Raw genomic sequence first — 53,344 nt, 5'->3', positions numbered from 1 at the left:
TGCGTGGCTTCAAAAGTCGATTAGAACAACTTTTATTCGTAGATACCTGGCAGCTAATTAACTAGCACAACGGGTATACGACTAGTTTTTGATAGTGTTTGCCCTGCCAGTATAGGTTGGCCACAAAGTTGGTCTTCGCTGTGACGTAGGTCCCATCAGCTAGCTGGTAGCGGGTGCGTCCCTGCGCTGACTTGGTCGTTCCCACGACCTTGAACGTCTTAGCCTGGATTCGTGGCAGGCCCTTGACGTGAGCGACGCGTTGACTGGCTTTAAACGTTGGTTTTGTGTAACGATAGAGTCCCTGCTTGGCGTAAATCATGAATGGTTGGAAAGCAGCTGCGTTCTTGGTGTAAACATAAGTCACCGTTTGCGCAGAGGTTGTGAACTTGCCAGCAGGCGTGCCAATGGTCTTGACCAAGGTATACCCCTTGATGGCCCTTTGCTTGGCCTGATAAGGTGCATTAACTGTGCCATTAATGACGGTATCTTTGGCTAATTTCGTGCCACTGGCCGTTTGATAGTGCACCGTGACTGGCGCCGCTTTTGCTTCAGCGGTGTTCGTGTTAGTAGTGGTGGCCGTTGGCTTACCATAAACGTAAGTGAAAGTTTGCGGCGTATCCTGGTAAATACCCGTGGGCGTGCCACCTTTGATGGACTTTAACGTCAGGCCCTTGAAAGCAGCGTCGGTTGTTTTGTCCGGCAAGGTGTACTTGTCGCCCGGCTTACCTGAGCTGATCTCATCGTCTGCCAGCTGATTACCACTGGCATCTTGAAATTTAAAGGTCACAGTTGGATTGTAAGTGTAGGTGACTTCATTTGTTCCTGCAGGTGCGACCGTATCTAGTTTGTAACCCGTAATGTCAGCCGCGGGCTTGGCCGTTGTTAACTCGGTCATCAGGGCCGCCGCTTGTTGGGTGCCAACCGTAAACGTTAACTTCTGTAAGGAAGTGTTCGCTGGGTTAACGCAATTGATGGTCAATGTCGTGGTGGTCGTGTCACCGGACGGATCGGTGTAGTCTACGTCAGCTGCATCAAGGTATTCCGTCTTATTGATTTGATAATAGCTTTTACCGGTATCTAAGTTAAGTAAAATTTGGTCTGTGACACTCTCGAAGCCCCTAGCAACTCGTCGGACCGATTCGACTTTGCCAGTATTATAAAATAGTGGAACGGAATCAGTGAAGTTAATGAGTGATCCTGTCGGTGCTGTTCCATGAACTTTTAATAGTGCGTGGTTAGGTGCCAACTCAATCGAAGTCCACACGGTGTGGCCGCTGGCACCAGAGTCAGCATTGGCACTGGTCAAGCCCCCGATGAGTCCGATACCAATCAGTAAACTTCCTAATCCTAGTAACCATTTCAATCGTCTTCGTAACCCCATAAAACCGCCTCCGATAGTTTCTCATACATTATCGCTTGTATTAGGTCAATCATAACACTATTTGTGAAATCGATTGCATGACATTAGATTTTTAGTGATTGTCTAAAGGTTGAAAGCATTGAAACACCCACTATGCATGATGCAACAAGGATTGGGTATTAGGGTTTAGTCAAACATAATAGGGAATTGCCGCCTTACCGTTCGCCAAATTTGGACTGGAACGCGGCGGGAAGGACGGGACAAGCCAAAGGGCGGTCTTGCCCCTCGCTTGAAGCCGAAAAGCACGTCTTCAAGTCGCCATTTTCAAGAAAGACACTTGAAAATCCCACGGCTGAGTCCAAATTTGACTCACTCTCGGCTACTCAGTGGAGTACCAATAATATTGCGTAAGTGCTATCACTCAGTCACTTAAACTAGCTTAGTTTTCAAGAACCCGTTTAACCGGAGGAGGTCAGAGGTGGAGCCAGCTGTGTCGACGGTGTTAGCCGATTTTCGGCTTACAGCGTGGGACGTGTTTGGAGACTGGTGATTTTTCCAGGCTTCAAACCGAGCTGAAGGACCGCTTTTCAGGCCGTAGGCGTTCCCCACAGCAGGCGGAATCTCTGACCGCCGCAGGTGGCTGGGTGAGACTAATTTCAAGCCGATAACGCCTGATTATTCTTGGCTTGACAACGGTTTTTACACTTTCAACCTTTAGTAATTGCAAATAACCAGCAAGCACAATTGTGTTTACTGGTTATTTGCTGTTTCGTGTTAAGTTATCAAACAATTGAAGCAACTTGTGAATCAAGATTCGGGTTAGGCAATAGTTGGCCGACGAACGCCTTAGTCGACCGATTGCAGGGCATCGAGCATGTTGATGTGCTTCAATTTCAAGTGCATGATCCCCATCACTAACAGGCTAAATGCTAACGTCAATAGCGCCGCGTAAACGTAACTAACCGGGTGAATTCCGGGCGAAAACATCAGGGTATTGGTCTCAGCTGTGGTGAGAATGTAACGATGCAGCCAATTTCCCAGGAAGCACCCGAAGAAGATACCGAGGAGTGTCAGAATCAAGTTTTCACGGAAGATGTACATGGTGACCTCACCATCGTAGAAGCCCAAGACCTTAATGGTGGAAAGCTCCCGGATTCGTTCCGCCACGTTGATGTTCGTCAGATTGTACAGGACGACCAAGGCCAACGCGCCGGCAGCGACGACGAAAATCAAGACGACCAGATTCATGCTATCTAGCATCTGAAAGTTCGTCTTCTTTTCCGTGCTTAGGAGGGTGACGTTTAAGATGCCCTTGTGTTTTAGCAGGTTGTTCGCAAAGGTATTTTCGGCCCGTTGTCCGTGTTTGGTGAATTGCACTAGGTTGCCATTGTACGTTGGCCGGTGGTTAAAGACTTGCCGATAGTAAGCGGGCGCTAGGTAGACAAAGTGACCGACGTAGTTTTCCGAAATAGCCGCTACTTTGACGTTTACAGCAGTCTGATTACCCAGCTTAACGGGCAGGGGCAGGGTGTCGCCCACCTTGACGTCGGCTAACTTGGCGAGTTTCTCGTCAATGATGGCGCCGTTAGTGGTCAGGTGTTGGGCGCGTTGGGTTTGCCGGTCACGGAGCACGACGAATTTAGTTAACTGCTGAGGATGCTGGGGGACACCCAACGTGGCGGTTTGATTGGCCATGCCCGCCTTTTGCACGGTGACCTGAGATTGCTTGAGCACGAGGTCCTGTCGATACAGAGAATTGTGGTGCAGGGCGTGTCGCTGGGCCGTGGTCTGTGAACCGTTGCGTACGACAATGGCGTCGTAGTGCCAAAGCTGATTGAACTGTTTCGTACTGATGTCGCCGATGGAATCCTTGAGGCCAAAGCCAGTGATCATCATGGCCATGCACCCAGCGATACCGAGAACGGTCATCAACAGGCGTTGCTTATAGCGAAAGAGGTTGCGCAGGGTGACTTTATGGGTAAAATTCAGTCGCTTCCAAAGACCATGCCACCGTTCCAACAACAAGGTCTGACCGGCTTTGGGCGCCTTGGGCAACATCAATGTTGCAGGCAGACTGTGTAGGTCGACCCGCAACACGACGAATGCGCTGCCCATGGTGCAGATCAGGGCGATCACGAGGGCAATTAGGATGTCAGCCCAGAGGTACTGGACGTTGATGGCTGGCAAATTATACATGCTGCCATAAGCCTGAGCAATAAAACGGGGAAAGAAGTTAACGCCAAAGCCGACGCCAAGTAAGGTCCCCAGCAGGCTAGCTAGTCCACCGTACCACATGAATTCACTGCCAATAGCCGTGTTGGTATAGCCAAGGGCCTTGAGGGTCCCCATTTGAATCCGGAGTTCGGTGACCATCCGGGTCATGGTCGTCAAACAGATCAGTGCCGCGATGGCAATGAAGAAGAGGGGGAAGACCGTCGAAAGAGCCACGACCCGTTGCGTATTTTCATGGTATTCACTGTACCCGGGGTTGGCGGCCCGTCCGGTATACAGGTAGGTCGGCCGGGGGATGGCAGTGATTTGGGCCTGGGCGTGGGCAATTTGTTGTCGGGCAGTCTTGACCGGCGCGGCGCCAGCTGGAAATTGTTGGCTGAGCTGGTTCACCTGGGCGATGCGTGGTGCCAATTTAGCTCGAGCTTGACGTTGGAGCTGTGCCTGACGTTTGGCTGCTTGAGGGGTGAACCAGGTCTTTAACCGCGTCGTGTTTTCTTGATTGAGCCGACGATATTTGGCGGTGTACGGGGTAACGCCGCTCAAGTTTTTAAAACCAACGTCAATGCGACTGGCCACGGTTTGTTTTAGTGTGCCAGGCTTAACTAGGGCAAAGTAATCCAGTGTGCCCTTACCAACGGTGGTCACGCCCCGGTCCGTCGTTTCGATGTAGCGGGGGGAATTCACGAACCCGACAATTTTAAAGGTCCGTCGGTGAAATTGTTGGTTTAGCTTGGTGGTCGTGGCGATACGGTAGGTGTCACCCAGTTTTAATTTAGGTTGTAGGGTGCGGGCCTGCTGGTCGAGGACGATTTCATTCGCCTGATGAGGCAAGTGACCACTAACCACGGTCAGGCGGTTGAGACGCTGGGTCGCGGGAATCTCGGCGACCCGAACGACGCGATTATTATTCAATTGGTTAATATCGATGGATTTTACAGCTTGGTAGGTAACTTGTTGTCGGTGTTGGTGAAGAATCGCTAAATCCTGTTTGGTAAGACCAGCCGTAGATTGCACGCTATTCGTGGCCAGTCTTTGGTGGGCGTAGTAATCGGTTGCTGCTTGGAGCATGTCGGGTCCCGTGGCCCGAATACCGGTGTAGAAGGCAACGCCAAGAAAGATGATCAACATGATCGACAGGAATCGTGCCTTGGAGTGACCGATTTCTCGGAGAATTAGTTTAAAATAACTGGTTGTCATGGTCAGCACCTACCATTCAATGTCAGCGATGGGCGTGGGCTGAGGATTTGGTTTGATCGACTGAACCTGGGCATCGTTGATGTGAATAATGAGATCGCCCATCTCAGCAATCGCACTGTTGTGGGTGACGATGATGACGATCATATTGGTCTGACGAGCACCATCCTGAATGACTTGGAGCACTTGCTTACCCGTTTGGTAATCCAGGGCGCCAGTAGGTTCGTCACACAGTAACAGCTTAGGATTCTTGGCAACAGCCCGTGCAATGGCAACCCGTTGTTGCTCGCCCCCGGAGAGTTGGGCGGGAAAGTTGTTTGCCCGCTGCGTCAGACCGACCAGTGCCAGGGTCTCATCAACGTCGCGAGCATCGCTGGTGATTTGTGACGCCAGTTCCACGTTTTCCTTGGCAGTGAGGTTGGGGACTAGGTTATAGAATTGAAAAACAAACCCCACGTCTTGGCGGCGGTAGGTGGTGAGTTGTTTGGCATTGAGCTGGGCAATGTCTTTGCCGTCGATGAGAATCTGACCGCTAGTGGGACTATCCATGCCGCCGAGCACGTTAAGTAGCGTCGACTTGCCAGCACCACTGGGGCCTAAAATGGTGACGACTTGGCCACGTTCTACGGCGAATGAAATATCGTGGTTGGCAATTGTTTCCTGGTCACCTTGTTTGAATTTGCGAGTTTCCTGCTTAACTTCTATGTAGGCCATCTTCAGGTCTCCTGTTCTTTTGAGTTTACTTTATTGGTTCAGGCGTTATAGGCGCACCCAGCCACCTGCGGCGGTCAGAGGTTCCGGTTAAACGGGTTCTTGGAAACTAAGCCAGGTTAAGTGCCTGACCAAGCCCTAATACCCAATCTTTGGTGTATCAGGCATAGCGGGTATTTTAGTGTTTTTAGCCTTTAGGTGTCAAATTAATTGTAGGCGGAATGCAGGGGTAACACAACGGTAAACGGTTACAAACTAGATACAAAAAACTAGCAAATTTAGAATGAAATTTGCTAGTTCGTGGGAAAATATTCTTTGTTTAAGGGGCATCGTTCAAAAGAGTGTTGATTAGAATTGACCGACAATGTTAGTTGAAGCTGGTCAAGGACGGGACCCTGTGTAAGTAGTATCAGACTAGGGCTCCTAGTCTGATACTACAGGTCAGTTTAGAGACTTGCGTGTTTTGCAAGGCTCTAAGCTGAGGTTGAAGACCGCTTCTCAGGCTTCGACCGTCCCCTCATAGGGTGAAGTCCTTGACCAGCGAAACGGATGTATTTGACCAGCGTCAATGTCATCTAACGAGGCATGACGTGCAGCGTAGCGGCAGTTGGGTTTTCTGAAATCATTTTTGGTAAAGAACGTTGGCCATCGTACTTGGCTTTGTAAGCAGCCGTAATTTTGGCATCCAAGTCGGCCGATTGTTCGGCTGGTTCGAAACGGGCCGCAAAGTTGTGGTCACCGACGCTGATTTCGCCAGCATTTTGGGCAACAGCGGTCATGTACCAGTTGGTCTGTTGGCCGTTCCAGCCGCGCGAGTAGACGTTGCCATCGACAACGACTTCCCAGACGGGAGATTCCTCTTCAAAGGTGGTCATGTCAGGGTTATAAGGTTTCATCGTTAAAGTGTGGTCATTTAAAAATAAGTTTAATTGTTCAGTGGTCCATTGGGTAGTTGTTGTATCCATCGGTAAACTCCTCCATTTTCAATTCAAGTCAACGGTAGTCATCCGCGCCTGCGAGAACGCGAGAATTTGTAAATGATGCTTACAATTCGTAAGCATATATCTATTGAGAATAAAATCAAATATCCAAAATGATTAAATTGAAAGATACTATTGGAATTTGGTGCTCTTGCTCATTAAATTAAGGCCCCTAAATGGCTGTCAACTCAGTAAGATAGCGAATTGAACACATGATTAGTGAGCAACCCCCAAAACTTTTTCAAAGAATTAACTGATTGCTTGATAAATTAGTAGTTTTTTTGAATTTTCAGTAATTTGGCGTTGCCTTCGAGTGGCCCTAAGGGTCTATACTCAGACCTATCAGCAATCAAGGAGGAATTTAAATGCCAACAATTACGGATACATTTGACTTAAATAACGGTCTGAAGATGCCTAAGGTCGGTTTTGGAACCTGGCAAACGCGACCTGGTAAGGAAACTTACGATGCCGTTAGCAATGCTTTAAAGGCCGGTTACCGGTTCATTGATACTGCCAAGGCCTATCAAAACGAACAAAGCGTCGGTGAAGCCATTGCTGCCAGCGACGTTGCTCGTGCCGATATCTTCGTCCAAACGAAGTTACCAGCTGAATCGAAGACGTATGACGAAGCCATGGCTGACTTTGACAGTAGTTTGGCCGCTTTAAACCTCGATTATGTCGATTCTTACATCATTCATGCACCATGGCCATGGGCCCAAATGGGGTCAAACCATGATGCTGAGAACCGCGAAGTTTGGCGAGCGATGCAAGATATTTATAACAGCGGTCGGGCCAAGGCGATTGGGGTATCAAACTTCAACTCCCACGACTTGGAAAACCTGTTAACTTGGGATGGCTTAACGGTCAAACCAGCCGTTGACCAAATTCAATACTACGTGGGTCACACGCAAGTAACTATCGTGAAGACGGCCGAAGCTAACCAAATTGTGGTTCAGGCGTACTCACCACTGGCCACTGGTGGTCTGGTAGACAGTCCAGAGCTGGAACGCGTTGCCGGTAACTATGGCGTCTCAATTCCCCAATTGGCACTACGCTTCGTCATCCAAAACGGCGTTGCACCATTGCCAAAGGCTAGAGCGATGGCTCACGTTGAAGCCAATGCCCAACTCGACTTTGACATCAACGAAAAGGACATGGCCTTCTTGAACCGGTTAAGTGACGCCAATGGCTGGCATCCGGTTGGGGATTAAAGAGTGTGGAACGAGCCGGTTAGACTCTGAGCATTAACGTCGTAAAGGGGATAACCCTGGTCTTGGGTTATTTTCTTTACGGGGTTAAGCGCAGGGGTCTGGCTCGTGGAGCACGTTTCGGAAGCTGCCAGTTTCAAGTATCTAAAGGCAACGACTGCTATAGTTTCTCTAACAGATTTAAATACCACAACTATCAAAAAATTCATCAAATATCCACAACGACAAGAAAAAACAAACAACCTAAAAAGCAGAGTCGTCACTCCCCCGTGGCGGTTCTGCTTTTGCGTTTACAGCCATGCCTAAATGCTATGGCTTCTAATTTGAGATAAGTATTGGATATACGCCTGCGTCGTCTCTATACTAACGGCTAGAGAACAAAGAAGGAGTCGTGAATTTTAATGACAGAACCAGCAATTTTTCAACGCGCGTTGGCCGGAGAACCCTTAGACTTCACCGGTGAGGATTTTCAACTCATCAACCAAACGGTCCAACGTACGCAGGAACTCTTAAAGAAGTTCAACCATATTGATCAAACCAACGAACAGCGACGGGCGACTCTGAGTCAAGTCGTTGGCTACAGTGTCCCGGAATCTGCTGAAATCAACGCACCGGTCCATAGCGACTTTGGCCCGCATCTCTTTATCGGCGACAACGTTTACGTGAATCAGGGCGTGATGTTTGTCGACTTAGGCGGGATTTATTTGGGTGACGGGGCGTTGATTGGACCTGGTGCCATGTTGTTGACGGTCAATCACGTTGAGGACCCGGCCCACCGGCGGGACGTCCAAGCCAGTGCTGTTCACGTTGAAAAGAATGCCTGGGTCGGTGCTGGCGCTATGATCTTACCCGGCGTGACAGTGGGTGAAAATGCCATTGTTGGGGCCGGGTCAGTGGTGACCAAGGATGTTCCGGCCAACATGGTCGTGGTCGGGACGCCAGCCAAAGTTTTACGGCGAGTCAAAGGGAGTACGGAGGCGTAATTTGGTAGATTTATCGGCTATCTGTGAGTCTGAGTAGGGGCTAATATCGCTTGAATTTCAGCTAATAGGGCTTGCGCGGCTGTAGAAAGGTGTTGGCCCTTTAACCAGACTAGGCTGGCTCCCGACGAGATGCGGGGCTTTAGGGGAATGAAGGTCAGGTCAGTCTGGTTGGTGTTGATGATGCCATCCAATCCTAAGGCGTTACCGACGCCAGCAGTCACTAGCAGCGAGGCGTTATACAGTAAGTTATAGGTGGCAGCGACGTCCAAATCAGCCTGGGTAAAGCCGAATAGGTCGTGGATGCGTTGGCTACCGCCCTGTTGTGGGAGAATCAATTTCGTGTGGGCCACATCGTCCAAACTAACCGTGGCTTGTTGGGCCAGTGCTGACCGACTTTGAACCAGTAAGCCCCAGCGACTTTCGCCTGGTAACCGCAGAAAGTCATAGTCGGTCTTGTCGACGGGCTCCATGACCACGCCAAAGTCGAAGACCCCGGAACTTAACTGTTGGTGAATTTCGGCGGCATCGGTGCTGACCAGGTTGACCTGAACGCGGGGATGCTGGTGATTTAAATGGCCGATGGCTTGGGCCACCGTCAACATACTTCGGGCCTCAGCGCTGCCCACGAAGACGGAGCCAATGTCTTGGTCCTGGTGAATGTTCGTTAACGTTTTATCTGCCAGCGATAAAATCTGTTTGGCCTGATTGGCGAAGTATTCGCCATCTGCCGTCAAGCGAATGGTGCGATTGCCCCGGTCAAGTAGGGTGGTCCCCAGCTCTGCCTCTAAATCTTTAAGCTGGCGGGACACGGTTGGTTGCGACACATGTAGGCGGTCGGCCGCCTTGCTAATGTTCTTCTCCTGAACGATCATCATGAAGTAACGGAGAACACGTAATTCCATGGATAAAGCCCTCTTTTCTGGATGATTTTAGCGGTTTTTGATTTCTAGTCGGTTCATAAAAATCGTCGTTACCCATTTAGGGGGTCGCGACGATTTTTTTGCTAAAAGGGTGACAAAATCTTCGTGAATTTCGTTAGTAAGGGTAGGGACTAGTTTTCCAGAACCCAAGTCCAGCAACCGATTGTGAGGAGCATGATGTCGATAACTAGGAGTCCCAGAAAGACTGGCGCGGCCATCAGGACCAACATGACGATAATGGTCCCCGTGAGCCATTTGATTTTGAGCGATGGTAATGGCTGGTCATTGTATAGCTTCGGGGTGGTGAGTGCGAGCAGGGCAACCAGGACGAGCGCGGTCACGATGACTAGGCCGCGGTAGTCAATGACCTTGCCGGATTCAATCGTTTGGGCAATGAAGAAGGATTGGAGGGTCAGACAGGCAATTAGGAAGCGGTGAATGCCCCGGAACAGGGAAATGGGCCAGTAGCGGTGGGCGGTGATCGTCCGTTCATCCATCAGGGTGTAGTAGATCATCCAAGTCCCGGTGATACAGGCCATGGCGATGATAAAGTGGGTGTAGTCCGTCAGGTGCGTATGTTCCGCTGCCATGTGTTCGATAATGCCGGCTAACGATTCACCGAGGACAATCATGGTGAAGAGTCCGTAGCGTTCGAGAATGGCGGAGTTGAGTTCAAAGGGAATCTTCCGCAGACGGAATTCGCGGTCAAAATTCCCATTCTCGGCCATGACGGCGCTAAGGAAGATAATCAGGCTCACGACGATCAGTCCCTGTTGGACGGCGAGGTTGGGCACCCAAATGCTGGCAATAAATAGAGCTTCACCAATCGTGTAGGCAATCAGAAACGGTCGCGTCGTGGTGGCGTGGAGCGGGTCGGCAATCATGGTCCGTAGATAGAGGTACATGTAGATGAGTTGGTTAAACGAGTAGGCCAGAATAAAACCAGTATAGTGGCCGGCGAAGACGTCCGGTGTGAAGGTGGCGGTGACCGCCACGGCCATGATTTGAATGATGGAGAAGAAGACGTTTCGAAGGTTATTTTTCCCATGGAGGTCGAAGTAGAGCACCATGTTGGTCCAGGTATTGAAGAAGAACAGAAAGAGAACCCAGAATGTGACAAATCCGTACAAATTAAAGTGTTCCGAGAGGTTTTCCACGAAACTATGAATGATGACCACGTAGATTAGGTCTGAGAACAGTTCCAGCCAAGAAATTTTACGATTTTCGATGGTGTTGGTGATGGTCCGCGGGGCACCCCACCAGCTTTTAGGTTTGTTAGTCAATTGGATTTCCTCCAGAGAAATTATTATGTAGCGATGATGCGGACAGAATTAGAGCGGTATTGCACGAATCTGAGTGTAAACCTCGCCGAAGGTCGCCAGGGCTGGTGCGAGCTGTGGGGACGCTTCAGCCGAAGAGCGGGCTTCTCGCTCAACTTGAAGCCCCGAAAGCCCCGCGTCTTCAAGCTTGCCCGTGCTGTAAACTGGCGAAAAATCATCGCCAGTTAACACCACTTTCACGGCTAGCACCAGCCCTGGCGACCTTCGGCTACGATTGGTTTGACAGCAGTCATAGCGGATAAACGGTCGGTTAGAAATATAGGCTGAGAAGTTTGAAGTGACTCGCAGCTTGCTGTCTGATGATTTTGGGATGAAACGTTAGTCACTACGGCGTGTAGTGGAAAAAATTAGTATTTAATTCATCCGTAGTTAAGCGGTAAGTCCAATAGTCAGTTTGCCATTCCACAGGATTTCAACGATTGCCCAATATAAGTCGGAGGTGGTCAGGGATGGAACCAGCAGTGAAAATGGCATTGGCGAGCGGTTTTTGCTTGCCTAGGCCATGGGCGCCTTTGAAGACACGGGTTTTTCGTGGCTTCAAAGCGAGCGAGAAGCCCGTCCTTTGGCTGAAGCGACCCCACAGCTGGTTCTATCCCTGACCGCCGGAGCGGCATTATGTGACGTTTTACAAGCATACATAAAATGAATGGTGAAGCATTAAAACTAAGCATTTTACATAATTATTAATCGCCAGTATGATGATGTCAATGAGTTGAACTCGAAGGGAGTGTTTTTACGTGAGTAAGTGGACACAGGAACAATTAGCCGCGTTTTCCACGGCAGATGATATGCGGGTCTCACCGTTCTATGAGGATGGTAAAACCTACGGCACACCGACCTGGATCTGGTCGGTGGTGGTCGGTGACCAACTGTACGTGCGAGCTTGGAACGGCCAGCAGTCACGGTGGTATCAATCGGCGAAGCAACAGGGAGCCGGCCGCATTCATTTGGCTGGGCAGGACTTTGAGGTCGCTTATGTGCCAATCCAGACTGACGACCGATTAACGGCCGCTATCAGTGAAGCGTATGCAACTAAGTACGCGGGGAGTCCCTATTTACCGCCAATGGTTGCGGCGGGTCCCGTTAGCGCAACCGTCCGGATAGAGTTGCTTTAGGCTTAAACTTGTAGCTGGTCAGCGTGCAACGTTCTGTGCAGTTACACAGAATACTGTCACTTAACTTTCTTGATTGCCGGACTAATTAGTGAGTATTAAACGGTTGAAAGGGTTATATTTAAAATGTTGACCTACTAGTTGCCGACTCGCAGATTTTATTCAGCTGGGCGTAACTGGTGGCTAGAAAATATAGACGAAGCTATCCATGATAAAAAATTAGGAGGATTCAAAATGACAAAAGTTATGATTCTCGGTGCCCATGGTGCCATGGCACAATTAGTTGCGGAACGGTTATTGCAGGAGACCGACGATACGTTGATCCTGTTCTTACGGAATGCCTCACGACTGGCCAAGTATGAACAAAACGACCGGGTCACCTTGGTAGACGGGGATGTGCACGACACAGCGGCTGTTGCCACAGCGATGAGCAATGCCGACGTCGTTTACTCCAACTTGGGTGGTACCGATTTGGACGTTCAAACGCAGAGCGTCGTGGATGCCATGAAGCAGACTGGCAAGTCACGGTTGATCTACATCAGCTCACTGGGCGCTCACGATGAAGTACCTGGCAAGTTTGGCGAGTGGAACCACCAGATGATTGGGGCCTACTTACCAGCGTTTGCCCGGACGGCGGAACTGGTGGCCAAGTCTGGATTGGATTACACTGAAGTTCGCCCTGCCTGGTTAACAAATAACACCGAGGTCGATTACGAAGTGACGACGTTAGCTGATGGGTTTAAAGGGACCGAAGTTTCCCGGCAAAGTGTGGCGGACTTCGTGGTCAAGGTCATCAACCAGCCAGCGACCTACGAGAAGGCCAGTGTTGGGCTGGACAAGGCCGGAACTGACGGCGACAAGCCTAGCTGGTACTAAGGGGGCATCACGATGGCAGTGATTGATGTTTTTGCCCACGTTCTACCACCCAAGTTTTTGGCACAAATGAACGCGATTCACCCCAACGTCCTGGCTAATTTCCCCTATATGAAGAACGACCTATTGACGGACGTTGCGCAACACCGATCCTCGTTACCAACGGCTCACCAACAAATTATTTCGGCGGTCAACTTGAATCCGGAAGACTTTGTTGACCCTGACCAGGCCGCCAAATTGTGTCGGTCTGCCAATGCTGAAATTGCCGCCATGGTGCGGGATAATCGCGATATTTTCCCAGCTGGGGTGGCGATGTTACCGATGAATAACGTGCCTGCCGCCCTGCAGATCATCGACGACCAGGTGGCTGGCAGTGATGCGTTGGTCGGCGTCCAGCTCTTCACGCAAGCGTTGGGCCAGCCGGTTACGGCTGAAGCGTATGAACCCGTTTTTGCTAAAATGGCCGCCATCGGTACGCCCATCTGGTTGCATCCGGTCTTTGATATGCAGAAGCCGGCTAACAACTTGACGTTTAGCTGGGAATACGAGCTTACCCAAGCGATGTATGGCATCGTAGCCGCGAAGTATTTTCGGAAGTATCCGGGGCTGAAGGTCATTGTTCATCATGCTGGCGCGATGGTCCCGTACTTTAGTCAACGCATCAAGTACATCCAAACGGCTGAGGACTACGCGGACTTTCAAAAGTTTTACGTGGATACGGCCATTCTGGGTAATCCCAAGGCGTTGGAATTAGCAGTCGATTTCTTCGGCATTGACCACGTTTTATTTGGGACCGATTCACCATTTGGTATCCCACCAGTGGGGCCAACGGCGGTCATCGAACAGGCTGTCAATGACATGGCGATTACAACGGCGCAGAAGCAGGCTATTTTTAGGGATAACTGGCAGGCCTTGACGGCGTAAGTATCAGGTCAGCGATAAAAGGATAATCGGGTGACCTTGAACCAACTGGTTCGGTTGCCCGATTTGCGTTAGGAGAGATTAACGAGATGATGACGGAACACGAAAAATTATTGGCGGTTCAGGATTACGATTACCGTGATCCAGAGTTGCAGGGAATCTTAGCCCGTGGCCGCAAGTTAGTTACAGCCATCAATACGGCGACTGGCACGCAACGGGCCGCTGCTATTCAGGCGTTCTTTGGGCGAACCGGGGTCCGATTGACCATTAATGGGACGTTTAGTGCACTCTACGGGCAACACATGACGGTTGGTGATGATGTCTTCATCAATGGCAATTGCACGTTTCAAGATTCAAACAAAATTACGTTAGGTAACCGCGTCATCATTGCGCCGGATACCAAGTTTTACTGCGGAGCGCACGATCTGGATGCGACACAACGGTTTGGCGTGCGTCCAGACGGTTCCCGTTACTTGGTCACCTACACCAAGCCAATTACCGTTGGCGATGACGTGTGGATTGTCGGCAACGTCACCATTATTGGCGGCGTCCACATTGGCAACAACGTTGTCGTGGGTGCCGGCGCCGTGGTCACCAAAGACGTGCCGGCTAATACGGTCGTCGGTGGCGTACCTGCGCGGGTCATCAAACCATTAGCACCATTGGCGTAAGCAATTAATTAAAGGTTGAAAGTACTGAAACACCCACTGTACCTGATACAACAAGGTGGTGGGTCAGACGTAGTGGGAAGTTGCCGCCTTACCGTTCGCCAAATTTGGACTGGAACGGGGACAAGCCAAAGGGTGGTCTTCCCCCTCGCTTGAAGCCGCAGGGCACGTCTTTAAGTCGCCATTTTCAAGAGAATCGCTTGAAAATCCCACGGCTGAGTCCAAATTTGACGCACTCTCGGCTACCTAGTGGAACGCCAATAATAGTGAGTAAGTACAGTCATCTAAGCTAGCTTAGTTTCCGAGAGCCTGTTTAACCGGAGGTGGTCAGAGGTGGAGGCAGCTGTGTCGACGGTGTTAGCCGATTTTCGGCTTACAGCGTGGGACGTGTTTGGAGACTGGTGGTTTTCCAGGCTTCAAACCGAGCCGGAGGACCGCTTCTCAGGCCGGAGGCGTTCCCCACAGCAGGCGGAATATCTGACCGCCGCAGGTGGCTGATGACACTAATTTCTCGTCTATAATGCCTTATTATTCTTGGTTTTGGAACTTTCAACCTTTTTAGTAACTAATTAAACGAGTGAAGGGCAGCGATTTCGATGGCACAGGAACACCCAGCACCACTATTTCGATTATTTAAATTAAAAATCAAAGCTGACCAACGTGACGCTTTTGTCGCGGCGGGTCAGCACAATCTACAAACTTCAATTGAAAATGAGGCGGGGACCCTCGCCATGTATGCGACCCACGTCGATGCGGCGGGGACGGCTAATCGGGTTGTGGAAATTTATCGCGATCAAACTAGTTATGACACGCACGCAAAGTCACCACAGTTTTCGGCTTTTAAGGACGTCGCTGAACAAGCGGTCACCGACCAGACGGTGATCAATTTGACGCCGGTACTCTTACTGGAACTGAAACAATCGTTGCGGGGGACTCAGGATGACGGGCACTTTATTCAGTTACATGAGTTCACGTTGCAGGCGGGCAAGGAGGAAGCGTACCGGAAGTTGATGCAAACGTCCCTCCGGACCTGGTTGGCAGGTACTCAGGGGATTCTGGCAACGTACATTGGTCGGTCGGTGACGGCGCCACAAAATTGGGTGCGTTTTGATGTTTATACCGATCTATTGGCTTACCAGACTCTCTGTCAGTCAGCGGGTTACCGGCGCTATCAAGCAGCCGGTCAAGACATGGTGCAGGAATCGACAACCACTATCTTGACGCCAGACACGCTGGTCAATCAGGGTGGGTTGGTGTTTGAGGGTTAGCGATCGGTTATGGCGTCATCAGTATGGGACTTGCCTTCGAGTTGGTCGAAGACTCTATACTAAATTTAGTCAGTTGGCTGAATCGGCTGACGTACATAGAAATCATTGCAGAAAAGGATGGTAGACAATGGATTACGTAAAACTAGGACGTACCGGATTAGACGTTTCCCGGTTGTGTTTAGGGACCATGGGATTCGGTAACGCGTCGACGGGGATGTTTCCCTGGGCCATCGCTGAAACGGCTAGCGAACAAGTCATTCGTGAGGCGTTAGACCTGGGTATTAACTTCTTTGATACAGCGAATATTTACTCACACGGCGATAGTGAACGGTTCGTGGGTCACGCACTGAATAAGTTGGCCAATCGTGACGAAGTTGTATTAGCCACGAAGGTGTTCTTCACTCCGAACCAAGCGCCTAACGTGGCGGGATTGTCCCGCAAGGCCATCTTGTCTCAGATCGACCAGAGTCTGGCACGCCTGCAGACGGACTACGTGGATCTGTACATCATTCATCGGTGGGATTACACCACGCCAATTGAAGAAACCATGGAGGCGTTGAACGACGTTGTGAAGTCCGGTAAGGCCCGTTACATCGGAGCCTCGGCCATGTTTGCTTGGCAGTTTGAAAAGGCGCAAGCGGTGGCTGAACAGCACGGTTGGACCAAATTTGTGTCGATGCAGAATCACTTGAATCTTCTTTACAGGGAAGAGGAACGGGAGATGCTGCCGCTGTGTGCGGACCAGGGGATTGCGGTGACACCATACAGCCCACTGGCATCCGGTCGCTTGACCCGCGATTGGGCCGGGGATACGAAGCGGTATGCGACTGATAAAGTGGCCCGTTCCAAGTACGATGATAGTAAGCAGTTGGATATGCCGATCATCCAGCGGGTTGGTGAGATTGCCGACAAGCACGGTGTGGACCGTGTTCAGGTCGCATTGGCCTGGCTGTTACAAAAGCAGACGGTGACTGCCCCCATCATCGGCGCTACGAAGTCGTCGCATTTGCAGGGCGCCGTTAAGGCATTGGACCTCCAACTGACGCCGGCTGATGTGAAATATCTGGAAGAGCCATACGTGCCACACGAATTAGTGGGACCGTTGGCTTCAGACGATACGAACTTTCAACGGTAAAGAGAGTGGGGCAAAGGCGGTTAGTCAATGAGCATTAACGTTGCTAGACGAATAATCCGGTCTTGGATTGTTTGTCTAGCGGGGTTAAGCGGAGTTGACTGCCTTTTGTCGCACGTTTCGACTATATATGTTCGGAGTGCAAAAACAGGTTTGAGACTTTTATCTCAAACCTGTTTTTATATTCTTGGGCTTTAAAAAATCATTTGGTGGATCATCAAAGCATGCGAAGGACAATTTCTTTGAGATACGCTAATTGTTCCTTTGAAACAGATGCGTTAAGTGGTTCTGCATTGCGAGCTAACATATCATAACCTAGAATCTGAGTCAAAATGATACTTGATGGATGTTTGGCAGTAATTGGCAAAAGGTAACGACTCTTAAGCCTCTTAGATGTGATTGGAAAAACAATAGACATTCCTGAATGGTTAAAACGATTATTTGAAACAACGACAACGGGGCGCCGGATATTGTTGCTTAGAGGACTATGGCCCCCCTCTTCGTGGCCAGCATGTGGTTCACAATCAATCCAATAAAGTTGACCTTGTTTAATCGGTGTTTTCTTTACCATAATTTCTCCCATCATCTAATAGGCCTATGTGCTGATTAAAGCTTGCGATATCCTTGGGATCATCTTTCCAAATGTCTGGGAACTCGGGACCTGTTGGTGTGAAAGGTAATTTATTGGTTTTATTTAGTTCGACTAAGAACATGTTGACGGCAGTACTTAAGTCTAAGCCCATGCCAGAGGCAACTTTGGCGGCATGTTCTTTGACATCTTTGTTTAATCGAATGGTCAGGGTTGTGTTTTTTGACAATACGCTCACCTCCAAAGATAGTATATAGCATTGTACTAACAATGTTAATCAATCCGGCTACTTTGACAATCAAATTTAAAAATAAGAGCTTGCCTTTTTAAAACTGAGACAAATGGTCAAGTATTTCAAGAAAGAGGGTGACAAATCTCACCTGAATTTCGTTAGTAAGAGTAGGGCCTATTTAAACGTCTGGTTCGTGTAGGTTTCGACGGTTCCCGTCTTGGCGCTCTGGTTGATTCGGCCGGTCAGTTTGACTCGGTCGCCAGCCTTCATCAAGACGGCCTTCGGGTAATCGGCAGTTCCCACGGTCCAGAGGGTGTCGTTGCCTTTTAAGGCAAACAGTACGTTTTGGGTGTCCCCATTTGGAATGACGACGACCCGTTCCACAGTTCCCTTGGTCTTCGTAACCTTGGAGTTCGTGGTCGAGCTGGCCGTGGAGCCAACGGAGGCGAGTTGCACCCGGTACTGGTCCAGTGCCTGGGTCGCCGTCGTGGCGTAAGCCTTCACGCTTTGGTCGGCGGCCTTGATGTAGGCGTAACTCCGGAAGGCACCGGTGGAGTCTAGCAGGGAAACGACCCAGGTTGGCGTGCCATCGATGTTGTACATGATTGGCATGGTGGCAGTCCATTTCTGGGCCACGTATTCCTTCTCGGCAATCTTCTTGGCACCGTCACTGTCCATGACCCCGATATTTTTACCAGTGTAGTAGGTCAGGGTTCCGGTTCTGGCGTTGATCATGGAGTAACCCATGGTTGAATCTGCGCTGGTCTTAGGTGAGGTGAAGTCGTTAAAGTACGAGATATCACCGTGCTTGTCGACTACGGGTGTGACGCCGTCCTCGGTCCCATTACTGTTGGGTTCCTTAACGCCGGTCTTGTTGAAATGCGCATTGAAGTAGCCGTTGCCGTACCAGCCGAAAATGTCGTTCATTTCGGCAGCGGTGGAGGAGGCAATTGATTCGTTGATAAACTTGGGGGCTTTGGCGGCAGCGTAGAGGCTAGTGGCCCCGGTCTTGGCGTTCAGGACAACGACGTGCAGGCTGTGGTAATTGATACGACTGGAGACGCCGCGCGCTTTATAAACCGTTTGAATGAAGTAGGGTTCGCCGTTGTCTTTGATTTCGAGTTGCGGTTGGCCTTCTTGGACCCAACCTGGAAAACGATTGTAGATGACTCGTTGGGCGTCGTCCATCAGGTAGGCACTCGGCGTGTATTTCATGGACTGTTTGACGAAATGGGGTTCGGCGTTCACGTTGGTGGCGTCGATCATGAAGTAACCCGGCGTCTCGCGGGCGCGTTGCCACCGCCAAAACCCGTCGAATTCAACGGGCGCGATGTAGACGGTTTTGCCTTTCACAACTTGGGTCTGGAGGTCGCCCAACTTGTAGTAGGAGGTGTTGGGAACGGTGCTCATGGCTTTGTTCATCTTGTTGCGGACGGTCTTGGGCGCAATGGCGATGGGGGTGGCATCCTTATCCAAAAGGGGCGCCGTCTTCATGGTCTTGATTTTCAAGGAGTTGTAGACGGGCTTCACGCCGAAACGGGTCTGGGCAGCGCCAAAGAGGCTGGTTAAGAAGAGCAGGCCCAGAATGGCAGCGGCGACGTTGAGTCCGCGGTTGCGACTACGAAAGCGGGGCCGACCACTCTTTTCAGGACCTTCGATCGTCACGTTGGGACTACTGAAAGCCAAAAATGGCAGGTAGGCGATACCGCTGATGACGTTGAGGATGATCAAGCTAAAGAGTGCTTTGCTTGGCAGCATCACGAAGACGGCCAGCAGGGCAATCAAGTAGTAAAAGACGTAGACGCCAATCAACATTTTGGCGTGTTGGGGGCGTTGAACCAGCCCCATAATGCCCATGATAAAGGCGGCTAGTGTGCAGAAAAATGCAACTAATAACATAGTGTATGTAACCCTTTCTAAGTTGGCAGGAAGTTTCTTACTTATGTGGCGTGTTACTAATCATCTCCAGTTTATCGTATTTAGCAGTGATGGTCTAACACCCGTGGAATATTGTTACTTAGAGCTAGTGGCATGAGCTTGAATGGTGCCTAATTTGTCAATTGTACTTCACACGTTGGTGGGGGTGAAGTACTTTAATACAAATCGCACATCAAAAAGTATAAAATGAAAAGCACCCTATATAGGGTGCTTTTCATTATCGTGACTAAAAAATTTGTATTAGAAAAACTTTGCTTGAGCTGCTTTCTTATTAATCAATAAAATTTTAGAGCCCCAGTTATAAAGAGCACTATCTGAATTAGAGTTCTTGCCTAACCAAACTCCATCAAATCCGCTAATCAATCCTTGGTCCATTCCGCTCATATACTTAAACCCTTTATGTGGAGCGGCGGCGGTTCCTTTTAATCCATCACCACTGATATAGTATGCAACCCAATGTCCAGAATTATTAGTGAAGTTTTCGGAGTTACTATGCATCCCAGGCATTACTTCCAAATACTTAGAGGGATGATATGAGTTTCCCATAATACGATGACCATTAGAGAGCGTTCCAATAACTGTTCCACCGCCAATAGAATAAAGCTTGGTTCCCTTAGCAGGCTTCAGGTATCCTTTAGAATCAGTTAATGCACCTGAGCCTTTTTTGCCAGGTTTAATTACCCAGTTATTCAAGACACTAGGTTTATTCGTGTTATTAACAGCATTACTAATACTCTTTAGCTTGCTCTTACTAATCTTATTGCTTGAGCTTACAGATGAGCTTGACTTCGACTTAGCACTCGTGGCTACAGCTTTGCTTGTCTTAGCTTTTGGAGCCTTGCCATTCTTCACATAACCGTGCCAAATCCAGCCCTTAGTCTTACCATTGCTTGATTTGATGTAGTTATAAACAGCAGTCTTCTTGTTAGCCTTAACCACCTTAGCTTGCTTAGTTCGATAGAAGGTCGTGTGCCTGTAGTTCTTAGCCTTGTGAGAAATCTTGCTTAGCTTAGCTGATGAATACAGATTTCCTTTAGAAACGTGAACAGCTTTCTTAGCCAACTTCTTGTAAGACTTAGGCGTTGCGATGTGACGCACGGACTTAGCACTAGCCTGATCGACTCCCAAACCTGCTTGGCTGATTGCAGTACCCGAGCCCATACCAACTGCGGCTAACAGGGTTGCCGTAGCGATGATCATTTTTTTAGTTTTCACGATATTATTACTCCTCAATAACCAGTTTATGTAGTGACAATACGTTTATAAGACCTATTATATGGTCATTGAAGAGATGCTTCAATAGTTAACGTGATTTAATTTTTGAATGCCAAAATAAAAAAGCTACCCCGGATAAAGGATAGCCTTGATACCAAAGCGCGTCAGGCATACTGATTTTGATCGAATAGTTTAGGTGTTATAGTTATGTAGCTGTAGAGCGAAAACTCATCTAGTTACAATACGACGTAAAGAACCAGGCAGACGGCCAAGTTAGCGATGGTTCTTTTCTTTTGCCTTGAATTCAACACTGTACAAAAACACCGTGTCCTGTGCTATAATTAGCGCAGAAACACGGTAGATGTAGAGCGACAGCTCACCCAGTCACATTACAGCGTAAAGAACCGAGTAGACCGCCAAGTTAGCTGCGGTTCTTTTTGTTTGCTTCGATGATTTTGGCATAAGCCGTAATCACCTTGGCAACAGCGTTCAAGATTGCGGCGATGCCCAGGAGGCATGCCGACAGACCGATTACATACAGCGAGCCTTTCAAGTTTGATGTTGTGTTGCATACGCATCACTCCAATCATAGTTGAGGGTTCGCCACCGCTCTAACACTCTACAGGTAGTAGTATAATAGACTGCTCAAAGGAGCTGCACGGTGATTATCGCGTCTGGGACAGAAGAGCTTGAGACTGGCGTCGTGGCGCTGGTTAGAGATACATTGATGGATTGAAAAAAAGCACCCGTTAAGTGGGGTGCTTTTTTTGTGTTGTTTACTTGATACCTTTGTAAGCAAGTTTTAAATTGGCCTTGTCTTTAGCTGATGGCTTAGAAGCATAACCCGATAAGGCACTTGTTTTGTCATCATTTGATTCCAGTCCAAGTGCCATTCCAACAGCCCATAAGGCGTCCTTTTCTTTTCCTAGCTCCGTTTCATTTAAATGCGTCAGAGCTTGACGATTCATGCTAACTTTGATTCGATAAATACTGCCCCGATGTTCAAATCCGTCATAAACAGGATCAAACAGGTAAGTATTATTTTTAAGCCTTTTGACTGTCGTTAATCGGATGTCAGCATTTGATGCCTTTTTCGTAGCACGAAGCTTAACAACATGCAGACTGTTCCATGAATTGATAGCGCCCTTCCAAATATTTTTCCAATGCTTAGATGAAGCTTTTACATGATATGTAAGTTTTCGAGAATAAAGACTCCCGTAATATGGCTTGCTTGACGCGTTGGCAGTGACAGAGCCGACGCCTAACAGGCTAACGCCGATACCTAACATGGTAACGAACTTGATTAAACTTTTACGATTTAACATAAAGAACACTCCTCAGTTTCATAAATTAGTTATTATGTTTAAATTATACGCGAGTGGCATGACACAATTTGTCACTTTGGGTGATTACATAAAGAAAGAAGCCTATCAGCTTTTAGTTGATAGGCTTCTTTTCTAATTAGTCCTCATTCTCCAGATCTGTGAGATGCTGCATGAGCTCCGCAGCCGTGTGGTACTCAGTCACGTTGCCATTCTTAACATCTTCAAGGGCCGCTTCGATACCGCTTTTAAAGTTGGCCTGTTTCTGGTGGTTCAATCTCAGCATATCAATTAATCGTTCCAGCTCGATCTTAACGTAGCCAGCAATCAGGTCTTCAAAGTCGCTCAAATCGCCCGTTTCACACGACTTAGATAAGGCCTGTACGTATCGCGAGCGTCCTGGTCAGGCTTATAAGCCTAGTGAATAACGACTTTGATTTTGGCTGGCACGTGGGTGTAGATCCAGTGGGCGTCGGCAACGCTGAGGCGCACGCAACCGTGGCTGGCGCGCTTGCCCAACTTCTTGGCTTCGCTGACCACGTACTTCCCTTTGGCGTTAGTTGGGACGGTGTGGAACAGGTAAACACCCCAATCCTTGAAGGAGGTCCAGTAACGGGCACCTTCACGGGAACTGGCATTGTAGAAGGACTTACCACGGTTTTGAATGTGGAACGTCCCCTTAGGAGTTGGGGAGGACTTCTTACCGGTCGAGCACTTCATGGTGTACAGAACTTTCTTCTTGCTGGCCATGATGTAGACCCGTTGCTTGGCAATGGAGACCTTGATAAAGGCGTGCTTGTGCTTCTTCAGGTTTGGGTAAGGTTTAGACTCGGAAGACTGTTTCCAGGAAGGGGTCTTCGTCGTCTTAGTTGTTTTAGCTTGCGCAGTGGTGGCGTGGTTACTCAGCCGAACTGTGCCCCCGGTCAATCCTAGGACGGCTAGTAATGTGACAATCAACAGGGTTACTTTTTTCATTATGTAGGGGTTCCTCCTTATAATTTCAACAAGTTCATCTTATGAGTATATTTATAAACTGTCAACGGACAGTACGGCCTGGCTGTGGACCGAAAAAGAGCGAGTTGCTGGGATTCTCAGCAACTCGCTTCAAGGATTGTCCTTCGGTTCATGGTCAAAACTCAAGAGAATGAGAAAAGTGCCGGTACCCACCCCCAGTAACCGCGCCGATTGGCTATCAAAATGCCAGAGAAATCGTTCAGCTAGAATGCAGAGGATGCCCAACCAAAAGGGCAACGTTCGATAGAAATGAGGATTCAACTTCGACCACATGGGGCCACCTTCTCGCTACTAAATTTTCTAACGGGCGGTTTTGCCCGATGAGGTTGCCACAGACTAGCACGATGCGGTGGCAATTGGCAGGTGGAAACGGTGGTTAGGCTGGTCGACCAACAAAGTTAGTTGAATAATCCCAGTCGTGGATTGCTGGTCTATCGCGGTTAAGCGGTGTTAATTGACTTTTGTCGGGGGTTGCGACGACATACGTTCGAAACACAAAAAGGGTCTGAGACTTTTGTCCCAAACCCATTCCAATCATCATCTTTAGCCGCGGAACATGAAGATGCCCCGGACGATTTCCGCCCCGATCAAGATTACCATGAATGACCAAGTGACTAACGTTGCCACGCTCCCCATAATCAAGACCTCCTTGTGATTTTTTTAACTAGTTTCATTGTACGGCGAAAGGCGGGATTAAACAATGGGAAACGCTTACATTCGAGCAAAATAAAATGGCCCTGGTTGGTGAAGCTTAGCCAGAGCCATTAGTTAGCAAATTAATGAGGAATCAACTCCCAGAACCTATCATTGCACCAAACGTGGCCAGCGTTATGCCCGGGGTGACTCGTAAGCGGGCGAGGTTGTAGCGGCCCTGTTTCATGGTAGCGACGCCCTCCTGGGTTGTTAGAGCAATGCTGTAGCCAGCCTGTTTAGCTAGCTTGTGAGTCGTCTTGTTAGCGCGACCAGCGGGGTGAGCATCTTGGTATCCTGTTGGAGGCGTTGGTCCAGCCACGTCTTGGAAGCCGTCAGTTCTTGCTTCTGCTCCGTTGCCGTGAGACTGTCGAGGTTCAGGTGTTGGACCGTGTGGCTAGCAAAATCAATGTGACCGGAGTCTTTTAATTGCTTCATTTCAGCTAGGGTCAAGTGGTTAGACTTGTGCGTAAAGCCGGTAATCACATTGATTGTGGCGTGTTGGTGATATTTTTTCAAAATGGGTAAAATCTTGCGATTGTCCTTGTACGCATCATCTAGCGTGATCCAAACGACTTTTTTCTGGGGCACGGTGTTGGTTGTCAGTGCGCGAATCGCCTGTGTCGTCGTTAGTGTCTGGTAGCCGTGCTGTTTCAGGTAGGCCATCTCGTGCGCGAACTGTTTCTTGGGTACCCGCAGTTGGTTACCGCTGGCGATGCTGTGATACATCAGAATCGGCAACTTTAACGGGTGTTTTAACTTCAACCACGGTTTGGGCGCCTTGACCTGAGTGGCCGAGACGTCGTGACTGGAGATTTCGTTTTCCTGAGCCGGATGAGATTGCACGTTGTGATTGGGCCGCTCTTGGGAACGATTGATTCCCCATACGAGTAGGGCGGCAAGGGCCAGACAGCCACCCAATAACCACCATTTTCTACGCATAATTATTCCCCCAAATAATTAATCTTATATAAGTTATATTATAAGAGGAATTTCATAAAAAGTGAACTCAATCGGCACGTTGGGCCAGTCGGCGGTAGTAGTCGATGGAATCTGGTTCCAAATGGAGGGTCGCAACAACCTCTCTGTCGGTCTTTTGCGGGTGGCGGCGAAGATAGTTAACTAAGTAACCTTGATATAAAACGGTGGGGCTGAGGGCGAAACCAATGATCCTTTCGTCGGGCTTGAGATACTTGTGGAGGCCGGGCAATGTCAGGTGTGGGTCGGCCGCGGCCCGCTGCTTTAAGAACCAATCACCGGTTTGAAAACGGTCCTGTAAGGGCGTCACAAATGCTCGGAATTCTTGCAGAAAGGCCTGGTCGGCAGCGGTCCAGTCAGTGGTGCTTAGTTTAGCCGTGAAGTCCGGTTGCAAAAAGACCTGCACGGGATAGCCGTGGGCGATCAGCAACAGGGTCAGCCGAGTGTAAACGTGGAGCCGCTGGTCGGCTAAGAAGTCGTCTAGGGTGTCGACCCACCGGTAGTTGACCGGTTGGGCGGCCTGTTTAGGCTTACTCTTGAGGTCGAGCGTGGGCAGGTAAGGCGTCCAGCGGTGAGAGAAGAGAAACTTAAAGTAGACGTTTAAGTGGGACAGAATTTTATTATAGGTCTGGTTTTGAATTTGACGGGCGTCCACCAACATGGCCAGGTATTGTTCCACGTCAGGCGTCTGAAGTTGGTTGACCCGGTGGTCGCGTTGATAGGTGGGATTGAAGTTTTCTAAGTAGTGGAAGAAGTCTTTCAACGTTGACGTATATTCGTCATGGGTGGCGGTGGCCATTGACCGGTCGGCTAGCATTCGGTTGAAGGCGTCTTGGTATGGGTATTCTTGCGGCATTCAACCGCCTCACTTTCTAAAAATTACTTTAACTAGTCAAGATACAAAGCGTCCGCCTCCGGTGGCCGGGGATGGGGGTCGCCGTGGGGACCGGAGCAAGCCTGAAGAGCGGTCTTGCTCCTCGACTGGCAGCCCCGCCAAACCCAGCGGGTCTCCCAGCTCGTCCCATGCTGTAACTTGGAAAACCACCAAGTAACACCATCGACACGGCGACCCCATCCCCAGCCACCTGCGGCTACGGTTGTGCACTGAATTGATTAGGTGTCGGATAACTTAAATCAGCTGGTCGAATGTCAGCCATGAAAGTGGCGTCAGCTCAGTTATTTTTCGAGTCTCGATGTGATTTCAAGTCTAGGCGTGAGACCGTCCTATGGCTTGTTCCAAGTCTCGCAGCGGGCGGCACTCCTGCCAACCGTTGACGAGTACTTCAGCTATCTCCAGTCTACCAGATTTAGGCTAATCGGGTGTAAATTAAAACCACCACTGAATTCAGGTCAATAGTGGTGGTTTAAAACAAAGCTTAAGCTGTGACAGCGGCGTGGACCTTATCACGGAGGGCGGCTTTTTCCTCGTCAGAGATAAAGGCGCCGTTAATGGCGTTTAAAGTCAGGCGTTCTAAGTGTTGCCAGCCCAGTCCGTAGTGTGCATGAACGGTCATGAATTCACTGGTCAGGGTGACGTTGGAAACGGTCCGGTCGTCGGTGTTGAGGGTGACGTTCAGGCCGGCACTCAAGAATTCAGAGAGTGGGAAGGTGTCGTAACCAGTGACAGCCTTAGTCTGGACGTTGCTAGTGGGACACATTTCAATGGTTGCGTCGGCGCGCTTGGCTTGCTTGATGGTCGCGGGGAAGCCACTCATGTGGACCCCGTGGCCAATCCGTTCGGCCCCCATGGTGAGGGCAACGGCCACGTTGTCAACGGGGCCAGCTTCACCCGCGTGAAATGAGAATGGCAGGCCAGTTTGCCGGCCAGCTTTCATGGCTTCGGCAAGGTCGATGGCTGGGTGATTGTATTCGTCGCCAGCAAAATCGAGGCCAACGACGCCCTTGCCAATGAATTCACTGGCAACTTCAAAGACGCCAATGCATTCGTCGATGGGGCGATCACGCATGACACAGACGATGGCATTAACTGGAATGCCAAATTCTTCAGTACCAGCGTGGAGACCGTCTAGGGTTGCTTGAATGGCGTCGCGGACGGACAGCCCCTTTTGGGTGAAGATTGCTGGGGCGAAGCGGGTTTCTAAGTAAATGAGGCCATCGGCGGCCGCTGTGCGAACCATATCGAAGCCAGCAATTCGTAGCTGTTCGGCGGTCTGCATCAGGTCGGTTACGACTTGGAAGCGTTGTAAGTAGTCAATAAGACTTTCGGTTTCAAGGGGGGCGGTGACCAGGTGACGTAAGTCTTGGTCGTCGGCGGGCAGCGGGGTCCCCGTCACCGCTGCCATTTCCCGGAGAGCTGGCAGAGAAATTGACCCATCAAGGTGGCAGTGTAATTCAACCTTGGGGTATTGGCGGACGTTATCTTCAGTAAAAGGTTTGACGCGGGACATGGTGAACTCCTCCTTTGATGAATAGCTTCTTTTAAGTATATCATGAAAGCGTTTAACTACCAGAGAAAAATCGACTACTGACATTAGCTAAAGCGAATGACCCGCCTTTTTGCCCTTCTGAATGTTTGCTTAGCGAATTAACTTGCCCCTTGAAGTCGCTTGAAAATCCCGATAATTTCGTTTTTGTTAAATGGGAACGGTTACTTGTTGATGTCAAATTTTACAATTTCAAAAATGTGGGTAAAAACGTTGTTTCTACGGGGTAAACATTATATGATTAGGTCTAGTTAACTACCGAGATTTTGCCGGGTAATTAAGGCCGTTAGAAGGGTCAGTACATATATCTGGTAAATTATCGCGAAAAATATCAACATAACGAATAATAAAATCAACTTAATAACTAGTTTTACAACCATTTGGGGAGTATCACCAGTCTGACAGTTACTGGTTTTTATAAAGAGAAGGAGCAATTATTATGGATCAGACTTACACGCGGCTCACGCGAACGCTTTTGCGTAGTCAGCGCGAAGGAAAGCGACGATACATAACCGGATTCGATGGTATCCGGACGTTAGCCGTTTTGGGGGTTATCATTTATCACTTAGCACCATCCACCTTACAGGGGGGTTACCTAGGGGTGCCCATATTCTTCGTGGTTTCTGGCTATCTGATTACGTATCTGTTGATTCAAGAGTGGGATACGCACAATGAAATTGATGTCTGGGGGTTCTACGGCCGGCGACTAAAACGACTGTATCCGGCGTTGGTCACCATGATTTTAGGGACGACAGCCTACATCACGCTGTTCCAGCGGAGCCTGTTGGCCAATATTCGGGGTACCGTGGTCACCAACTTGATCTATGGCTATAACTGGTTTGAGATTAAACACGGCCAGTCCTACTTTGACCGGTTTAATGGAGAGTCGCCGTTTACGCACTTGTGGTCGTTATCCATTGAAGGGCAATTCTATCTGGTATGGCCGTTCGTGGTGTTGGCCCTGCTACTGTTCTTACGGAAGCGCGCCCGGGCCGTAGCCATTCTCTTTGCGGTGGCGGTCGTGTCAGCGGTCTTAATGGCGTTACTGTACGACCCAGCGAACACGAACCGGGTCTACTACGGAACTGATACTCGGATGTTTGCCATCCTGATTGGAACGGGTATGGCCTTCCTGTGGCCGGCTCACAAACTTAATTCAAATGTCTCACAGGCCCACCGCTGGATTCTAAATGGTGCGGGCCTGGTGTCACTATTAGTTCTAATTTACATGTTCTTTACCATGAATGGGCAAGCAGCCAGCACTTATCGTGGCGGTATGTTCTGGTTCACCGTGTTAGCTGGTGTTCTGGTGGCAACGGTGGCCCATCCGGGGAGTGATATGAATCGCCTGCTCTCGAACCCCGTCTTTAGTTACGTGGGTAAGCGGAGCTATGGGATTTACCTGTATCAGTTTCCCGTCATGATTTTCTATGAAGCTAAGGTGAACATCGGCAATCATCCGTTGTTCAACGCCTTGGTTGAGGTAGCCTTGATCATGTTGGTGACGGAGCTGAGTTACCGGTTTATTGAAAATCCAATGCGGCACTACCATTATGGTCAGTTGACCCATGATGTGAAGAACCTGCTGCAACAACCCGGTGCCCACCGGGTGGCCAGCACGTTTACGGTGATTGCTGCTGTCCTGTTTGGTGTCACCGCCGTCGGGTTCGTTCAACAGCCAGCTGCCGCGAAACCAACGGCCCTCCAGCGGACGATTACGGAGCGGCAAGCTTCGACGAAGAAGCAAAACGCAGCTGCGGCCAAGAAACAAAAGGCGTTAGCAGCGGCTGCCTCTAAGCGTAAACACGAGAAGGCAGTGGCCTTTTCAAAGATGTCCAAGGCGGACCAGAAGACGGCGAAATACTACTTCTTAAACGCTAAGGAACTGACGACTAGCAAGCAAACGCCAATCACGGCAGTGGGGGACTCCGTTCTGCTAGATGACTCCGGTGATCTGCAAGAGGTCTTCCCAGGCGCCGTCGTTGATGGCGCCGTGGGTCGGCAAGCAGATGCTGTACCGGGCGTAATTAGTGGCTTGGCACAACGGGGCCAACTGGCACAGACGGTGCTAGTCAATATTGGGACGAACGGGTACGTGACAGCGGACCAAGCGGACCAAATCGTGCATGCCATTGGGCCTAAGCGCCAGATCTTCTGGGTCAACGCGCACGTCCCAACGCGTGAATGGCAGAATTCCGTGAACAAGATGATCGCTAAGACGGCTGCCAAGTACGACAACGTCCATGAGATCGATTGGTACGGGACGGCTAAGGGCCATGATAAGTGGTTCGTTAGCGATCACGTTCATCCTAACAACTTGGGGAACCGGTACTTCACGTCACTGATTGCTAAGTCGATGGCTAAGACTTCTAAATAACAGTTGGTGTGCTGTTGGCATGACTTGGCCGCCTCCGGCCGCCAGGGCTGGTGCATGCTGTGGGGACCGGCGCGAGCCATAGTGCGGTCTCGCACCTCGACTTGAAACCACGCCTAGGGCGCGTGTTTCCAAGCTCGGTGATTTCCCGTGGTGTAACCTCGGGAAATCACCGAGCTAACGCCACTTTCACAGCTACCACCAGCCCTGGCAACCTGCGGCTACATTGGCTGTGTCAGTAACAAATGTGTTAGCTGTCAGTCTTAATTGACAGTACTAATCAGTGATTGAGAGGCGATTGCCTGGTGAATTGGTCTTTAAATACTGCACTATTTTACTGGTTAGCTTCTAACCGACTATTTAGATAATAATTTTTGAAAATATCAGGTAATCGAAGCCGTGAGGTCACAGCGGATGGGCTCAGGCGCCTCGTTATTCTTAGTACCGGTGGGTTTCCGGTAGTTAGAATAAGACCAAGTTTTAAGACTCCGGGTTTTGAGGCTTAAAATTGTGTCGGCACCGTTCCAGCCCATCCGCTGTGACTGGTAAGGCGGACAAATAACCGCATTACTAATAAGTTGTTATTTATTTTAACCTTTAAGTGGCTTACCAAATCGCAAATCCCGGATTGACAGGGATTTGCGACTTTTTTGTTGGTTCACCAATTTGCCCCCGAGATGTTAGTTCCGTTAATTTACCAGTGGTCGCAATTTCTTGGGGGATTCGGGACCATTTCGAGTAAACAGATGAGAGTCTCAATTACGTTACGTGGTAATATACCAAGTGAATTCAGGGATGGATTCACCACGAAATCTACTGGGGGGTAATTGTTATGATGAAAAAAGTTGCAATGATCGCAGCTGCAGCAGCGATGGTATTGCCATTAGGGTTAGGGGCTATTGCTCCCGCAACTGGTGAAACAACTGCGATGGCGGCCGCTAAAGTGGCCGCCAAAAAAACCACGTATACACTGGTAAGCGTTAAAAACGTTAAAAAAGCCGCTTATCACGTGAAGAGTGGGAAACCAGCACTGTATAGCGCCGCATTTGCTGCCGACAAGGCCAAAGTCACTATGGCTAAGAAAGGGACCCTGGCTGGCGAAAAGACCTACAACGTCACTAAGCAGATTGTGATCAAGACCAAGGCTACCAAGAAGGCTAAGGCCAAGAAGGTAACCTATGCTTACGTGAAGAGTACTAACGGTAAGGTCAAAGGCTGGGCCGTTCTCTCTAAGCTGACAGCGGGTAAGTTTATGGCAGCTGATGGTAAGAAGGCAACTAAGAAGGCCGCTGCCGACAAAATCGCGGGCAAGACCTACACTTTAGTTAGCTCTGCTAAGATCAAGAAAGCCGCTTTTCACTTCAAAGGCGCTACACCAGCTTACTTTAGTGGGAAATTTGCCGCTGACAAGCCTAAGGTTACGTTGACCAAGAAGGGCGTCCTGCCACAAAGCAAGACCTTCTACGCAACTAAGAAGATCACCATCAAACAAAACAAGAAGAACGTTAAGTACCTCTACGTTACCAACAAAGGCTGGGTAAAGGCATCATTGCTGACTGCTGGTAAGTTCATGGCAGCAGATTAACGTGGTTGTTTCAACTAGAAGCACGCTTGATGGCGTGCTTCTTTTTTTTGGTTAGTTGTAGATTGCCGCCGCTGGTAGCTAGACGCTCCGCTGTGGGGACCGACTAAAGCCAAAGAGCGGTCTTTAGTCTCGACTTGGAAGCTCGGAAAATCACCGAGTTTCCAAGCTCGTCCCGTGGCCTAAGCTCGGAAAAACCCACCGAGCTAACGCCACTTTCACAGACTCCGCGTCTAGCTACCAGCGGCTTCTGTGTATGGAAAATTCAGTGTAGTATGCACTGGCTATGCGGTTGAAGTTGTTGGCCAGCCACAACAGCCTACAACTTCAACTAGGTTATGGGTTTAACCGCTGCTGCTATGTAATTGTTAATTACCAAGTAAACCGCCAGCTAAGACAATTGTGAGAGGACGTGTCGTGGATTTAAACCAGAGTAAATCTAGAAAACTACCGTAGCCGGAGGTTGCCAGGGATGGTGCCGGCTGTGAAAGTGTTGGTGGCTCGGTGGGGTTGCCGAGTCACCAACACGGGACGAGCTTGGAGCCCCGCCTGGGCTTGGGCGGGGCTTCAAGTCGAGCCGGAGGACCGGTTCTCAGGCCGCAGGCGGTCCCCACAGCAGGTACCATCCCTGGCGGCCGGAGGCGGCCATTTTAGGCACTTGACCTACCTGTATATAGCCTGCAACTACAACACGACCTATCACAATTGTCGTTAGATTAAGGATTTCTAGCGATTCTTAGAACTGGCTAATACTGAAAAGTAATCGCTTTACAACGTCTGACAAAGCAAGCATAATGGGGGCGTAAAAGGCGTTATGAATCTACGGAGGTGTTTTTGATGGTAAAGACAAAAGCAGTAATGATCGGTGCCGGCTTGTCTAATATGGCCGCAGCGGTTTACCTGATTCAAGAAGCCCATTGGAACGGCAGTCAGATTACATTTTATGGGGCTGACATGCACGGGGCCAATGATGGTGGCGAGACTGGTGAGTTCAGTAATGAGTATTGGAACAAGAACCACCCGCTAGATAACCAAACGGGTTACGTGGCCCGTGGTGGTCGGATGTTGAACTACCGGACTTACGTTGATTTGATGGATCTGCTTGACCGGATTCCGTCAGCTACCGAGGAGGGCATGACGGCCGCCGAAGATACCCGCAACTTTGATTTTCATCACAAGACCTTTGATAAAGCACGGCTGATGCAAGGAGGCAAAGGTATCATTGATGGCGGTAAATTAGGCCTGAATAACAAGGACCGTGTCTTGTTGTCTAAGTTAGTTTTGATGCCTGACGAAGAGGAAACCAAGCTCGATAACGTGACGATTGCCGAGTACTTCAAGGACGACCCACACATGTTCCAAACCAATTTCTGGTACATGTGGGAAACGACCTTTGCCTTCAGAATTGAAAGCTCTGCGCAAGAATTACGGCGCTATATGCATCAAATGATTTATGAATTTACACAGATTGAACACTTAGTTGGGGTCAACCGGACCCGTTACAATCAGTTCGAAAGCATTATGTTACCGCTGATCAACTACTTAAAGGACAATGGCGTGACCTTCCTAGATAACCGAATCGTCACTGATTGGGAGTTTGCGGACAGTGCCTTACAGGACGAAATTACCGTGACCGGCCTGCACGTCAAGAACGTGGCCGATGATACGGAAGAGCTGGTCGATATCGACAGTGACACGGCCGTTATCTTCACCAACGGATCCATCACGGACTCCGCAACTATGGGGGATTACGATACGCCAGCACGGGAGAACATGGAATATGGGATCAGTGCCGCACTGTGGAAGAAGGCCACTGAGCACTTCTACAATTTGGGGACACCGGACAAGTTCTTCGATGACCGCAAGAATTCCGAGTGGGTCAGCTTTACGTTGACCACCAAGAACCACTTGCTGTTGAACGAAATCACTCGGATCACGACGCAGGTTCCCGGGAACGCGTTGAACTCCTTCTTGTCTACGACGCCAATTACGCCATTAGGCCAAAAGGACGTGAACATGTCGATCGTGGTTCATCATCAGCCACACTTTACCACTCAGAAGCCTAACGAATCCGTTATCTGGGGCTACTTCCTGTATCCACGGCGGACCGGTGAGTTCGTTCATAAGCAGTACATTAAGATGACGGGGAAAGAAATGGCCCAGGAATTGATTGGGCAACTGGCTAAGGTCGACCCTGGTCCTAACAACATTCGGGACAAGGAACCAGAAATTTTGGATAGCATCATCAATAACATCCCGGTTTACATGCCATACGCCTCAGCCCTGTTTAACAACCGGGCTAAGACGGACCGGCCAGAGGTCATTCCAGCACACTCCACCAACTTAGCCTTCACCGGTGAGTTTGCGGAACAACCTTACCAGATGATCTTCACGGAACAGAGTGCGGTTCGTTCGGGTGAAATTGCCGCTTACCATTTTGCTGGAATCTCAATGGATAACTTAGTGGATACGCCACGCTACGACAAGGATAAGAAGACCTTATTGAAGGCTACGCGGCGGATGTTTAGTTAGGGATAATAAGCACATTAATTAAAAAAGACGCCTAGTTTCAGTCTTAATCACCATTCAATATGAGTGGTGTTGGCTGAGACTAGGCGTCTTTTGTGGTGTTAATGAATGCCACGTTGCCAAAGCAATTTTCCCAGTAATAGTTCAGGTGCTATCAAGATTAGCCCCAGAATGGCAATTTGGAGGAACAGCCAACGTCCAATCGTGGCCGGTGCGTCGACGTCTTTCGCAGCTAGCAGGGAGACCTTGGTATGAGGGACGCGCCAGTTAGAGCCGCGGTCGTGAGATCTGAGGTCCTGGTCGTGTAGCTGAATGGCCGGTCGTCGCGCCAAAAAGCGCTCGGGTCGGAATCGCTGCAACGTGTCCGCAACCAAGGGATAACAGATAAGCCAGGATCCCAGCAGATAGAGGGTGAGGGGACTGTGGTCCAATTTAACGGTGAAGCCCAACGTGCGGGCTGTGAAGAAGAGGTAGGCAAGAATTGGTAGAAGACTGTGGTAGTAGCTAGTTAGGTATTTGCGGACCATCGAACCACCTCGATTTTTCAGCAGTATAGCGCATCCTGGACTGATGAATCTGATTGAGGATGGGGTTAGGAAGGTGGTCGGCAAAATAAATTTTACAGAAAAAAAGAGTTCGGGGATTGTCCCGAACTCCGCTGATTGTTGTTAATTTAGCTCGCTAAACTGTTCACGTTCGTTCGATGAGTCGCGGTGCCTTGCCAGAAGGGAACCTTCACAATTCCCATGACCTTGTCGGATTCAACGTAGCCCCAGGCGCGACCATCTTCGGAAATGCTTCGGTGATCACCGAGCACGAAGTAGTGGTTTTGTGGGACCGTGTTGCCCTGGTACTTCCAGTCATGTGCCTTGGCGAGACTGCTGAGCGTCCAGTTGCCAGTTCCCGTGGTCCGTTCGTCTTTACTGATGAAGGACTGGTTGATAGCCTTGTTGTTGACGTAAATGTAGCCGTTCTTGCTGACGACTTTATCGCCAGGTAGGCCAATGACCCGTTTCACGTAGTTGGTGTTCTTGGCGGCTTGTGGGTCTTCCCCGTAGGCGTCAAAGACGATGACGCTCAGTCGTTTTAATTTCAGTGGTTTGACGACGACCATCCGTTCTTGGTCGGCCAGGTTGGGTTCCATGGACCCACCGGCGACCTTAACGACTTCAAATAAATAGGTGCGCACCAACAAGACGACCACGAGGGCAATCAAGATAGGCAGGACCCAGCTCAAAATACTGCGAAAGGCTTTCATTAGACGAATTATCTCCCTAAATTTCGGTTTATTAAGGTTTAGTATATCGTCTATTCTAGCATAGCTCGTCCCCGGCTCAGCCAGTTTAGTGAAAAATTAACGAAATACGTAGAAAGTCGCCTAAAGAGGTAGCGCTTACAGGCCTTTTGTGTAACAATGTAGGGAAGTAAAACCGTTTAATCACGAGGAGGAATCAACATGGCAGAACAAGCTGAATTATTGAAAGTTGCTACGGCAATGTTGGACAAAGCCTACACCCCGTATTCCCATTTTCACGTGGGGGCAGCGGCGGTCGGTGCTAGTGGCAAAGTCTACGGTGGCTGTAATATTGAAAACGCATCGTACGGCGCAACCAACTGTGCCGAACGGACGGCAATCTTTTCCGGTATCGCCGCTGGTGAGAAACATTTTACCGCTTTATTAGTTACTGGCAATACGGAAGGTCCCATCGCACCTTGCGGCATTTGCCGGCAGGTGATTGCTGAGTTCTTCGATTCTGATGCGCCCGTTTACCTGACCAACCAGTCCGGTGCTTTTACTGAGACTACCGTTGAGGGTATTCTTCCTGGGGCGTTTACTGACTTGACTTAGATTTAGTTAGCCGCCTTCGGCCGCCAGAAATTGGGGCCGCTGTGGGGACCGGGCAAAGCCATAGAGCGGTCTTTGCCCTCGATTCTAAGCCTCGGAAAGTCGCCGAGTCTTAGAACTCGCCCCACGCTGTAAGTTGGAAGCCCACCAACTAACACCGTCGACACCGCGGCCCCAATTTCTGGCGGCCTGCGGCTACAGTAGTCGTTGTAATTGTCCGTTGGCGTAAAAGCCTCGGGTTGGTAGTTAAATGGGGGTACGTGTTAGGCAGTACACCGGCCTTAGTTTGTGGCTGATCCAGCTTCACCAGACCCCGAGCCAGTCATGTATGAAAACTTAATTTAACACTACGAGGTCTGGGACAAAAGTCTCAGGCCCTTTTTGCGCTCTGAACATATATAGCTGAAACGTGCGACGAAAGGTAGTTAACTCCGCTTAACACTGATGGACAGACAATCCAAGCCCCGGATTATTCGTCTATCGACGTTAATGCTCATTGACTAACCACCCTTTGGCTCACTCTTTTTCGACATTTTACTATTTTAGGTAAATTACTTTGACACGCATAGTAGTGTGTGATACATTAGTTCCATCGAGAAAACGAAAGGGAGTGGCAACATGGCTGAGGTTATTTCCAAGGATCTCATCCGGGGCCATACGGATACGATTGTTTTAAACATCCTACAACAGGGGGATAGTTATGGGTACCAGGTGGCTAAGCGCGTCAAGGCGCTGAGTCAGGGGCACTATGAACTCAACGAGGCTACGTTGTATACCGTGTTTCGTCGGCTTGAAAAGAATGGCGCGCTGGAAGATTACTGGGGGGATGAATCTCAGGGGTCCCGGCGAAAATACTATCACGTGACGCCAGTGGGGGTAGCCCTGTTGAAGAAGAATACGGCGGCCTGGCAAGTGGCCAAACCAATTATTGATGACTTGATTACGGGAACGGTTCCCGAGGAGGATTAGCATGGATGATATTACAATGGAAATTCGCACGCGACTTGATCAACGGTTCAGTCAATACCAGCCTTCCCGGGCGTTAACGGAGTTGAAAGAAGAACTGGTGGGGGACCTTACCGAGGCTGTCACAGATAAAGTAAATCAGGGGCAGGATGCAGCGCTGGCTGTGGACGAAGCCATGGCACAGCTCGGGGACATCGACGCTTTGCTTAAAGAAGTGGCGGAAGAAGATGCGTCAGATGAGTCAGCTGATGACGCCACGGAACGTGACTTTGACGACTCCCAAGTAAAAATTGGCAAACTGAAAATTCACGGTGACAAAGTGACCTGGGGTGACCACGTTCTGGTAGATGGTGAAAATGACAAGGTTGATTTAGGCAACTTAGTTAAAGTTGATGGTGACCACGTTTCCGTAGCCGGCGGGATGATCGACGTCCAGGGCGACGACGTTCACGTGAATGGTGCGCGGCCACGGCGGACCTTTGTGGAGTCCCTGAAACTGGTCAACACTCAGGCGTTTAGCGTGGCTGATTTGGCGCAGGTGGACTTGAACTACCGGGATGCTGCGGTTAAGCTTGGGCCGGCCAACGCCGACGAAATCGTGATCAATGAGTACATGAGTCGCGATAATGCCCGGTACTACTTACGGGCTGAACGGCACGGCAATCACCTCACAATTAAACAGGGGGACCGGCCGCGTCTGTGGCCTAATCATGTCCGGGCAGAAATCTTCTTGCCAGCTAACTTGACGGCATTGATTGGCGTACATGCTGGTAACGGGAGCCTGGAAATCAGCGATCTCAGTGCGCCATTGAAAATTATCGCGCATGCCATCAATGGCAGCATGCGGGCGTTTGATGATCATGTAAGTGAGCTCCTGATGAAGTCCACCAACGGCGCCATCCGGCTAGACCAAGTCCATGCGGATAAGCTGGAGTTGTTGAGTAAAAATGGTAGTGTGACATCCCGTGAGACGTCTGGAACTGTGAAAATCGATTCACGTAACGGGGCCATTAAACTGGTCGATCAAACGGGTGACGTTGATTTGCACGGACAAAACGGCGCTATCAAGCTGGACGGGTACACGGGACAGGCAATCGTTGCTGCTAATAATGGCGCCATTAAAGCCCGCAATTTTACCGGTGGGGGCACGTTTCATACCGGTAATGGCAGCGTCAACGCTCAGTTGGCCAGCCTGACGGATGATCTTAAGGTTGAGGCTGGGGGTAGTGTGACCCTACAAATGCCATTGATGACGGACTATCGTTTGGATTTGAAGAGTAAGTATGATCGGGTACGCGAACCACAAGAGTCACATCTGAGTTTGAATGATGAGTCCCATAAGATTGGGACGGTCGGTGAGCAGCCAGAACACGCAATTAACGTCTACGCAACTAACGGTGGTGTGCGGGTCAGCTAAACCTTCCTAGCCAACAGCTACATGGTGGGTAAATGGCAGTAGTCTAGCTGTAACTAGTCGGTGTACTTTACTTGCAGGTAAACTGTCAACCTTCTTAAAAAAAGACGAGCCACCAGCGTTGCAGGCTGGTGACTCGTCTTTCGTGTCTAACTTAGAATTTTAGTTCATACTCAAATTTTAATTTTTTATAGTAATTAGACTAAGTCAAAGTATCTCTGTAAATAATCCGCCACACCAGATTCATTATTATCCTTGGCAGTGATGTGGTCGGCAACGGCTTTCACGTCTGGTTGACCGTTGATCATGGCCACGCCCTCACCAGCCTGTTGAATCATGTGGAAGTCGTTTTCAGCGTCACCGAAGGTCATCAGATTGCTGGTATCCCAGTTGAACCGGGACAATAGCGCCTTGATACCTACGATCTTGTCCACTTCTGGTGAAAGGAATTCTAACATGTGGGGTTGCGACCGGACCACGTGGTAGGTCGTGAAGAGGTCGTGAGACACTTGCGGGTTGACGGTGTCTAGGGTTGACGGCGTGGTCGAAATTAATGCCGTACTAAAAAGATTATCGGGTAATTCTTTGAACGACACTGGTAGGTAGTCAACCCCGACTCGCTTAGTTTGCGTGTAAAGAGACGGCCCCAGTTCTTTGATTTGAAAATTGTGATTAAAGTCTAAGATATCTAATGGGAGACCACGGCGTGTGGCGTAGCGGTAGAGCGGTTCGAAGTCCGGCTTGTGGAGGCCATTTTGGTAAAGGACATCGCCCGTCGCGTTATGGACGACTAAACCGCCATTAAAGGTGATAGTGTAGTCGGTTTCCGCAGTTAGCCCCAATTGGGCAATGTAGGGTTGAATCGCCGAGAGTGGTCGGCCAGTACACAGAACAATTTTTAGTCCCTGTTGGTGGAGCCGTTGCAGCGCGGCAACGTTGGCTTCACTAATTTTTTTATGGCTATCAAGTAGCGTGTTATCTAGGTCTAGAGCAATCATCTTGATCACGAACATGACCTCCTTTATCTACCAGTGTACACGACCTTTTCGATATCGTGAAATTAATCGAGCCTATCGTTTTGCCCGCTAATTGATTTCGCTTAATCAATTAGTCAATCTATATAACTTTCTGATTGTTACCAGTTCACTCAAACTGTGGTCAATATTTCCAGTCGTTTGGGTTTATACTCTAGGTAGACTAGGACTAACTTAAAAGGGGTTTTATCGTTAAAATGACGTTGCCAGCGTCAGACGAAAAAACCTAACGGAATAACTAAGGTAGCGTTTTCTCCAAATTGTAAAGAAAATGCCAACAATTTCAGTAAAAAGGGTTTATTTTTTGGCTGATAGAGGTGATACTAGAGGAAGTTACTCACGGGCTCGATCATAAAGATACCACCATGATTGTAATTGGTGTAACTTAACATGGCTGATTTCAGTGAGGGGAATTTCCTGTGATTGACCTGCAGCTAAACCCATGTAGACGGTCGACGCGGAAACGTAGTCGACTGTTCCCGTGTAGGTAACGTCATGAAATATTAGAGTAGTGATTTGATTGTTTTGATAAGCTGTTTGGAGTATGGCTTTGATTCGCTGACTGACACTTTGCATGAGATCACGTCCTTAAAATAAAGGTTGTTTTCATTATAGAACAAGTGTTCGTTTTTGCAAACCGGTTTTTTAATATTATTGGATAACTTGCTTTGACGGTGAAATGTACGTAGGGTTATCCATTTCGTAGAATCTGGTCAAAGACGTCTGCTTTTTTTTAGGATACTTAGGATACAATGAAGTCCCGTAGCTGTGCGCATTTTCCAGGACGGTAAATGGCAGCGCCTCGCGCTGAATGAGAAGGAGTAATGGACTGACAATGACAGAGACGACAAATGAGGCAGTAACTACTGAAGCACAACTGAAAAAAGAATTTGACGATTTGTACATGCACATTTTCAAGTACATCGGTGATTTTGTGTCCATTCCAACGCAAAAGTATAATTTAACTTTTGAAGCGTTTATGGTGATGGATAACGTGGCTCGGAGTAAGAATGGTCAAACTTTAGTGGAACTGGCTAAGCTCGAAGGTGTTTCTAAGAGTGCGATTGCACGACAAGTGAACGTTCTCTTGAAGGAGAACTATGTGATGCAAAAGGTTGATCCTAACGACCGACGCGTGAAGTACATTACGTTGACGGCTGCGGGAAGTCGCGTTCAACGGAACCTTTCTGAGGCTACCGACGAACGGTTCCACCGTTGGTTAGAATTCTTCGGTGGCAAGGAAGAAGCCGAACGTTTTATCCGGGTTCTCCACCAAGCCAATGAACGTGCCGTTGCTGCTGGTTTTGTTGGGTTCGATAGCTTACATGATAAGCGGCGGAACTCTAACAAGAGCCGGAGTCACGGACACGCTAATGAATAATTTGTTTGATAATACTGAACGACCGTGAGATTTTTCTGATGGTCGTTTTTTTTGTTCTTTTTAGGGGCGTTAGGGATTGTGGTTGCCTGCGGCTGCCAGAGAGGGGGACCGCTGTGGGGACCGGAGCGAGCCAAAGTGCGGTCTCGCTCCTCGACTTGAAACCACGCCTAGGTCGCGTGTTTCCAAGCTCGTCCCACGCTGTAAGGCGGAAACCCACCACCTAACACCGTCGACACGGCGGTCCCCCTCCCTGGCAGTCTCCGGCTACAGTTGGGCGTGACCATTAAATTGTAGTGGTGGCAACGGTGGAAATTACTTGGTCATTAGTCGTGGTGTGGGCGTTCGTGGTCAGATAGTAAAAACTAGATTAGATTACATAAAATGATTCGTAGTCCGGGAAATTTTTTTGTTAGATTTCCTGCGCCTGTCGATCCATAACTTAATCCAAAATAAAAGCAGAGCGTGCTGGGACATTCAGCAGGCTCTGTTTTACTGTAAGCTTAATTTTAAATGTATAGCTGTGAGTACCTATGTTGTAGCTGCGGTAAAACCACAATCTAAGCCGGAGGCAACCAGGGTGGGGGCTGGCAGTGAAAGTAGCGTAACCTCGGTGGGGGGACCGAGGTTACGCTACGGGACGGGTTGGAAACGCGCGGTCTTGGCGCGGTTTCAACGCGAGCCGGCGGACCGTTCCACAGGCCGCCGGCGGTCCCCACAGCCAGCTCCCACCCTGGTTGCCGAAGGCGACATTTTACGACTATTTATCGGAAACCGTAGCTTCCAGCTGACGTTCATTGTATAACAAGAGGATGCCGAACATAACGACGTAAAGGACTAGCGGAATCCACGCGTAGTTTAACGTAATCATGTGCTGAGTTGCTGCGTTCTGAGGGTGATTGGCCACGTAGCCGGAGACGTGAAAAAGACCAGCCGTCACCAGACCACCCAACCCTAAGCCGACGTTGACGCCGAAGTCATCGGTGGAAGCGAGGATGCCCTCCGCCTGGATACCCATGGCCATCCCGTAACGGATGGTGTCGGCAATCATAATGGAGACCAGACCGATGATGATGCCGTTGCCGACGGCGTTGATCAGGATTCCTGCGAACAGCACGACAAGTTGGTTTAGCAAAACACCAATAGTTAGAATACCTTGGCCGACTGCTGCCACTGTGATACCCGTGAGCATGGTCCGTTTTTTGCCCCAGATGTGGGTGGAATGAATGATCAGTAACACCCCAATCAGTGCCGCAAACGTAAAACTATTGGCCCAAGGCACCAAGCCTTCGCTGTGTTGAATGTATTTGAAATAGTAAATGGTCGTCTGATTCTTGATGGCGGTAGTCAACCAGTACAACAGGATGACTACCGAGATAACTAGCCAGGGCTGATTTTTTCGCAACATGGTGCCAACCGCGCGCCAAGACTGGTGGGCCGCCTCCGGATTGGTGAAGCGTTCCCGAACGTGGAAAAAGGTGTTCCAAATCAGTGCCAGCGAAATCAGGCCAAACAAGACGATTGTCAACAGAAAACCTCGCTGCTGATTACCATGACCAAAGAAGGCAACCAAGGGAAGGGTGAAGACCGCCACGATAATCTGGACGGAACTTCCGCCGAATTGGCGGATAACTCCTAGTAAGGTCAGCTCCGACTCATTCTGGGTCATAGTGGGGAGAATCGAGGTGATCGGCAGGTTAACGGCCGTGTAGAAGAATCCCAGTCCTAAGTAGGTCACGTAGGCCCAAATTAGTTTCCCCGTGCCACTGAATGGCGGGGTAACGAAGGTTAGAATGGCGAATAGGACGTGGGGGAGAGCGTACCAGAGAAAGAACGGCCGGCTCTTGCCCCATTTGGAGTGGGTCCGGTCGATCATTAACCCAATTATTAAACTTTCTACAACGTCGGCGAGCCGGGCCACGATGAAGAGAATAGCGGCGGCACTTGCGGTTAGACCGTAAACATCGGTGTAAAAGAATAGCAGGTAGGTGGTCATCATCTGGAAGACCAGGTTATCCGCTGCATCACTTAGACCGTAGCTTAAGCGTTCTGGCCATTTGGTTTGCCAAGGTGAATTCAACGTTTCGCGGTCTCCTTTCGACTACTTACGCTGGCTTTGCTTGACCAGTCGTTGGTAAACTTCGGCGCCAACGAGGTCGTTGGTGACCATCCAGACGATGTGGCCCAAGGCTTCGGAGACGTGTTCTTCTTTTGGCTGATCCTTAGCGGCGGGGACGGTGCCCATGGCTGGCATGATTCCCAGGTGAAAGGCGACCCAGATGGCCAGGCCGAACCAGGTACCGGCGTCCTTCTTCACAGCCGGAATCTTCTCACCGATGATTTGGTAGAGGACGGCAAAGGTCGTGGAGAAGCCGAAATGAATCACGTAGCTGACCCAGGGCAGTGCCTGGCCAGAGTAGTGGTAAGTGGCGTGAGTCACGGCTTGGGGCACACCGAATTGTTCCAGCAAGCGCTGAGGGGGATTGGTGGCGTCACGTTCCTCCGTACGAGGTGGCAAGATATTTTCCCAGCCGAGTTTGACCAGACCAGAGACGATACCAGCAGCACCACCAGCAATCACGGCGGCGGTGAGGTTTAAGGGATGACGTTTAAATAAGGACATAAAAGATTCCTCCTTCAATGGATAATTACAGTTAAAGTATAAACTTATTAGATGGTTGGCGGTGGAAATTAGCTTGTGGAACCATACACGCGCATTCTATTTTTTAATGTGATATGGTGGATTGTGGATGAGTCAGCGAGCGTTTGACGCTGGCTGAACGGAAGATGATTGGCAATGTAAGAGAGGAGTTTCGTATGGCTAAGATATTTGATCAGGGGTACATAGAGATACAAGATGCCACGCAAAATAATTTGAAACACGTTGACTTGCAGGTGCCTAAGTATGAAACGACGGTGTTTGTGGGCTTGTCTGGATCGGGCAAGTCTTCGTTGGTTTTCGATACGATTGCCGCAGCCTCACGGCGGGAATTAAACGAAACCTTTCCGAGTTTTACGCAGCAGTATTTGCCAAAGTTTGGGCAACCCCACGTGAAGGACATTGAACACCTGCCCGTGGCAATCGTGATCGAACAACAACGGTTGGGCAAGAACGCACGGTCCACACTAGCGACCTATACGGGAATCTACTCGCTCCTACGTTTGTTATTTTCACGGATTGGGAAACCATTCATCGGCTACTCCGATACGTTTTCGTTTAACCTGCCCCAGGGGATGTGTCCGGCCTGTCAGGGCTTAGGCTACGTGGACGACATCGACGAGAGTAAACTGATCGACCCAGAAAAGTCGTTGAATCAGGGCGCAATTACGTTTGTCAGTTTTGGGCCTGACACCTGGCGTTGGCGGCGGTATGGGACCAGCGGCTTATTTGACGACGACAAGCCAATCAAGGACTACACCAAAGAAGAATACGAACTCCTGATGCACGCGCCCCAACAACGGCTTGAGCATCCCGGTAAAGGTTTTCCCCGCACGGCCCTCTATGAAGGCGTAGTGCCCCGGATTCGACGGTCGGTGATCGGCAAGAAGGAAGCGGAACACCACCGCGAAGCTATTGCGGCCATCGTTACCCGAAAGCCTTGCCCAGTTTGCCACGGGACTCGGTTGCGGCCGGAAGTTTTGACCAATCACATTAATGGGCAAAATATTGCGGAAGTTTCTGCGATGGATCTGCGCCACGTGCTTAAGTTTTTGGCCGGGATTACGGAGCCACTGGCCACGGATGTGGTTCGAGAGCTCTCGACCAAGATTCAGTCATTGGTCGACATTGGACTGGGTTATTTGACGTTGGACCGCGGCACGAGTTCCCTGTCGGGTGGGGAGGCCCAGCGTATTAAGATCGCCAAATATCTGACGAGTGCGTTGGTCGACATGGTTTACATCCTGGATGAACCCAGTGTGGGGTTGCATCCACACGATATTCAGTTAATCAAACAGGCATTGACCCGGTTGAAGGATAAGGGGAATACCGTCTTAGTCGTTGAACATAATCCTGCCATGATCGACTTTGCGGATTATGTCGTTGAAATGGGGCCCCAGGCTGGTCAAGGCGGGGGTACCGTGACGTTCACTGGAACTTATCCAGAATTATTGGCGTCGGACACGTTGACCGGAACTTGGCTGCGGAAGGCGCATCAATGGGGCGCTGAGCGGCAACCAACGGGTCATTTAGCCCTGAGAAACGTCACCCGGAATAACTTGAAAGGGGTCGACGTGGACGTTCCCCTGGGCGTGATGACGGTCATCTCTGGGGTCGCTGGCTCGGGGAAGTCATCGTTGGTTTCAGCATTACGTGAGCAGTTGACCACGGACTACATTGACTTAGCACAGGCGCCCGTTGGTATCAACATTCGTTCGACACCGGCAACCTACCTAGGCATTTTGGATGAAATTCGGAAGATATTTAGTCAGGCTAACGGTCGCGTGGGGACCAGTTGGTTCAGTTACAACGGTAAGGGTGCTTGTCCCCGGTGTAAGGGAAAGGGCGTCACGATTACCAACATGGCGTTCATGGACCCGATCGTGCAGACCTGTGAGCTGTGTCAGGGCAAACGGTATAGTGAAGAGGCTCTGCAGTATAGTTATCATGACAAGAATGTTGCGGAGGTCCTCCAGATGTCGGTGACGGCTGCGGCGACGTTCTTTGCGGATTCGCCCAAGGTGGCCGCCAAGTTGCACAACTTGGACCGCGTTGGCTTAGGGTATTTGACGTTGGCCCAACCCCTGACCACGCTGTCTGGCGGGGAGTTACAGCGGTTGAAACTAGCCGTTGAATTAGGCAAGAAGGGGACAATTTATCTGTTGGATGAACCCACGGCTGGGTTACATTTGAAGGACACGGCGCGCCTGATGACCTTGTTCAACGAACTGGTCGCCGCAGGAAACTCGTTGATTATCATCGAACACAACCTGGCAGTGATTGGCCAGGCGGACTGGCTAATTGACGTTGGTCCGGACGCTGGTCGGTATGGTGGCCAGATTCAGTATAGCGGCACGCCTAGAGAGTCAGTTAAGGTAGCAACGTCCCGGACGGGGGTAGCGTTGAAGGCGTGGATTGAGAATAAGAGTGGTCTGGAAGGCGGTTAGTCAGTGAGCATTAACGGGGATAGGGTGAAAATCCCGGTCCTGGATTTTGGCCCTATCGCTGTTAAGCGGAGCTGACTGCCTTCCAGAGCACGTTTCAGCCATAGAAAATCACCCACCCTGACTAACTTATCGCAAATAGCCAATAGAGTCCTTGATAAATATCAATTTAATTGCACCCTTTCCGCTGTAAACTTTAAGAATGTTCCTCATAAGTAAGCGAGAATCCAAGCTGGGTTAGGTATAAAACTGAGTCAGCAATAGTAACACGCCGTCAGCCACAGAAAAATTAAAAAGGGGTTTTAGATGATGCCATTAATGCGAATCGATATGTTCAGAGGTCGGAGTAAAGCCGAGATCAAAAATATTCTGGATATCTCCTATAAAGTTGCGACTGAAGAACTACATTTACTGCCGCGAGACCGTTACCAAATCGTCACGCAACACGATCCGGAAGAAATGATCATTGAAGACGTGGGCTTGGGTTTTGATCGCACGGATAAGGTGTTAGTTTTTAGCCTGACGTCCAGTCCTCGTAACGAAGGGGATAAGGAACGGTTCTACGCGCGATTGGTCAAGGAATTAGCAGCCGGTGCTGGCGTTGCCCCTAGTGATGTGCTGATTAACATTACCAGTAACACGAAGGCCGACTGGAGCTTTGGTGATGGTGAAGCTCAGTTTATGAATGGCAAATTAGGCTAAACGGATACGCTGCCGGTATGGGTGACACTACCAGAAATTAAATGATAGTAGAAATTAGGGATTCGGGACGATTGTTCTGAATCTCTTTTTTGATTTCTGAGAGCGCGGGTGTACATTTGAAAAACTTGCAGAATAGCCGTTGACAGCGCTTTCATAGCTGGCGTACGATGATAATACATGGGTGGCGCTATCGTTGGCTAGATTGCCATAGTTGCTGGCAATAGTGTAATTATTGCAGCGATGAATTAATGAAACTGAGAGATGGTATAAGCCGATAGGCCACCAAATATGGGCTCAGGCGCCTCGTTATTCTTAGCCAGGTTTCTTCTGGCTTAGAATAAGGCCAAGTTTTGAGACTCAGGGTTTGTGAGGCTCAAAATTGTGCCGGCACCGTTCCAGCCCATATTTGGTGACCGGCAAGGCGACATTTACCACCGAAAATCGTCATTAAAGAAAAAGCGGGTAATACATATGAACTTACTGATTGGTCTGCTGCCGGCCCTGTTCTGGGGCGTCCTGCCTATCTGGATGCAAAAGAAAACGGGTGGTAGCTTTTTACAACAACTTCTCGGTACCAGCTCGGGAATCGTCATCAGTGCGGTCGTCCTGCAGCTGATTTTTCGGTTTCACATCAGTTGGCCGGATTTTTTGTTGTACTATCTGTCTGGTGCCTGTTGGAGTATCGGCCAGGGCGGTCAGTATTGGGGTTACACGCGCCTCGGTGTCAGTAATGCCGTTCCTGTATCAACGGCGTTTCAAATCATTGGTAATTCTCTGATTGGTGGGTGGGCCTTCGGCGAGTGGGCCGGTTGGCACGATAGCCTGCTGGGAATTTTAGCGTTGATTATCATTCTCATTGGGGTCATGGTGACTAACGGCATGATTCAGATTGCACGCGATCAATTGGGTGCGTATTTACTGTTGCTGGTCACGGCGGCGGGCTATTGGGGCTACTCAGCGTTTCCACACTTTGTCTCCGGCACAACGGGGTTAAATGGGTTCCTGCCCCAGTCATTGGGGATGTTGACGACCTCGTTCCTTATCTACTTGGGTGGCCGCAAGAAGTTCCCGGGCAACGATGCATGGGGCGTACGGAATATCACGTCCGGTCTGATTTTCTCTGTGGCGGCAGCCACTTACCTGATTTCATTGCGGTTAAATGGCCTGGTCAACGCGTTTATTCTGACGCAATTGAACGTGGTGGTCTCGACGATTCTGGGGATTGTGATCCTGCGAGAAGCCGATGCTAAACAACTAAAGCCAACTGCGGCAGGGTTAGCTATCTTGATCTTTGGCGCCGTGGTGATGGTGCAAATTTAACTAATAAGATTACCGACATGTGGCGAAACAACCACGTGCTTTTTAGTCTACCGGAAGGACCGTAATTTTCGAGAAAACGTATGTTCTTTTTTCGCTGAAATATGGTATGCTTAAATGACTATTTTCATCACGGAGGAGAAGTTTCTGATGGCAACGACTATTCTGACGCCGGCTGAGAACCGGTTCCTACAATTGAGTCAACCGGCCCTACAGTTGCCGGACCTGACTCGGGTGATGCCGCTACTGCGCGACCACCCGACCATAAAAGACAGCAGTGAGTTTCTGTCCCGCTCGGCCCGCCAACTCCTGTTAGACCAGCGGGTGGCTTGGCTGGTGCAGGGGAGTGAGGCGTGGAAGTTGTTGGCCCGGTTGCCATACGCCATCAATGACAGTGATCACCGCACGGATTGGCGCCACTGTGCGCTGTGCCATAAACCGGTTCGCTACGAATATCACGTGGTGTTGCGAACGGATGGCCATGAAATTGTGGTGGGATCTGAATGCGTCAAGAAGTTTATGAGCGATGAAATGCAGTACCTGATGGCAATCACGACGGAGGATAATTTCCACGCGGTCGCCCAGTACGATGATTTAACTGCCCATTACCCCCAGGTACCAGAAATTTTGTGGGATGCTCAGGCGTTGCCACACTTGCCACAGAGTCATCAGCGCCGTCAGCACTGGGTCCGAAAGGGGACCAAGTCAACGGTGACTGGGTACCTGAAGCATCGTAATCCAACACTGCCGGAAGAACAGTTGTCACCCTATTTGACGGAATATCAGGCCCTACAAGACGTTGATCAGGCGGCTGCAACGGCTCAGGTTGAGCGGCAGGAAAAGGCAGTAGCGGCCAGTGAGCGGGTTGCTGAACAGGAAGCAGCTGCGGCGTGGGCGGCGGCCAACCAGGCCCAGACGACTGCGGAACAACGGTTGCGGGCGTCGACGGATTATCGTGGGTATTTGAAGGCGGTGGCGACACTGATCGTTCGGCACTTGTCGTTAGCCGAGTTCAAGGAGCACTTGGGCGAGCTGACCATGCCCCGGTCCCTTCAACGACTGGTGAATTCTTATCAACTAGGCGTCATGGCCACGGAGTTTGCTCGGACCGGTCAGATTCAGGCGACACGGTTGCAGATTGTCCCACGTTATTTAGTAGCTGATCTGAACCAGGTGAGTCGGCAGTTGGCGGCTCAACGCCAGCGGGATTGGAACGACGATGTGTTCAACGCAGCCGTCGGGTTCGACCTTACTCCTTCGGAACGGCAGAGTCGCTTGGCACAGCTGCGTGATAGCTGGGAGGGGCAACGGATTCCGGCGGCAGTGTATCCAGAATTGACGACATTACGGGAGCGGTTGGTCCAAGAAGCAGCATTGCCCGCCGATTGGCCACAGGCATTACGGACGGCAATCTCAGAACGTTTAGCTCGGCAACCGAAGACTGGCTGGGTTCCTGCCAAGAAGAATCACGTGACGCCTAAGCAATTGCGGCGGCTAGTGGATCGGCAACCGAACTTTGCCGCGGCAGCGCAGGCTTATCACCGTTTGTATGCCTTACCAGCTGAGGATGAGGCGGTCACCCTGTCGGCATTGCAACGTTATACGTTGTTAGTGGCGGATCAACGGGCCCAACGTCAGCAGGCAACGGACACTTTGGTGGCGCAACTATTCAAACAAAAATAAGGCGAAGAACGGGTTCAGGACAAAAAGTCCTGAACCTTTTCTTATGGCCAGTTTTATTTTACCGAAATGAGTGTCAGCTGGCAGCCAGCTCCGAGCATCAAATGATTGAGAAACAGAATGTTCAACGTTAATGTTTACAAGTTAAACATGCTCCGCTCTATTCTTACTTTTGACGGTAAGCGGTTTAAATGGTGCTGTACTTGAGAAAATATGACAGGGTCTTAACAAAATAGTTTATACGGGTTATGACTGTTCGGAATGCCCGTGAACGATTTGTGGGGAGATTAGTATTTTGAAAAGTGTACTATATCAACAATTGAAGCGTTTTCACAGAAAATACGCAATTTTTGGGACACAAATGGTATTGTGCTCGTTTAATATGAATGATTAGCGGTGCAAATAGTCACTTTAGAACCGCTGAACACCCTGAAATGGCGGTATTTATGGACTTTTAAGGATTTTTTAAAAAAAGTTCAATTTTTTTATAAAAAACTGTTTACATATCGACATCTAAGTCATATACTAACGTTGTTACATAGTTAAAGAAGCGTTACATCTTTGAGGGGATGAAGCTTCTAGTTAACTCCATGAGCTAGTAGGTCGTCACTAGGGATGACTTACCAAGCGGGGAGCGTAACAACTATCGTATGGAACTAGACATGAACTAATCATGAACTAATAAAGAACAAACACAACTAGAGGGGTGCATTAATTATGAAAAAATCATTAAGCAGTTTAGTATTAGCCGGAGCATTATTATTAGGGGCCGTTGCACCAGTTACGGCAAACGCAGCAACAACACCTTCAACCGGGAAGACGACGACTAGCGTTGAATTCACTGCGCCAGATGCACCGACTTCACCAGTTAACCCAACTGATCCAACAACACCACTTGATCCAAAGACGCCAGATGGTGGCGATAACGGTGGCGCCACTGATCCAAGCAAGGCCGGCAAGTTAGCCTTCCTGTATGTATCAGAGGGAATCAACTTTGGGAGTCACCAATCCGTGACTGACAAAGCAGCAGCTGCTGGTCAGTCATTTAAAGCTCAAACGGTTAAGACCCAAGATTTCGGTACTGGGACCGCTAACCCAAACTTAGTTACTGAAGTTAGTGATGCTCGTGGGACAAACGCTGGTTGGGAAGTTTCCGTTTCAGCTTCTGACTTAACTGGTGATAACGGTTCTTCTATCACTGGCGCTTCAATTCAATTAGTTGGGGACACTAACAGTGAGTTTGTTAAAAACTCTGCTGGTGACACGATTACCGCTGGACACCCAACTTTGACTACTGGTGGTGACGGTGCTGTTCTGTACTCAGCAGCCGCAGGTACTGGTGCTGGTATCAGCGCTATGCAAATTGCCCCAGACGACATTACTTTAGGAACATTGCCAGTTAACGTTAAGGCTGGTACTTACACCGGATCCTTAAACTGGACTTTGGGCGACACTCCAGAGGGTTAATATTTACGAAGACTGAGGGTGCTCATTAGTTTAATGAGCACCCTTTTATCTTACATAGGTTGAATGAAGAAGTAGTTGGTAACCCTTCAAAAGCTGTAATTAACTTTTGAAGGGTTGGTTCTGAGTATTTTGTATAGGGCCTTAAGGGTTTTGAAAAATAATCGGATGACTTTTGACCAACGCGTACAGTTTGGGCATGGCATTATTATGACTAGGGTTTAGATTGTAGGTGTGCTTAACTTCCTTTGAAGTCGACTTATGTCTATTAAAAATGATTAGATTATGAATAAACCTCTTTAATTATAGAAAGGAGGGCGTTGACCGTGAAAAAGATTATCACACGACTAGTACTGGTAATCATCGTTGCAATCGGCTTCGGTGCAGGAACGTCAGCGCTCGCGCGTACGACGAATAGTAGTGGTGTCACGACTACGGGTGTGACGTTTACCAGTTCGTCGACTAAAATGACACGTGGTGGCGGCGGAGATACTGGAGTTCCGAATGGTCCCGTTAAGTCGAAACCGGCTAACGGTGGATCAGGGGCAACGATTACGCCAGGTGGTCACTCTAGAGCTAAAACGTTAAAAGCCGCCGCTGCAGATATTGTGGCTGGAAAATTACCCCAGACGAGTGACGCTCAGATGATGTTAGTGAGTTTAGTTGGCTTTTTCTTGCTGATAGTTTTGCTTTTGCTGGCACTGATCTATCGGCAAGCGCGGAAACTGCAGGAAGGGAGTGAATCAAGATGAAATTTAGAAAATTTTTGATTTTTCTTGGTTTGCTCTTAACTGTGTTTGGAATAAGTTTTGTTTATACAGGGACCGCAAAGGCTGCCAGTATACCAAGTACTGGGTTTGCTAAGCTATCTGGCTCTACTATAGATACTGGCTATGCTGGTAACGTGGCGCCTGGTTGGGATAGCGATGGTATTAACACGTCAGAGAATATGCTTGTGGGCGATATTTATGGGAATAATACGATTAACGGTCGAATTACCAGAAAGACAACCCAACTTTATGTAGCATATACGTTAGGCCTAATGGGTAAACCCATGACACTTAAGAATGGACATAACTTTCTGAGCGTATACGCTGATGTTTTAAAAACGACCGGAGCGGGAACAAGTGATGATGTTTCTTCAGCGGCAAGTACAAAGACGCCAAACATTGCGACGAATGTTGCCAGCGTAACAGCGCCTAGTGGCTATCAGTTAATCAATGTAGATTTTTCTGATTTAGGAACGAAATCCAGGTTACCAGTCTTAGTTGGATATACGTATACTGCAGATGATTATGGTACTGTAATCACGGTACCACGTGCCTTTGTGACACTTAAGGCTGATACAACAGCAGAAGCCTCGATGGCTCCAGTTAAAGTGACGGCGACCGCGAACGCTGATGGCAATCCAACGATTAAAACGGCTGATTCAACAATTACCGGTACAGCTGAAAAAAATGCGGTTATTAGTGTTCCAGTTTTGAGTACTGATGGAACTAGTAAGACGTACAGTACAACCGCTGATTCTGATGGGAATTTCTCTATTTCTGTTGGTGGCGGACTAAAGAATGTCGCTGACGGTAGTAAACTAACCTTTACTGAGACGAATGATTTTGGTGATTCTAAGACTGGAACGGCCTATGTTCAGGCTAAACAGCCATTGGTAATTGATGCAACAAATAAGAGCCTGGATATCACGCCCGCTGACGTTGAGGCAATGGGGACGACGAATGATTCCGTGTATGCTTGGCTGGTTAGTCACGCCGGGATGAACGTTACACAGGATTCGAAAGCTATTACTGAAGACACAGATGGCTTGAAGTATACTAGTGATGATACGAATCTGGCGAAGACCATTGGTAGCTTGGCTAACGGTGCTAGCACAACTTTGAGTGTGGGTGCAACTGATACTGCTGGTGACAAGACCAATAGTAATGTTGCAATCAAGCTAACCAAAAACGATGGCGAGTTGAAATTTGGTGCTATCAGTCAGGGTATGGATTTTGGTAGTCAAGCTGTCCCCATGAAGGAGACTCTGATTGCCCCTAAGGGATTGTCGGTTAACGTTCAAGACACCCGGGTAGCTAGTTCTGATTGGTCTGTGAGTGCTAATGCAAGCACGCTGACTGATGGCAATGGCCATACACTGGCTGGAAAATTAGTTTACTTGGACAGCAATGGCAATAAATACCAAATGACTGATCAAGATATTACGGTTGCTACCGGAGCCCGTCAATCTGGCAGTAATAGTTTTGATATTGCTGGTAAGTGGGCGACTTCGACGGATACAGCAGGTAAGGCTGGTATCTTCCTAGATGCAACGCCTAATATTTATTCTGGGACGACGTCGACCACTTATACTGGTGAAGTTACCTGGTCGTTGACTAATGCCCCTGGGACTGTTGGTCAGAGTTCAGTAACCGGACAGTAGCGTTAGGTTGAAAAATATTTTATTCATAAGTAGTTTAAAGTGAGCAACGTTCTTAATTATGAGAACGTTGCTTTTTTACTGGTTATCTATTGGTGGAAAACAATAAGAACCGGCAATACTATTTGTACTAGTCCCTGTCAAGTTGTCATACGAAATAATATAATTTTATGTTGTCTCTAAGCGGCCTCATTCCGGTATTC

The 53,344-nt window shown here is 49.3% G+C and carries 44 protein-coding genes; 22 read left to right on the top strand and 22 right to left on the bottom strand.

What is annotated here, in order from left to right; genetic code table 11:
* Positions 1 to 61: 61 nt before the first annotated feature.
* The 4 genes from EKM75_RS10525 to EKM75_RS10510 all read right to left on the bottom strand — a co-directional run bounded on the left by EKM75_RS10525 (position 62) and on the right by EKM75_RS10510 (position 6,462).
* The gene (locus tag EKM75_RS10525; protein WP_125694429.1) at positions 62 to 1,381 is read right to left on the bottom strand and encodes a MucBP domain-containing protein; all 1,320 of its coding nucleotides are present in this window, start codon (positions 1,379 to 1,381) and stop codon (positions 62 to 64) included.
* An 825-nt stretch (positions 1,382 to 2,206) separates the two neighbouring features.
* A complete protein-coding gene (locus tag EKM75_RS10520; RefSeq protein WP_125694427.1) occupies positions 2,207 to 4,789 on the bottom strand; it encodes an ABC transporter permease in 2,583 nt (860 codons plus the stop codon).
* Between the two features lie 9 nt (positions 4,790 to 4,798).
* Complete coding sequence (locus EKM75_RS10515; protein WP_125694425.1) at positions 4,799 to 5,500, bottom strand: ABC transporter ATP-binding protein; 702 nt, start codon at positions 5,498 to 5,500, stop codon at positions 4,799 to 4,801.
* Between the two features lie 572 nt (positions 5,501 to 6,072).
* Positions 6,073 to 6,462, bottom strand: a complete 390-nt coding sequence (locus tag EKM75_RS10510; protein WP_125694423.1) for a DUF2255 family protein — start codon at positions 6,460 to 6,462, stop codon at positions 6,073 to 6,075.
* Positions 6,463 to 6,842: 380 nt separating this feature from the next.
* Here EKM75_RS10510 and EKM75_RS10505 point away from each other — a divergent pair, with 380 nt between their 5' ends.
* Both EKM75_RS10505 and EKM75_RS10500 read left to right on the top strand, forming a co-directional pair.
* Positions 6,843 to 7,688 carry an aldo/keto reductase family protein gene (locus EKM75_RS10505; protein WP_125694420.1) on the top strand — a complete coding sequence of 282 codons (846 nt, stop codon included), beginning with the start codon at positions 6,843 to 6,845 and terminating at the stop codon, positions 7,686 to 7,688.
* 398 nt (positions 7,689 to 8,086) lie between these two features.
* Positions 8,087 to 8,668, top strand: a complete 582-nt coding sequence (locus EKM75_RS10500; protein WP_125681692.1) for a sugar O-acetyltransferase — start codon at positions 8,087 to 8,089, stop codon at positions 8,666 to 8,668.
* 17 nt (positions 8,669 to 8,685) lie between these two features.
* Here EKM75_RS10500 and EKM75_RS10495 read toward each other — a convergent pair whose 3' ends face one another.
* Both EKM75_RS10495 and EKM75_RS10490 read right to left on the bottom strand, forming a co-directional pair.
* Positions 8,686 to 9,570 carry a LysR family transcriptional regulator gene (locus EKM75_RS10495; RefSeq protein WP_125694419.1) on the bottom strand — a complete coding sequence of 295 codons (885 nt, stop codon included), beginning with the start codon at positions 9,568 to 9,570 and terminating at the stop codon, positions 8,686 to 8,688.
* A 149-nt stretch (positions 9,571 to 9,719) separates the two neighbouring features.
* Positions 9,720 to 10,871 (bottom strand): low temperature requirement protein A, encoded by a 1,152-nt coding sequence (locus EKM75_RS10490; RefSeq protein ID WP_164508788.1) that lies wholly within the window; start codon positions 10,869 to 10,871, stop codon positions 9,720 to 9,722.
* Positions 10,872 to 11,665: 794 nt separating this feature from the next.
* Between EKM75_RS10490 and EKM75_RS10485 the strand changes: the two genes are divergently transcribed.
* From EKM75_RS10485 to EKM75_RS10460, 6 genes are all read left to right on the top strand, one after another.
* Positions 11,666 to 12,043, top strand: a complete 378-nt coding sequence (locus EKM75_RS10485) for a DUF2255 family protein (protein ID WP_125694415.1) — start codon at positions 11,666 to 11,668, stop codon at positions 12,041 to 12,043.
* Between the two features lie 201 nt (positions 12,044 to 12,244).
* Positions 12,245 to 12,916 carry an NAD(P)H-binding protein gene (locus EKM75_RS10480; protein WP_225426708.1) on the top strand — a complete coding sequence of 224 codons (672 nt, stop codon included), beginning with the start codon at positions 12,245 to 12,247 and terminating at the stop codon, positions 12,914 to 12,916.
* A 12-nt stretch (positions 12,917 to 12,928) separates the two neighbouring features.
* Positions 12,929 to 13,837 carry an amidohydrolase family protein gene (locus tag EKM75_RS10475; RefSeq protein WP_125694411.1) on the top strand — a complete coding sequence of 303 codons (909 nt, stop codon included), beginning with the start codon at positions 12,929 to 12,931 and terminating at the stop codon, positions 13,835 to 13,837.
* 86 nt (positions 13,838 to 13,923) lie between these two features.
* The gene (locus EKM75_RS10470; protein ID WP_125694409.1) at positions 13,924 to 14,505 is read left to right on the top strand and encodes an LbetaH domain-containing protein; all 582 of its coding nucleotides are present in this window, start codon (positions 13,924 to 13,926) and stop codon (positions 14,503 to 14,505) included.
* A 593-nt stretch (positions 14,506 to 15,098) separates the two neighbouring features.
* Positions 15,099 to 15,770, top strand: coding sequence for a putative quinol monooxygenase (locus tag EKM75_RS10465; RefSeq protein WP_125694407.1), 672 nt, complete (start codon positions 15,099 to 15,101; stop codon positions 15,768 to 15,770).
* A gap of 127 nt (positions 15,771 to 15,897) precedes the next feature.
* Positions 15,898 to 16,905 carry an aldo/keto reductase gene (locus EKM75_RS10460; protein WP_125694405.1) on the top strand — a complete coding sequence of 336 codons (1,008 nt, stop codon included), beginning with the start codon at positions 15,898 to 15,900 and terminating at the stop codon, positions 16,903 to 16,905.
* Between the two features lie 214 nt (positions 16,906 to 17,119).
* Here EKM75_RS10460 and EKM75_RS10455 read toward each other — a convergent pair whose 3' ends face one another.
* From EKM75_RS10455 to add, 10 genes are all read right to left on the bottom strand, one after another.
* Positions 17,120 to 17,473 (bottom strand): type II toxin-antitoxin system PemK/MazF family toxin, encoded by a 354-nt coding sequence (locus EKM75_RS10455; protein ID WP_164508787.1) that lies wholly within the window; start codon positions 17,471 to 17,473, stop codon positions 17,120 to 17,122.
* The gene (locus EKM75_RS10450) at positions 17,451 to 17,720 is read right to left on the bottom strand and encodes a type II toxin-antitoxin system RelB/DinJ family antitoxin (RefSeq protein WP_164508786.1); all 270 of its coding nucleotides are present in this window, start codon (positions 17,718 to 17,720) and stop codon (positions 17,451 to 17,453) included. Before EKM75_RS10450 ends, EKM75_RS10455 begins: the two co-directional genes overlap by 23 nt.
* A 177-nt stretch (positions 17,721 to 17,897) precedes the next feature.
* Entirely contained in the window at positions 17,898 to 19,622 is a 1,725-nt protein-coding gene (locus tag EKM75_RS10445) for a hypothetical protein (RefSeq protein WP_125694398.1), read from the bottom strand.
* A 279-nt stretch (positions 19,623 to 19,901) separates the two neighbouring features.
* The gene (locus EKM75_RS10440) at positions 19,902 to 20,876 is read right to left on the bottom strand and encodes a hypothetical protein (protein ID WP_125694396.1); all 975 of its coding nucleotides are present in this window, start codon (positions 20,874 to 20,876) and stop codon (positions 19,902 to 19,904) included.
* 776 nt (positions 20,877 to 21,652) lie between these two features.
* Complete coding sequence (locus tag EKM75_RS10435; protein ID WP_125694394.1) at positions 21,653 to 22,201, bottom strand: hypothetical protein; 549 nt, start codon at positions 22,199 to 22,201, stop codon at positions 21,653 to 21,655.
* A gap of 136 nt (positions 22,202 to 22,337) precedes the next feature.
* Positions 22,338 to 22,547, bottom strand: a complete 210-nt coding sequence (locus tag EKM75_RS10430) for a hypothetical protein (RefSeq protein WP_125694392.1) — start codon at positions 22,545 to 22,547, stop codon at positions 22,338 to 22,340.
* 68 nt (positions 22,548 to 22,615) lie between these two features.
* Entirely contained in the window at positions 22,616 to 23,173 is a 558-nt protein-coding gene (locus tag EKM75_RS10425; RefSeq protein ID WP_125694390.1) for a L,D-transpeptidase, read from the bottom strand.
* Between the two features lie 972 nt (positions 23,174 to 24,145).
* Positions 24,146 to 24,844, bottom strand: coding sequence for a polysaccharide deacetylase family protein (locus tag EKM75_RS10415; protein ID WP_318531122.1), 699 nt, complete (start codon positions 24,842 to 24,844; stop codon positions 24,146 to 24,148).
* A 67-nt stretch (positions 24,845 to 24,911) separates the two neighbouring features.
* Positions 24,912 to 25,736: a phage integrase N-terminal SAM-like domain-containing protein gene (locus tag EKM75_RS10410; RefSeq protein WP_125694386.1), complete on the bottom strand. Its 825-nt coding sequence runs from the start codon at positions 25,734 to 25,736 to the stop codon at positions 24,912 to 24,914.
* A gap of 520 nt (positions 25,737 to 26,256) precedes the next feature.
* Complete coding sequence (gene add / locus EKM75_RS10405; protein ID WP_125694384.1) at positions 26,257 to 27,288, bottom strand: adenosine deaminase; 1,032 nt, start codon at positions 27,286 to 27,288, stop codon at positions 26,257 to 26,259.
* A 475-nt stretch (positions 27,289 to 27,763) separates the two neighbouring features.
* Between add and EKM75_RS10400 the strand changes: the two genes are divergently transcribed.
* From EKM75_RS10400 to EKM75_RS10390, 3 genes are all read left to right on the top strand, one after another.
* Positions 27,764 to 29,701, top strand: a complete 1,938-nt coding sequence (locus EKM75_RS10400; protein ID WP_125694382.1) for an acyltransferase family protein — start codon at positions 27,764 to 27,766, stop codon at positions 29,699 to 29,701.
* An 829-nt stretch (positions 29,702 to 30,530) separates the two neighbouring features.
* Complete coding sequence (locus tag EKM75_RS10395; RefSeq protein ID WP_125694380.1) at positions 30,531 to 31,283, top strand: hypothetical protein; 753 nt, start codon at positions 30,531 to 30,533, stop codon at positions 31,281 to 31,283.
* 834 nt (positions 31,284 to 32,117) lie between these two features.
* Entirely contained in the window at positions 32,118 to 33,812 is a 1,695-nt protein-coding gene (locus tag EKM75_RS10390; protein WP_125694377.1) for an oleate hydratase, read from the top strand.
* Between the two features lie 98 nt (positions 33,813 to 33,910).
* Here EKM75_RS10390 and EKM75_RS10385 read toward each other — a convergent pair whose 3' ends face one another.
* On the bottom strand, positions 33,911 to 34,336 hold the full coding sequence (locus tag EKM75_RS10385; protein WP_125694375.1) for a hypothetical protein: 426 nt from the start codon (positions 34,334 to 34,336) through the stop codon (positions 33,911 to 33,913).
* Between the two features lie 146 nt (positions 34,337 to 34,482).
* Positions 34,483 to 35,067 carry a signal peptidase I gene (gene lepB / locus EKM75_RS10380; protein ID WP_125694373.1) on the bottom strand — a complete coding sequence of 195 codons (585 nt, stop codon included), beginning with the start codon at positions 35,065 to 35,067 and terminating at the stop codon, positions 34,483 to 34,485.
* 198 nt (positions 35,068 to 35,265) lie between these two features.
* On the opposite strand from lepB, the gene EKM75_RS10375 reads away from it, so the two are divergent.
* The 3 genes from EKM75_RS10375 (at position 35,266) to EKM75_RS10365 (ending at position 38,038) form a co-directional block, all read left to right on the top strand.
* Positions 35,266 to 35,658, top strand: a complete 393-nt coding sequence (locus EKM75_RS10375; protein WP_125694371.1) for a cytidine deaminase — start codon at positions 35,266 to 35,268, stop codon at positions 35,656 to 35,658.
* Positions 35,659 to 36,273: 615 nt separating this feature from the next.
* Positions 36,274 to 36,624: a PadR family transcriptional regulator gene (locus EKM75_RS10370; protein WP_125694369.1), complete on the top strand. Its 351-nt coding sequence runs from the start codon at positions 36,274 to 36,276 to the stop codon at positions 36,622 to 36,624.
* Between the two features lies 1 nt (position 36,625).
* Positions 36,626 to 38,038, top strand: a complete 1,413-nt coding sequence (locus tag EKM75_RS10365; protein WP_125694367.1) for a DUF4097 family beta strand repeat-containing protein — start codon at positions 36,626 to 36,628, stop codon at positions 38,036 to 38,038.
* Positions 38,039 to 38,232: 194 nt separating this feature from the next.
* Here EKM75_RS10365 and EKM75_RS10360 read toward each other — a convergent pair whose 3' ends face one another.
* Positions 38,233 to 39,033: a Cof-type HAD-IIB family hydrolase gene (locus tag EKM75_RS10360; RefSeq protein ID WP_225426707.1), complete on the bottom strand. Its 801-nt coding sequence runs from the start codon at positions 39,031 to 39,033 to the stop codon at positions 38,233 to 38,235.
* A 369-nt stretch (positions 39,034 to 39,402) separates the two neighbouring features.
* Positions 39,403 to 39,645: a hypothetical protein gene (locus EKM75_RS10355; RefSeq protein WP_125694363.1), complete on the bottom strand. Its 243-nt coding sequence runs from the start codon at positions 39,643 to 39,645 to the stop codon at positions 39,403 to 39,405.
* A gap of 259 nt (positions 39,646 to 39,904) precedes the next feature.
* Here EKM75_RS10355 and EKM75_RS10350 point away from each other — a divergent pair, with 259 nt between their 5' ends.
* Entirely contained in the window at positions 39,905 to 40,450 is a 546-nt protein-coding gene (locus EKM75_RS10350) for a MarR family winged helix-turn-helix transcriptional regulator (protein ID WP_125694361.1), read from the top strand.
* A gap of 757 nt (positions 40,451 to 41,207) precedes the next feature.
* Here the strand turns inward: EKM75_RS10350 and EKM75_RS10345 are convergent.
* Together EKM75_RS10345 and EKM75_RS10340 are read right to left on the bottom strand one after the other, a co-directional pair.
* A complete protein-coding gene (locus EKM75_RS10345) occupies positions 41,208 to 42,527 on the bottom strand; it encodes an MFS transporter (RefSeq protein ID WP_125694359.1) in 1,320 nt (439 codons plus the stop codon).
* Positions 42,528 to 42,548: 21 nt separating this feature from the next.
* A complete protein-coding gene (locus EKM75_RS10340; protein ID WP_125694357.1) occupies positions 42,549 to 43,070 on the bottom strand; it encodes a DUF1440 domain-containing protein in 522 nt (173 codons plus the stop codon).
* A gap of 194 nt (positions 43,071 to 43,264) precedes the next feature.
* On the opposite strand from EKM75_RS10340, the gene EKM75_RS10335 reads away from it, so the two are divergent.
* From EKM75_RS10335 to EKM75_RS10305, 7 genes are all read left to right on the top strand, one after another.
* Positions 43,265 to 45,553, top strand: coding sequence for an ATP-binding cassette domain-containing protein (locus tag EKM75_RS10335; RefSeq protein ID WP_125694356.1), 2,289 nt, complete (start codon positions 43,265 to 43,267; stop codon positions 45,551 to 45,553).
* 306 nt (positions 45,554 to 45,859) lie between these two features.
* Complete coding sequence (locus EKM75_RS10330; protein ID WP_125694354.1) at positions 45,860 to 46,252, top strand: tautomerase family protein; 393 nt, start codon at positions 45,860 to 45,862, stop codon at positions 46,250 to 46,252.
* A gap of 471 nt (positions 46,253 to 46,723) precedes the next feature.
* Positions 46,724 to 47,572, top strand: a complete 849-nt coding sequence (locus EKM75_RS10325) for a GRP family sugar transporter (RefSeq protein ID WP_125694352.1) — start codon at positions 46,724 to 46,726, stop codon at positions 47,570 to 47,572.
* A gap of 147 nt (positions 47,573 to 47,719) precedes the next feature.
* The gene (locus EKM75_RS10320) at positions 47,720 to 49,252 is read left to right on the top strand and encodes a hypothetical protein (RefSeq protein WP_125694350.1); all 1,533 of its coding nucleotides are present in this window, start codon (positions 47,720 to 47,722) and stop codon (positions 49,250 to 49,252) included.
* Positions 49,253 to 49,966: 714 nt separating this feature from the next.
* On the top strand, positions 49,967 to 50,716 hold the full coding sequence (locus EKM75_RS10315) for a WxL domain-containing protein (RefSeq protein WP_125694348.1): 750 nt from the start codon (positions 49,967 to 49,969) through the stop codon (positions 50,714 to 50,716).
* A gap of 323 nt (positions 50,717 to 51,039) precedes the next feature.
* Positions 51,040 to 51,465, top strand: coding sequence for an LPXTG cell wall anchor domain-containing protein (locus EKM75_RS10310; RefSeq protein WP_125694346.1), 426 nt, complete (start codon positions 51,040 to 51,042; stop codon positions 51,463 to 51,465).
* On the top strand, positions 51,462 to 53,144 hold the full coding sequence (locus EKM75_RS10305; RefSeq protein WP_125694344.1) for a hypothetical protein: 1,683 nt from the start codon (positions 51,462 to 51,464) through the stop codon (positions 53,142 to 53,144). The genes EKM75_RS10310 and EKM75_RS10305 overlap by 4 nt, the downstream gene beginning before the upstream one ends.
* The last annotated feature ends 200 nt before the right edge of the window (positions 53,145 to 53,344 follow it).

The sequence above is a fragment of the Levilactobacillus tongjiangensis genome, from assembly GCF_003946345.1.
Classification (GTDB): domain Bacteria; phylum Bacillota; class Bacilli; order Lactobacillales; family Lactobacillaceae; genus Levilactobacillus; species Levilactobacillus tongjiangensis.
The sequence above is the reverse complement of the archived record's forward strand: the minus strand, read 5'-3'. Positions and strand labels throughout refer to the sequence as shown.

Bases quoted from the DNA above. Each gene is read 5' to 3' on its own strand.
- EKM75_RS10525 (WP_125694429.1), bottom strand. From the start codon at position 1,381: ATGGGGTTACGAAGACGATTGAAATGGTTACTAGGATTAGGAAGTTTA.
- EKM75_RS10520 (WP_125694427.1), bottom strand. From the start codon at position 4,789: ATGACAACCAGTTATTTTAAACTAATTCTCCGAGAAATCGGTCACTCC.
- EKM75_RS10515 (WP_125694425.1), bottom strand. From the start codon at position 5,500: ATGGCCTACATAGAAGTTAAGCAGGAAACTCGCAAATTCAAACAAGGT.
- EKM75_RS10510 (WP_125694423.1), bottom strand. From the start codon at position 6,462: ATGGATACAACAACTACCCAATGGACCACTGAACAATTAAACTTATTT.
- EKM75_RS10505 (WP_125694420.1), top strand. From the start codon at position 6,843: ATGCCAACAATTACGGATACATTTGACTTAAATAACGGTCTGAAGATG.
- EKM75_RS10500 (WP_125681692.1), top strand. From the start codon at position 8,087: ATGACAGAACCAGCAATTTTTCAACGCGCGTTGGCCGGAGAACCCTTA.
- EKM75_RS10495 (WP_125694419.1), bottom strand. From the start codon at position 9,570: ATGGAATTACGTGTTCTCCGTTACTTCATGATGATCGTTCAGGAGAAG.
- EKM75_RS10475 (WP_125694411.1), top strand. From the start codon at position 12,929: ATGGCAGTGATTGATGTTTTTGCCCACGTTCTACCACCCAAGTTTTTG.
- EKM75_RS10470 (WP_125694409.1), top strand. From the start codon at position 13,924: ATGATGACGGAACACGAAAAATTATTGGCGGTTCAGGATTACGATTAC.
- EKM75_RS10465 (WP_125694407.1), top strand. From the start codon at position 15,099: ATGGCACAGGAACACCCAGCACCACTATTTCGATTATTTAAATTAAAA.
- EKM75_RS10460 (WP_125694405.1), top strand. From the start codon at position 15,898: ATGGATTACGTAAAACTAGGACGTACCGGATTAGACGTTTCCCGGTTG.
- EKM75_RS10455 (WP_164508787.1), bottom strand. From the start codon at position 17,473: ATGGTAAAGAAAACACCGATTAAACAAGGTCAACTTTATTGGATTGAT.
- EKM75_RS10445 (WP_125694398.1), bottom strand. From the start codon at position 19,622: ATGTTATTAGTTGCATTTTTCTGCACACTAGCCGCCTTTATCATGGGC.
- EKM75_RS10435 (WP_125694394.1), bottom strand. From the start codon at position 22,201: ATGTTAAATCGTAAAAGTTTAATCAAGTTCGTTACCATGTTAGGTATC.
- EKM75_RS10425 (WP_125694390.1), bottom strand. From the start codon at position 23,173: ATGAAAAAAGTAACCCTGTTGATTGTCACATTACTAGCCGTCCTAGGA.
- EKM75_RS10415 (WP_318531122.1), bottom strand. From the start codon at position 24,844: ATGCGTAGAAAATGGTGGTTATTGGGTGGCTGTCTGGCCCTTGCCGCC.
- EKM75_RS10410 (WP_125694386.1), bottom strand. From the start codon at position 25,736: ATGCCGCAAGAATACCCATACCAAGACGCCTTCAACCGAATGCTAGCC.
- add (WP_125694384.1), bottom strand. From the start codon at position 27,288: ATGTCCCGCGTCAAACCTTTTACTGAAGATAACGTCCGCCAATACCCC.
- EKM75_RS10400 (WP_125694382.1), top strand. From the start codon at position 27,764: ATGGATCAGACTTACACGCGGCTCACGCGAACGCTTTTGCGTAGTCAG.
- EKM75_RS10395 (WP_125694380.1), top strand. From the start codon at position 30,531: ATGATGAAAAAAGTTGCAATGATCGCAGCTGCAGCAGCGATGGTATTG.
- EKM75_RS10390 (WP_125694377.1), top strand. From the start codon at position 32,118: ATGGTAAAGACAAAAGCAGTAATGATCGGTGCCGGCTTGTCTAATATG.
- EKM75_RS10385 (WP_125694375.1), bottom strand. From the start codon at position 34,336: ATGGTCCGCAAATACCTAACTAGCTACTACCACAGTCTTCTACCAATT.
- lepB (WP_125694373.1), bottom strand. From the start codon at position 35,067: ATGAAAGCCTTTCGCAGTATTTTGAGCTGGGTCCTGCCTATCTTGATT.
- EKM75_RS10375 (WP_125694371.1), top strand. From the start codon at position 35,266: ATGGCAGAACAAGCTGAATTATTGAAAGTTGCTACGGCAATGTTGGAC.
- EKM75_RS10370 (WP_125694369.1), top strand. From the start codon at position 36,274: ATGGCTGAGGTTATTTCCAAGGATCTCATCCGGGGCCATACGGATACG.
- EKM75_RS10365 (WP_125694367.1), top strand. From the start codon at position 36,626: ATGGATGATATTACAATGGAAATTCGCACGCGACTTGATCAACGGTTC.
- EKM75_RS10360 (WP_225426707.1), bottom strand. From the start codon at position 39,033: ATGATTGCTCTAGACCTAGATAACACGCTACTTGATAGCCATAAAAAA.
- EKM75_RS10355 (WP_125694363.1), bottom strand. From the start codon at position 39,645: ATGCAAAGTGTCAGTCAGCGAATCAAAGCCATACTCCAAACAGCTTAT.
- EKM75_RS10350 (WP_125694361.1), top strand. From the start codon at position 39,905: ATGACAGAGACGACAAATGAGGCAGTAACTACTGAAGCACAACTGAAA.
- EKM75_RS10340 (WP_125694357.1), bottom strand. From the start codon at position 43,070: ATGTCCTTATTTAAACGTCATCCCTTAAACCTCACCGCCGCCGTGATT.
- EKM75_RS10335 (WP_125694356.1), top strand. From the start codon at position 43,265: ATGGCTAAGATATTTGATCAGGGGTACATAGAGATACAAGATGCCACG.
- EKM75_RS10330 (WP_125694354.1), top strand. From the start codon at position 45,860: ATGCCATTAATGCGAATCGATATGTTCAGAGGTCGGAGTAAAGCCGAG.
- EKM75_RS10325 (WP_125694352.1), top strand. From the start codon at position 46,724: ATGAACTTACTGATTGGTCTGCTGCCGGCCCTGTTCTGGGGCGTCCTG.
- EKM75_RS10320 (WP_125694350.1), top strand. From the start codon at position 47,720: ATGGCAACGACTATTCTGACGCCGGCTGAGAACCGGTTCCTACAATTG.
- EKM75_RS10315 (WP_125694348.1), top strand. From the start codon at position 49,967: ATGAAAAAATCATTAAGCAGTTTAGTATTAGCCGGAGCATTATTATTA.
- EKM75_RS10305 (WP_125694344.1), top strand. From the start codon at position 51,462: ATGAAATTTAGAAAATTTTTGATTTTTCTTGGTTTGCTCTTAACTGTG.